Genomic DNA, 55844 nt, shown 5'->3' on the forward strand with positions numbered 1-55844 from the left:
GAAAGCCGATGCTGACCGGATCATCGAAACCGACGACTCCGTCGAGGAGGCGCTCGCGCGCGTGTTGAGCGGGGGCTTCGGTGACTCAACGCACCCGCAGCGACACACGGAGTCGCCGTTGGGTCCGTCGGGGGACCGATCGACGGACGAGGAGTGACGGAAGACGGTCCCGGTGAAGACGATACTCGACGCGAGAGCACGGCCGGCGTCCCTCGAGCGGCGGTCGGCGTCCGTCAAATCCGGTCGGGAATTTATGCGACACTGGGTGGAGCGGGACCGACGCATGTCGACGCTGCCGCCATGGATCGAAGATCGGATCGACTCGAGGCCGAGCCGTGCGCTCACACAACGCCGCGTCGCCGAGGTGATGCTGACAGCGGACCGGCCGTTCTTTCTCGGTCTCCCAACTCGGCGCGCGGCTCGGGCCGGATGTCGGCGAGGACCAGCTCCGGGAGCGGCTCGCGGAACTCCGCGAGCGCGGCGTTGTCGCCGTCGAGACGTATCCGGCGGCGACGACCCTCTACTATATCGATCACCCCGGAGCGACCGACTCGTACCCCGCAGGCGAGACGCCGACGCGGTCGGCCGCGAACCCGCTCGATCGGCTCTCGGCGAGGGACTTCCTGTTGCTTCGCGAACCGGACGCGATCGGGACGCTCGTCCTCGCGGGCTATCAGCTCAGCCTGGTGTTGTTCCTCGTCGGGACCGTCCTGACCGCCGTCGGACTGGAGGCACCGGTCCATAGCGACCACGGACTCTGGACCGCCGCACTGAACCTGCTCCTGCTCTGTGTCGTGCTCCGATTCGCCGAGCGCACCGCGCGACGGGTCCGCTCGCGACGGGATCGGTCCTGACTCGCGCCCGCACCCAGCGGGCGTCGCACCCGGTTATTGATCGGGTTTGCGGGCGCAACATCGCGTTTGGTGCCCGCCAAATCCATCTGGGGGTTTAATTTCTCCCCCGCTGATTGCTCTGCTAACGATGGCGACGCTCCCAACGTGGATCGACGAACGGCTCGATCCGACGCTCGACAAGAAACTCACGCAGCGACACGTCGTCGAGGTCATGGTCGAATCCGACCGCCCGTTTTTTTCGGTCCAGCAACTTCGCTCGCGCGTCAGTCCGACCGTCAGCAAAGAGACCGTTCGGAACCGGCTCGACGAACTCCGCGAGATCGATGTCGTCGCCGCGGAGACCTATCCGGAGACGATCACGCTGTACTACATCAACCACCCGGAATCACCGTGGCCGCTCTCACCGGCCGGGCAACGCGCGCTCGATCACGATTCACCCCTCGAGACGCTGTCGCTCGCCGACTTCCTTCGACTCCGGAACCCGGCCGGCATCAGGACGTTGGTGTTGGCGGGCTTGCAACTCAGTCTGGTGCTGTTCTCCGTCGGCGTCGGGCTGATCGTGCTGTCGATAGACGCCCCCGTCGAAGCCAGCCACGGGCTGTTGGGTGCCNCCGGCCGGGCAACGCGCGCTCGATCACGATTCCCCCCTCGAGACGCTGTCGCTCGCCGACTTCCTTCGACTCCGGAACCCGGCCGGCATCAGGACGTTGGTGTTGGCGGGCTTGCAACTCAGTCTGGTGCTGTTCTCCGTCGGCGTCGGGCTGATCGTGCTGTCGATAGACGCCCCCGTCGAAGCCAGCCACGGGCTGTTGGGTGCCGCCGGCAACCTCTTCGTCGTCTGTCTGGTCTTGCTCGGTGCCGAACGCCTCGCTCGAGCGGTCCGCGACGACGGCGTCAGTGGAGCCGTGCCGACGCCGAACAGGTCCGGTCCGAAGTAACGGCCGCCGACTCTCCCCACACACTCAAACCGATGTCAACGAACTCATCACCGACCGAATCGCCCACGACCGAACCCGGCCCGTCGATCCTCGCGGAGCGGACGCTCCTGGGAATCTTCGTCCATTTCATCGCGATACTGCCGTTTATCGGCCCGATCGCCACCGTCGTCATTTATCTGGCCTCGAGCCACGAGTTCACGCGAGCGAACGCTCGGAACGCGCTCGACTGGCACCTGTTCGTCATCGGATCGGTTCTCGCGACGTTCGCGCTCCTGATCGGGCTGGACACGCTGTTCGAGTACGTCACGGTGCCGGGTTCCCTCGAAGCCGCTGTCTTGCTTCCCGTCTTCGTCCTGGTGTTCGCCGCGATGTCCCTCGGCCTGCTTAGCGCCGTCATCTGGATCGTCGCGATGGCGAAAGCCATCTTCGGCGAGGCGTGGCGCTATCCGTTCGCCCCCGAACTCGTGTGACCGCCCGTGACCGTCGCCGAGAACCGGAGGAACACCCTTACGCGTGGCTCCCCAGGGCACCGATATGCTCCCGCCCATCGCGAACCGGTTCGTTGCGGGGGAGTCCCCCGCAGAAGCGCTCGAGCACGTCCGTCGGTTGAACGAGCGCGACGTGAAGGCGATCGTCAATCTCCTCGGCGAGCACCACGACGACCGCGAGACCGTCGACGCCGACGCCGCCGAATACCGACGCCTCGTCGCCGATATTGCGGGCTCGCGGCTCGCGGCTGCCGTCTCGGTCAAGCCCTCGCAACTGGGGCTTGACCTCGACAAGGACGTCTTCCGGACGACGCTAGCCGCCGTCGTCGACGCGGCGGCCGAACGGGACGTCTTCGTCTGGATCGACATGGAGGATCACACGACGACCGACGCGACGCTGGACGCGTTCGAAGCCCTCGCACGGAACCACGGGGGCGGCGTCGGTGTTTGCGTTCAGGCCAACCTCCGCCGGACGCGAGCGGACATAAGGCGACTGGCCGACGTCCCCGGTAAAGTCCGCCTGGTCAAGGGTGCCTACGACCCGCCGGCCGACGTTTCCTACACCGATTCCGCGCGGGTCGATCGGGAGTACCGGGACCTGCTCGAGTTGGCGTTCGAACGCTACGACGGCGGTATCGGGGTGGGAAGCCACGATCCGGCGATGATCGAACACGCGAAAGCGCTCCACGAGCGCTACGGAACGGACTTCGAAATACAGATGCTCATGGGCGTGCGCGAGGACGCCCAGTACGAACTGGCACGGGAGGACGAGGTCTGGCAGTACGTCCCCTACGGCGACCGCTGGAAATCCTACTTTTATCGGCGGGTCATGGAACGGCGGCAGAACCTCCGGTTCGCACTTCGTGCCGTACTCACCGGCTGAGACGGCCGGACGGTATTGCCACCGTCGCAGCCTCACGCCCGGTAGGCGATGGCAGCGTGGCTATCGGTCGTCCGAGAGCCAGACGACCCACGGGCGGAGCGCGCGATCGCGTCCCGATCTCGAGCGACGACCCACCGCGATCGATCCGGCCGGCTCGCGTCCGGTGCCCGCCGGTCGGGATCAAAGGATAGTATAAAGGCAAACGGCTCCATCGTGGTGGACATATGACGACGACGCTCGGAACCGCAAGCGCGGGGCCCGGCGAGATCGATACGGGCCGTCTCGAGATCGGCGAGACGCGGGACGGGAGCCCGTTCGGACTGCCGGTTGCCGTTGTAAACGGCGCGACTGCGGGGAAGACCCTCTACATGCAGGCGGCCAGTGACGGCGACGAACTCAACGGTATCGGCGTCGTCCAGCGCGTCGTACCGCGGCTCGATCCGGCCGAGATCTCGGGGACGATACTCATCGTCGGGATCGTCAACTACCACGCGTTCCAGGTCGCCGAACACCGCAACCCGATCGACGACACGAAGATGAATCGTGCCTATCCCGGCAACGAGGGCGGTACCTCGAGCGAGCGGATCGCGGCCGCGACGTTCGACATCGCGACCGACGCGGACCTGATCCTCGATCTCCACCAGGGATCGACCAGTCGGATGCTGGACGAAGTCCGCGTTCGCTGCGGGAAGCGCCACCGGCTCCACGACCAGTGTCTCGAACTCGCGAAAGCCTTCGGCTGCGGGTACGTGCTCGACCAGAAGGGGCCGGACGGCCAACTGGCCCGCGCGGCTCCCGACGACGGAATACCGACCGTCGATCCCGAACTCGGCGGGGCCGTCGGCTGGGACGAGGACAGCATTCGAACGGGCGTCGACGGCGTGTTCAACGTCCTCCGCTACTACGACTTCCTCGACGGCGACCAGCCGCTCGAGACCCAGACCCGCGCCAGGGGGTTCGAACAGTACGGGGCCCCGGCGGGCGGACTCGTGACCATGCACAAGGACCTCGGCGACCGAGTCCGTGCCGGCGAGACGGTGTTCGAAGTGACGACTCCCTTCGGGGAACCGAAGGCCGAGGTGACGGCCGACGGGAGCGGCATCCTCTGGCGGGCCCGGCGGCTCCCGCAGGTCGCGACCGGCGAGTACGTCTGTTCGATCGGCACCGATGTTGGTGAGTACTGAGATGGCCTCCGATCTCACCTGTCCCGACTGCGGGACCGTCTACGAGGCCGGACCGGACGAACCGTGGCGCTGTGGCTGTGGCCGTGCCCTGGAGTTCACCGAACGGCCACATCCGCAGGGCAATCCGCTGCCACTACACAGCCTCGATACCAGCGAGGGACTGTGGACGTTCTTCGAGTTCCTCCCGATCGAACAGCACGTCACGTTCTACGAGGGCTTTACGCCGACGGTCGAGGCCCCCGACTGGGACGCGCGGTTCAAACTCGAGTACGTCTTCCCGACGGGTTCGTTCAAGGACCGCGGCGCGACGACGACCCTCTCGCGGGCGGTCGAACTCGGCGTTGAGAAGGTGCTCGAGGATTCCTCCGGCAACGCGGGCGCGTCGATCGCGACTTACGCGGCCCGCGCGGGCGTCGACGCGGACATCTACGTCCCGTCGGATGTCAAACAGTCCAAGCTGATGACGATCCAGCGGGCCGACGCCCGCCCGGTTCGCATCGAAGGAGCCCGAGAGGACGTGACCGCGGCCTGTCTCGAGGCCGTCGAAGGCGACGCGAACGACGGCGATCCGACGGGTGACGAGAGCGGAGCCCCGTATCAGACCGGCGAGGGCTGGTACGCCAGCCACGCTTGGAATCCCGCGTTCTACGCCGGGACGATGACGTTCGCGTTCGAGGTGGCCGCCCAGCAGGGGTGGACGGTCCCCGACGCCGTCGTCCTCCCGCTCGGTCACGGCACGCTCTTCCTCGGCGCGTATCGGGGCTTTTCCCTCCTCAACGAGGCCGGCATCGTCGACGGCATGCCGCGCCTGCTCGGCGCACAGGCGGCCGGCTACGCGCCGATCGTCGCCGCGCTCGGCGGCGATACCACCGATGCGGAGGGCGAACGGACGAGCATCGCTGACGGCATCCAGATCACCGAACCCGCCCGCGGCACCGAGATCGTCGACGCCATCGAGGCGACCGACGGCGACGCGATCGCGATCGGCGGGGATGCGATCGAAACCGCGCTGGACCGGCTCCACCGCAACGGCTTTTACGTCGAGCCGACCTGCGCGGTCGCACCGGCGGCCCTCGAGCAGTACCGCGATGACGGCGTCATCGACGCCGACGACGACGTCGTCGTGCCGTTGACCGGCAGCGGACTGAAAACCCTATGACGGTTCGGTACTGAACCGTCGGTAGATGGTTAGCCGACCGCCGACGTTCTGCCCTGACTGCGGCACTCGCCTCGAGTCGATCAGGTTCGACGGTCGTGAGCGCATGCGCTGTCCGCCCTGCGACGCGATCGTCTGGCACAATCCGGTCCCGTGTGCCGGCGTCGCGGTCGTCGACCGATCGGGGCCGGAGTCGGCCGTACTCTGCGTCGAACGCGGCGTCCCGCCGGGGGTCGGTGAATGGACGCTTCCCGGCGGCCACATGGAGATCGACGAGGAGCCGCCCGCAGCGGCCGCGCGCGAACTCCGCGAGGAGACCGGCGTCGCCGTCGATCCCGCCGCCCTCGAGATTCTCAGCGCGTCGACGATGCCACCTCGCGAGGGGAAACACGTCGTGACGGTCCACTACGTGGCCGACCGCGCCGACGCCGCGGGAGACCCGGAGGCGGGCAGCGACGCTGTGGCCGCGCGGTTCTGGACCCCGTCGGCGTTCGACGCCTCGGGCGAGACGTTTCGACCGGTCCACGAGGCCCGGTTTCGCGAGGCCGCCGCGGTGCTCGAGTGAGCGGCAGCGACCGCGACGGGCGGGCGGCGCGGCCGCCGCGGGATCAGGGGATTCATTAGCGCCCCATCCCAGATTCGGACGATGAGTTCACCGTCGTTCGCTATCGGGATCGCCGGCGGGACGGGTGCCGGAAAGACGACGGTCGCGCGCACGGTGTCGGAGACCGTCGGCGAGGCCGTCACGCGAATCCCGCTCGACAACTACTACAAGGACCTCTCACATCTCGCGTTCGAGGAACGCGAACAGGTCAACTACGACCACCCATCGGCCTTCGAGTGGGACCTGCTTCGGGAGCAACTCGAGGCGCTGCTGGCGGGCCGGTCGATCGAGATGCCACAGTACGACTTCGAAGCCCACAACCGTACTGACGACCGCGTCACCGTCGAACCCTCGGAGATACTCGTTCTCGAAGGCATCCTGTCCCTGTACGACGAGGAGATCCGCGACCTACTCGATCTGCGAGTGTACGTGATGACCGACGCGGACGTTCGCATCCTGCGGCGGATCGAACGCGACGTCATCGAGCGCGGACGCGACCTCAAGGGCGTCATCGACCAGTACCTCGAGACGGTCAAACCGATGCACGAGCAGTTCGTCGCCCCGACGAAAAAGCAAGCGGACGTGATCATTCCCGAAGGCGCAAACCGGATGGCGATGGACCTCCTGATCGAGAAGGTACAGGCCGAACTGCCGGACGAGTCGGCCCGGCCCGGCGTCGACCGCGAACTGTCGGTCAACGGCCAGGCGCTCGACTGACGGCCCCGGTTCCGGCGCGACGGTACGAGACCAAACCCGACATTCCTTTACTCGAGCCCTGAATACGGGCGGGTATGTTCCTCTCCCTACGCGCGGAGGTCGAGGACGCCCTCGAGCGGGCGCTCGCCGAACTCGACTTCCCGACGGACGATCTCGGGATCGAAGAACCGCCGGACGACGTCGCGAGCGTCCTCGCCTCGAGCGTGGCGTTCCGACTGGCCGGCGAGGCCGGTGCACCGCCGCCGCAGGTCGCCGGGCGGATCGCCGACGAGATCGACGCCGACGAACTGACCTACGTCGCCGACGTGCAACCGCAGGGGCCGTATCTCAACTTCCTGCCGAGCGACGCCTATCTCGCCGACACGCTCGCCGAAGCGACCGACGAGACGTACGGACACCTGTCGGACCGCGAGGAGTCGGTCGTCGTCGAACACACGAGCGCGAATCCGACGGGGCCGGTCCACGTCGGCCGCGCCCGGAACCCAATCATCGGCGATGCCGTCGCGAGCCTGCTCGATTTCGCGGGATACGACGTCGACCGCCACTACTACGTCAACGACGCCGGCCGGCAGATGGCCGTCTTCACCTGGGCCTACGAGACCTTCGACGAGACTGCTCTCGAGGACGACCCCGAGCGCGACCGTATCGAGTACGACCTCGTGCGCTACTACCGCAAAGGCAACGCCTACCTCGAGAATGCGCCCGAAGCCGAGGCCGAAGCGGCCGAGGCCGAGATCGAGTCGATCATGCAGGGGCTCGAGGCCGGCGACGACGAGGCCTACGAACGGGTCAGCGAGGTCGTCGATCAGGTACTCGGCGGCATGACGGAGTGTCTCGCCCGCCTGCCCGCTGAGTTCGACGAGTTCGTCAAGGAGACGCGGTTCATGCGAAACGGGGCAACCGACGACCTCGTCGACCGCCTGCAGAACCTCGACGAGGCGGTCTACGAGGACGACGCCTGGCAACTCGAACTCGAGGACCACGGCATCGACAAGAACCTCGTCTTCCTGCGGTCGGACGGGACCTCGCTGTACGCGACCCGCGACCTGGCCCACCACGAGTGGAAGTTCGACGAGTACGATCGCGCGGTGACGGTACTCGGCGAGGATCACAAGCTCCAGGCCAAGCAGGTCCGGACGACTCTCGAGTTGCTCGGCAACGAGACCGACCAGCTCCGGCAGGTCCTCTATTCGTACGTCAACCTCCCCGAAGGGAAGATGAGCACGCGCCAGGGGACCGGCGTCGATCTCGACGACCTGCTCGACGAGGCGATCGACCGCGCCCGCGACGAAGTCGAGGACCGACTGGATGACCGCATCCGGGACGACGATCTGGACGAAGGCGACATCGATCGCATCGCCCACCAGGTCGGCATCGGCGCGGTCCGCTACGATATCGTCTCGAAACAGCCGACGAAGGCGATCACCTTCGAGTGGGACCGCGCGCTCGACTTCGAGGCCCAGTCCGCTCCCTACGTCCAGTACGTCCACGCGCGCTGTTGTGGCATTCTGGAAGAGGCCGGTATCGATCCCGAGACCGGACTGGCCGAGGTCGAGACCGCCGTCGACGCCGACCTGCTCGAGACCGAGGCCGAGCGGGACCTCCTCGAGACGATCGCGCGGTTCCCGGCGGTCGTCGACGAGGCCGCCGACGACCTCGAGCCACACCAGATCGCGACCTACACCCGCGAGTTCGCCGACCGATTCAACGGCTTCTATCGCGAGTGCCCCGTCCTGGCCGACGACGTCGACCCCGCGGTCCGCGAGGCACGACTGGCCCTGGTCGCGGCCTCGAAACACGCGGTCGCGAACGCCCTCTCGATCCTGGGCGTGGCCGCGCCGCGGTCGATGTAGGCGCGACGACCCGGCGGCTGGTCGTCGGTGCGGCCGAAAGAACAACGCCGATCAACACGGGCCGTTAGTACGTCTCGTCGGTCGTATCGAGGACGCTCTCGACGAACTCGTCCTCACCCATCTCGTTGTTGAGATACGCGAGGGCCCACTTGACGTCGACGTAGAATGACATTACCTTCGCGCCGTCCTTCTCGATCACCCAGGTGATGCTGTTGATCGCGGCCGCGAGCTTCTCGGCGTCGGTGATCGCCGCGGAGAGTGTGCTTCCGAGCGACTCCAGTTCCGCGGACAGCGTCTCGGGGTCGGTCGTCGTCGTCGTCGCGATGATATCGATTTCGTCGCCGTCCTTGTTCACGTCCTTGATCGAAATCTTGGTGCTATCGATGGTCAGTTTGTCACTGTCGAGACCGGGGATTTCGGTTCCGTCGTCGGTTCCGTCGTTGGTCCCGTCGGTCTCATCGCCACCGTCGTCGTCATCGAGCGGTTCGTCGCCGTCGGAGTCCGACTTGGAATCGTCGTCGGTCTCGTCGCTGGAACAACCGGCGAGCACGGTTGCGAGCGCTGCGCCACTGCCGAGGAGGATTTTTCGTCGCTCCATGGCCGACCCATCGGGAACCGTCATGATTAGTAATCAGTTCGTTACGTGTTCGCTCGTCGAGAACGGCGATGTCGTGAACTGCGACCCGCCGCATCGACATCGGAAGGGAGCGACAAACGGATCGAAACGCGACCGTGTCGGGCCACTCGCGTCGAGACGGACCGCGTGACTGTCAGTCGGCAATGACAGTCACGTCTCGGTGGTAATCACTGCATTCGGCCCATCGAGTCCGAACGAAGGCCGCTTCGGGGGCGGAAAGAATCGATTACCGACGGCCGGCCGTCGGTGGCCCACTCGGCTCAGGGGTCGGATTCGGCTTCCGTGATCGCACTCGAGACGTCGTCGTGAGCCGCTTCCCGACCGTCATCGTCGCTCGCGGCCCCGGCCACGGTGGCGGTCGACTCGGTGTCGGTCTCATCGTCCCCGTCGCCGTCCGCCGGGACCGGAACCTCGACGCCGGTCACCGTCGTCGCGAGCCGGCGATAGGTAATCGCTGCGGGACCTTCGGGCTCGAAGACGACGAGCGGCGTCCCGGCGTAGACGCTGTCGCGGGCCGCCGGGTCTTCGGGGATCGTCCCGAGCAGGGGTACCTCGAGTCGATCGGCGATGTCGTCGTGGGAAATGTCGCCGTCCGGATGGGTGCGGGTGAGGACGAGGCCGGCGACGCTGCCGCCGGACCGGTCGGTCAACTCGATGGTCTTTTTCGTGTCGTGGACCGCAGCGGGTTCGGGCGTCGAGACGAGGATGACGGCGTCGGCCAGTCCCAGCGGCAGGACGGTCTCGTGGCTGATACCGGCACCGACATCGAGAAAGACGTAGTCGAACTGGGACCGTAGCTCTTCGACCGCGTCACGCAGGCCTTCGGGGGAGGTTTCGGCGTACTCGTCGAGGTTCGTCCCGCTCGGAACGGCGACGATGTTATCCGCCAGTCGATAGGTGGCGTCGTCGATCGATGCGTCTCCGGCTAATACGTCGTGTAGGGTGGTCGAGTCGGGGGTGAGGCTGACGAAGCCGGCAAGGTTCGCCATGCCGAGGTCGGTGTCGACGATCGCGACGCGCTCGCCCGCCTCGGCCAGCGCCGTGCCGAGATTGACCGTCGTCGTCGTCTTCCCGACACCGCCTTTCCCGCTCGCGATGGCATAGACCGTCTCGTGGGACATACGTAGATACTGTCCGGACTGTGGAACGGCATCACCTTAAATCGTGACCTCCCGGCTCGCGGCGACCGGCCGGCACGCCACCGGGGCGATCACGACCGCATCGGCCGCTCCACCGGCAGCCATTGGCATCCGACGGGTGTGTCAAAGGATTCTTACCCACAGCCCCGTTTTATACGGCTAATGAGCCAGGAGGGCGAGCAGGAGCAATCCGACCGGAAAAAGTACGAGTTCCGGAAGGTCATCGAGGACCTCAAGGACTACGACGGCTCCGGAACGCAGCTCGTGACGATCTACATCCCCGACGACAGACAGATCAGTGACGTCGTCCAGCACGTCACACAGGAACACAGCGAAGCGGCCAACATCAAGTCCAAACAGACCCGAACGGCGGTCCAGGACGCGCTGACGAGCATCAAAGACCGGCTGCGATACTACGACACCTTCCCGCCGGACAACGGCATCGTTCTCTTTTCGGGTGCCGTCGATTCGGGCGGCGGCCGGACCGACATGGTCACCAAGGTCCTCGAGAGCCCGCCCCAGCCCATCGAGTCCTTCCGGTATCACTGCGACTCGGACTTCCTGACCGAGCCGCTCGAGGAGATGCTCGCCGACAAGGGCCTCTACGGCCTGATCGTCCTCGACCGCCGCGAGGCCAACGTCGGCTGGCTGAAGGGCAAGCGCATCGAGCCGGTCAAGTCAGCATCCTCGCTTGTTCCCGGCAAGCAGCGCAAAGGTGGCCAGTCCGCCCAGCGATTCGCCCGCCTGCGACTCGAGGCCATCGACAACTTCTATCAGGAGGTCGCGGGGATGGCAAACGACCTGTTCGTCCCGAAGCGCCACGAGATCGACGGCATCCTCGTCGGCGGTCCCTCGCCGACCAAAGACGAGTTCCTCGACGGCGACTACCTCCACCACGAACTGCAGGACGAAGTATTGGGCAAGTTCGACGTCGCCTACACGGACGAGTCCGGCCTGAAAGACCTCGTCGACAACGCCGAAGACGCGCTGGCCGACGCCGAGGTGATGAAGGACAAGAAGGTGATGGAGGAGTTCTTCGAGGAACTCAACGCCGGCGATCTGGCGACGTACGGCTTCGAGCAGACCCGCCGCAACCTCATGATGGGGTCAGTCGACCGGCTCCTGATCAGCGAGGACCTCCGGAAGGACGTTATCACCTACGAGTGTCCGGAGTGTGGCTCCACCGAGCGCGAAGTGGTCGACCGTCGCAAGTCGACGCCGACCCACACCTGTACCGACTGTGGCACCGAGGTCGAAGGGTCCGATGACGACCGCGAGGACGCGATCGACCACCTCATCGACATCGCCGAACAGCGCGGCACCGAGACCAAGTTCATCTCGACGGACTTCGAGAAGGGCGAACAGCTCCTCAACGCATTTGGCGGGTTCGCCGGTCTGCTTCGGTACTCGACGGGCGTCTAAGCGGTTCCGGTCTCTCACGTAACTCGCCACGGCGACGGCTTCTGAACGGGTAATCTCGGCCGGTCGGGATGATGGCCATTCAGCCGACGTTACTCGCGGGGAGTCGCCGCTGGCGCGATACCGCCGTCGTTTCTCGTTAAGAGATACAGCACGAACGACGAGAGCCAGTGTGAGCCGGCGTAGTGATCGGTAAATGCCCGACGCAGGCCGCTCTCGACGTGTCGCTCGGCGCTGCGTTCGAACAGGTCGGCGTATCGGTGCTCGCCGAGGGTCGATGCAAGTCCCGCCAGACACCACGCTTTCGAGACGTTCAACCCGAGAAGGTGGTACGCGACGTCCGTGTCGGGATCGGACTCGACACAAACGGGCTCGAGAATCGAATCGTACGGCGAGGCGGTCACGTCCGGCAGGAACCCGTCGATCCAGACTGCGAACTCGTCCCGGTCGTAGATGCGTCGCATGAGGTCCGCTTCCGTCAGCGACGGCGACAGGAAGTCCCAGCCGAGCGGTTCGTACTCGACGGGTGCGTCACGGTCGTCGGCGAAGAACTCGAGTGCCGTCTCGATAACGGCCGCCTCCAGCGACTCGTCGTCAACCGTCCTCGCGTAGTCGAGGATGCAGTGCAGAGCAAACGCCGAATTTTGGTGGGTACCAACTCTAAAGGGGCGGTCCTGCGACAGGAAGTCGGATTCGACCAGTGAGACGATCGTCCGCTCTAGAGGCTCGAGGACCGATTTCCATTCGTCCGCGCGGTCGTCGTCCCAGAGATAGAGCTCCGATGCGAGGTGTAAGAGCCACGCCCAGCCGTACGGTTTCTCGAAGGACGCGTTCGCGTCGAAGAAGTCGACTTCGCGGGCGATGTTGTCGGCGGTAAACCGAGCATCGAGACTCGCGACGATTTCGGATCGTGCGGGATGGTCGTCGAACAGCCGAAGCTGACGAACGAGCGACCAATGGCTGTGTACCGCCGAGTGCCAGTCGTAGCAGCCGTAAAACACCGGATGTTGCTCCGTCGGTCGCTCGACCCCAGCCGGCGAGTCGACCGAGCGAACGAAATGCGGGAACTCGGTTTCGATCGATTCTAACGGGTGGCGCGAAAGCGTTGCCGCCGCGTCCGACCCGAACGGATCACTGTACCCGGACAGAACCGTACTCGTATCAACGTCGTCAGGGAAAGTCACTGGTAATCTAGATCTCAGCTTGTGTCACATAAGTCCTTGAACCGCTCGGATGAGCCGCGTGAAAGACAACAGGATTAACATCACGCCAATGAACCATCGACCATGTCCCTCTCACGCCGAGCCGTACTCGTCACGGGCGGAGCCGGGTTCATCGGTTCCCACCTGACCGAACGCCTGCTCGCCGACGGCGCGACCGTCACGGTCGTCGACGACTGCTCGAACGGCGACCGAAGCCGAGTCCCCGAAGCCGCCGACTTCATCGCGGCCGACCTCACCGACCCCGACGCCCTCGACGGCCATCTCGACGATATCGATCTCGTCGTCCATCTCGCGGCGTCGAAACACGTCGACACGGACCGGCCCCACGCCCAGTTCGATGCCAATACGCGGATGACGCGCAACATCCTCGAGGCGATGGCCGACGCGGGGGTCACGGAGATCGCGTACACCTCTTCCTCGACGGTCTACGGCGAGGCTCCTCGGCCGACGCCGGAGGACTACGCCCCCCTCGAGCCGATCAGCGCCTACGGGGCGAGCAAACTCGCGGACGAGGGGTTACTCTCGGCGCGGGCCCACAGCCACGACCTCACCGTCTGGAACTTCCGCTTTGCGAACGTGGTCGGCCCGCGTCTCCGCGGGGCGGTCATCCCGGATTTCATCGAGAAGCTACAGGACGACCCCGAGCACCTGACGATTCTCGGCGACGGGCGACAGGAGAAGTCCTATCTGCACGTCGAGGACTGTCTCGATGCGATCTGTCATGTGATCGAACACGCCGATCGGCCGATGAACACCTACAATCTCGGCACGCGGACGACGACCTCGGTCGACCGGATCGCGACCATCGTCGCCGAGGAGTTGGGCGTCGACCCCGACCGCGAGTACACCGGCGGCGAACGGGGCTGGACGGGCGACGTGCCGAAGATGCGCCTCTCGATCGAGAAACTCGCCGCGCTTGGCTGGGAGCCCCGCCGCTCGAGCGACGAGGCGGTGCGACGGGCGACCCGCGAGATCAGCGACGAACTGCAGTAAGCCGAGAGGCCCCACGCTTCACCGACCGGCTGCCATCGTTCTCTGCTCCGAAAAACATACTCGAGAGTGATGTTATCCCCCGCCAGGCGGTGTTTTAGGTGGGCTTAAATATCTGGACTCGAAGGTCCCGGGCATGAACGACGGGGGCGAAGGACCGGACTCGCGAGACGCCGACCGCGGGTCGCGGGGAGGGTGCGGACGAGCAGCGAGCAAGCGGCTCGCTACGGCGCTGACTCGCCGTCGGCTGACGATCGTGGGAACGGTGCTCGTCCTCGTGGGCCTGCTCGTCGCCCTCCGAGGGATCGATCTCCGGACCGTTGTGGCCGAAATATCGAGCGCCGATCCGTTCGTGATCGGGGTCGCAGTCGCCGTCTACGCTGCCTCGTGGCCGCTACGAGGTCGCCGGTACGGCGACGTGCTCGCCGCGATGGGGTATCAGGTGGGGACGGTCGGACCGACGCTGGCCGTCTTCGTCAGTCAGACGGCGAACCTCGCGATTCCCGCGCGGGCCGGCGATGCGGTTCGCGCGTACGTGATGCGGACCCGCCGCGATATCCCCTACGCCGCCGGGTTCGCGTCGCTGGCCGTCGAACGGATGTTCGATCTGGCCACGATCGCCGCGCTCGCGGGGCTGGCGACCGGCTGGCTCGCGCTGGGTGGCGGGACCGGACCGCTCGAGATCGTCGCGGCGGCCGGCGGTGCGCGGACCGCTCTCGTCGCCGCGGCGGCCGTGAGCACGGCGACCGTCGGCGTCGGCATCGTCGTCGTCACGTCCGCTCGAGCCGATCACGGTCTTAGTGCGTGGCTCCGGACGCGAGCGGACGGCCGGCCGCGTCTCGCGGGGGCGCTCGAGGCCGGACTCCGATTCGCGGGCGACGTACAGATAGTCGCCCGTCAGCCGAAAGCGGTCGCGGCGATCGGCGTCGGAAGCCTGGTGGTGTGGATACTCGACGTTCTCACGGCGGTGCTCGTGCTTGCGGCGCTGGGCAGCGGGCTGGCGACCTGGCCCCTGCTGGCCGTCGGGACGCTGGCGGTCAGCGTGGGAAACCTCGCGAAGGTCCTCCCGCTGTCACAGGGCGGCGTCGGGCTTTACGAGGCCGCGTTCACGGCGCTCGTGGTCGGGCTCACCCCGATCGGGGCGAGCACGGCGCTGGCCGCGGCGATCGTCGATCACGCGCTGAAAAACGGTGTGACGCTGGTCGGCGGGGGCGGTGCGGTCGCCTCGCTGGGACTCTCCGTCTCGGAGGCGACGGCGGACGGGGGCGACGCGGGAGACCGACAAGCTTTTAGGCGAGCCTAAAAGATTGCGGAGCAATGAGCCAGGATATCTGCGTCGTCGTCCCGACGATCCGGGAGTACGAGTGTATGCGCTCGTACTTCGCGAACGCCCGCAACCACGGTTTCGATCTCGACCGATTGCACGTCGTCCTCGTTACCGAGGACTTCTGTGAGACCGACGAGATGGCGGCCATGCTCGAGGACGAAGGCGTCTCCGGCGAGGTCTTCGACGGCAGCCGCCGCGAGGAGTGGTACGCCGAGCACGGCGTCTCCGAGTACGGCCACGTCGTCCCGGCGGCGAGCCACGCCGAGACGAGTTTCGGCCTGCTCTACATGTGGACTCACGACGAGTTCGACTACGGCTTCTTCATCGACGACGACACGCTCCCCCATCCCGACGAGGATTTCTTCGGCACTCACATGGCGAACCTCGCTTTCGAGGGCGAGATCGAGTCGGTTTCCTCCGACGAGCAGTGGGTCAACGTTCTCTACCAGAACGCCGACGTTCACGGGCTCTACCCGCGTGGCTACCCCTACTCGGCGATGGGCGAGACCGTCGAGACCGACACGACCGAGATCGGCGGCGGCGAGGTCGTCGCCTCGCAGGGCCTGTGGACCAACGTCCCCGACTTAGACGCCGTCCGCATCCTCATGGACGGCGACCTCGAGGGGCAGGCCCAGACTCGGACCTCGAGCGACGACTTCGGCGACGATTTCGTCGCCGATCGGGGCAACTACCTCACCGTCTGCTCGATGAACCTCGCCTTTCGCCGCGAGGTCATCCCCGCGTTTTACCAGCTCCCGATGGACGACAACGAGTGGGACGTGGGCCGGTTCGACGACATCTGGTCGGGCGTCTTCCTCAAGCGCGCCTGCGACGTGCTCGGCACGCGGATTTACAACGGCGCGCCGCTGTGTGAGCACAACAAGGCTCCCCGGAGCACCTTCGACGATCTCAACAACGAAGTACCGGGTCTCGAACTCAACGAACACCTCTGGCGCGTGATCGACGACGTCGGCGGCGACGCGGACTCCTATGCCGGTGTCTTCGAGGCCATGGCGGACGAACTCGCCGATGGAGATTGGGAGGCGTACAACAACGGTGCGTTCTTCAATTACGTCGGCGAACACATGCGCGACTGGCTCGACTGTCTGGCGACGCTGCGCCCGGCGTCCGGTCTCGCGGCCGGCCGCGAGCGCGTCGTCGCGGACGACTGAATCGTCAACTATAAGTTTTTAGGTTAACCTAAACCGAGTATGAACGACGAGCAGGATGATCAGGGGGTTTCGCGTCGCCGAGCGTTACAGGTCGGCTCCGCGTTCAGCGCTGCGTCGCTTGCGGGCTGTCTCGGGATTTTCGGCGACGACGAGGGGGCGGACATCCCGTCGCTTTCGGAGTTTCGGGGCTCCGGATCGCTGGTCGACGGTCGACCGGCACCGGGCGGGACCTCTATCGAGGAGTTACCGGAGCTCTCGGGGGAGCTCGCGCTCTACATCGGCGGCGGCGAAGGGGGAATCTACTACGAGTTCGTGGAGATGCTCCAGGATATTTACCCTGACTTCGAGGTCTATCCGACCGATAACAACTCGGCATCGCTGGCCCAAACCATCGTCGAGGAGGCCGACTCCGGCGCGTCGCAGGCCGACGTGTTCTGGTCGATCGACGCCAGTTCGCTCGGGTTCGTCGCGGCAAACGACGCCTACGAACCGCTGTCGGACGAGGCGGTCGACGCGGTCGGGAACAGCCAGTTCGTCGGCGACGACAACGCGTGGGCCGGCGTCGCCGGGCGCGCACGTGCCGTCCCGTACAACACGAACCAATTGAGCGAATCGGACGTTCCGAACACCGTTCAGGACTTCCCCAACACGAGCGCGCTACAGGACTCGATGGGCTGGGCTCCGACCTACGGTGCGTTCAAATCGTTCGTGACGGCTATGCGGCTGCTCCGCGGCGACGACGAGACCCGCAACTGGCTGCGCAGTATGAAAGATGCCGGGGCTGAACGATACAGCGACGAGTACGCCGTCTCTCAGGCGGTCGCCAACGGTTCCCAGTCGGCCGGCTTCGCCAACCACTACTACGCCATGCGGGTCAAGAACAAGCGGCCGGACGCCCCGATCGATCTGGCCTTCACCGAAGGCGACGCCGGGGCATTGATCAACGTCGCCGGCGCACTGAAGGTACAGGGCACCCAGCGCGGCGACCTGGTGGACGACTTCGTCCGTCACCTGCTGTCGGCGGAGGCACAGGAGTTCTTCGCAACGATCAGTTTCGCCTACCCGATGATCGACGGCGTCGATCCGGTCGGCGGCCTCCCCTCGATCGGCGACCTGAGCCCGCCTGAAATCGATCTCGCAGAACTGGCGAACATCGAGCCGACCCTCGAGTTGATGGACGACGCCGGCGTCTCGGGATGAGCGGTCGGGAACGCGTTGCGAGAGCAGTCGAACGAGCGGGTGACGGCGATAGCGGTGCCGCCGGCGTCGGACTCACCTTCCTCGCCGCAGCTATCGCAGCCGTTCTCGTGTTCCCGTTGCTCTGGCTGGTGGTCGATGCCGTCGGACTCGGCACGCGAGCGTTCGAACTCTCCGTCGACCCCCGGACGCTCGAAGTACTGGGCCGGAGCGTCGCCCTCGTCGCGATCGTGACGGGGGCGAGTATCGTCATCGGCGTGCCGCTCGCGGTGTTGACGGTCCAGGGGGAGATTCCGTTCCCCCGGTTCTGGACCGTCCTCATCGCGCTCCCGCTGGCCGTCCCGAGCTATCTCGGCGCGTTCGCGTTCGTCTCGGCGTTCGGTCCGCAGGGCGAACTCGTCGGCTTCCTCGAGCCGCTAGGCGTCGATTCGCTCCCCTCGGTCTACGGCTTCGCCGGTGCCGCGTTCGTACTGACGCTGTATACCTATCCCTACGTGTTCCTGACGACGCGTGCCTCCCTGCTTTCGATGGACGGCTCGCTCGTGGAGGCCGCTCGCACGCTCAACTCGGGCCGCTGGGAGGCGTTCCGTCGGATCACCCTTCCCCAAATCCTGCCGGGAGTCGCGGCCGGTGCCTTGCTCGTAGCGCTGTACGCCCTCGCTGACTTCGGGACGCCGAACATCATGCGCGTCGAGGTGTTCACGCAGTTCATCTATGCCAGATACAACGCCTTCGCCCGCGACTACGCCGCGTTGCTGTCGCTGCAGCTGTTGACGGTGACCGCGATCATCCTCGCGATCGAGTCACGGATCGGGGTCGACGAATCGGGCGCGTACGAGAGCAGCGGCGATCGCGGCACCGCCGACCTCGAACTCGGCGCGTGGCGATATCCGGCTCTGCTGTTGCCGGTCGTGATCGCCCTGCTCGCGATCGTGCTCCCGATCGCCATCTTCTGGATGTGGCTGAACACGGGCGGCCCCGGCTATCAGGTCGGCCGCCTGAGCTTCGACTGGGAATACGGGTTCAACTCGGCGTACGTCGCTTTGCTGGCTGCCGCGGTCTCTATCCTCGTGGCGCTGCCGATCGCGATCGGATCGGCGACCACCGACTCGCGGATAGCCACGCTGGCCGATCGAGCCCCCTACGTCGGCTACGCGACGCCGGGAATCGTGCTGGCGATCGCGTTGCTCAGTTTCAGCCTCGACGTGCGACCGTCGATCTACAAGACGGTCCCGCTGCTGATCTTCGCCTACGTCGTCCGATTCATGCCCCAGGCGATCGGATCGATCCGGACGTCGACGCTGCAGGTCGACCAGAAGTTAGTCGAAGCGGCCCGAACCCTCGGCCGATCGCGCTTGAACGCCTTCCGAACGGTGACCCTCCCGCTGATCCTCCCGGGCGTGGCCGCTGGGGCCGCACTGGTCTTTCTGACCACGATGAAGGAACTGCCGGCGACGCTGATGTTGCGTCCGCTGGGCTTCGAGACGCTGGTGACGTACATCTGGCGGGTTAAGGAAGCGGGTCTCTACGGACAGGCGGCGGTCCCGGCGCTCGTGTTGGTTGCCATCTCGGGGCTGTCGATGGCCGTCATGCTCGCACAGGACGGACGATGACGAACGTGACACCGGTAATCCGACGGGCGGTGACCACGGTGAGAAAGCGACGGTGGCAGGCCGCGGTTGCCCTCGTCGCGATCACCGGTGCCGTCGCCGTCTGGCTGATCGCGACGCGGACCTTTCCGTACCACTCGCTCAACCACGACGAAGGGGTCTACCTCCAGCAGGCGTCGATGTTGCTCGAGGGCCGACTGTTCGTCCGGCCGCCCGTCGAGGACGCCTTCCGTCCCTGGTTCTTCGTCGAGGACGGCGACCGGCTCTACCCCAAGTACTCGCCGGTTCCCGCGGCGATCTTCGCGATCGGCAAGCTCGCGGGTGGCTCCCGGCTCGTGCTCCCGGGACTCGCCGCCGCTATTCTCGCGCTCGTGGCGCTGGTCGGTCGCGAGGTCTTCGATCGACGGACCGGCCTCGTCGCCGCCGTCGCAGTGTTGTGTTCGCCGCTGTTCCTGATCGAGACGGCGGTGTTCCTGCCGTACGCGCCGACGGCGATGCTCAACTTGACCTTCGCCTACGCCTATCTCAGGGCCGACCGGACGGACGACCTGCGATTTGCCGGTGCCGCCGGTGCCGCGATCGGCGCGGCCTTCTTCGCGCGACCGTACACCGCCATCCTGTTCGCCGTCCCCTTCATCGGCCACGCGTGCTGGTCCCTGTCCCGTGATTTCCGGGGTGTGCTCCCCAGGCAGGCCACGACGGCGGTACTCGGACTTGGCGGCGTCGGACTGGCGCTGAGCTATAACGCCGTCGTGACTGGGTCGCCGCTGTTGTTTCCCTACGAGGCGTTCGCCCCGCTCGACGGGCTTGGATTCGGTCGGCGGCGGATCCTCGAGCACGAGATCGAGTATACCGTCGGACTCGCGCTCCGGTCGAACGCGCTGGTACTGCGGTCGTTTGTCACCAAGTGGCTCGTCGGCGGACTGCTGGGCGCGGCGCTGGCCGCGGTCGGAATCGGCGTCGCAGTCCGCCGCGGCCTCTCAGCACGCGCGGCGATCCTCGCCGGCCAGGTGCTCACGATCACCGGCGGCAACGTCTACTTCTGGGGGAACTTCAACATCCTCGGCGACATCGACCGCGCCGGAACCGGGCTGATCGCCACTCACGGTCCCTACTACCACTTCGATCTCCTGCTCCCGGTCGCGGCTTTCGCCGCCGTCGGCGCGCTGGCGCTGTTCGACGCCGTCCGCCGACGTGCCGACCGATCCCTCTCACCGCAGGGCGCGCGGACAGCCGTCGTCGCAGTAGTGCTCGTAAGCGCGCTCGCGGTCGGCGGGGTGACCGCAACCACCCTCGACGGGACACTCGAGCGAAACGAGGCCGTCACCGAGACCTACGATCGGGTCTACGACCCGCTCGACGGGACGATCGAGGAGCCAGCGGTCGTCTACCTGCCGACGCCGTACGGCGACTGGCTCGCCCACCCGTTACAGGTGCTTCGTAACGACCCCGGGTTCGACGGGGAGCGCGTCTACGCCCTCGACGAGCGACCGTTCGACGTGGCCGACGCGTATCCCGACCGCTCGCTGTACCGACTCGCGTACCGGGGGACCTGGGCACCCCACGCCGGATCGCCGCAGGGTGCCCGTCTCCAGCGGGTCGATCGGGTCGCCGGCGAGACGGTCGCGCTGAACGTGAGCGTTGGCGTCCCGGAGGCGGCCGACAGCGTCACTGCGACCGTCACCACCGACGAGGCCAGCGAGACCTACGCCGCCGACACCGTCTCGACCGCGTCCGAGGCGCAACTGCTCGTCACTGCCGACGCGGTGCGATTGCGCGGGACGGGCTGGGACACCAACAGCACGGTTCCCGTCGGGGCGCGAGACGACATCGCACTGACCGTCTTCGTCGACCGCGGACCCGGAAACAGTTACAGCTATGACCTCGAGTTGCCGGTACAGACGGAAGACGGGACGGTGCGGGCGCTGACGCCCAGCGTGGAACGGTGTAGCGCGATTCGAGAGTGCGGTGGCGAAGCGGCGTATCTTCCCGAGAGCGCGCCGGACGGCACGTTCGTTCGGACCGACCTCACCGCGCTGGATCGCAACCGAGACTGAGGCGTGTGTCGACCGCGGCCCGGGTTCCCAGGTCGAGTGGCTGTGGCGCGACGCCGCGCTTCGGGACGGAGGAACCGGCCGTGACTACTGCGCCGGTCGGTGTGGCAGTTCGCGGAGTCGCTCCTCGAGCGAGACCTTGACGATCGAGCGTGCGATCTCGAGCCCGCCCTGCAGCGGATCGAGCTTCGTCTGACCGGCGCGTTCGCGGTACTCGATGGGGTGTTCGCGAACGTCGTAGCCCCGCAGCAGCGGGCGGATAAGGAGTTCGGCGGAGAGGCCGGTATTCTCGGTCCACTCGATCGACTCGACGACGTCGCGACGGTAGGCCCGCATGCCGGTCGTCGTGTCGTGGACGCGAGTGCCCATCAGAACGCTTGCGACCGCCGCGAAGACCTGATTGCCGAAGCGATTGAATCCGGGCATTGCGTCCGCTCCGTGGTAGAGTCGATCGCCGCTGACGACATCGTGGCCGTCGTTGATCAGGGCGAGGAACTCGGGCAGTTGCTCCATCGGGTAGGTGTCGTCGCAGTCGGTCGTGACGACGATCGGACGATCGGGCTCTAAGATTGCCGCGCGCACGGCGACGCCGTATCCCTGTGGTTCCTGCTCGATGACCGTCGCGCCGTGGTCGCGGGCGATTTCTGGGGTTCGATCCGACGAGCCGTCGACGCAGACGACCTCCGCCTTCCCGTCGGTGACCTCGTCGATGTCGGTCAGTACTTTGCCGATCGCTTCCTCCTCGTTATAGGTGCCCATGACGACGCTGACATCCTCGAAGGTGAACTCGTCGCGGTCGCTTCGGCCGCCGCGTTCGTCCGTCACGTCCGATTCGGACTGATCCCCACTACTCATTGGCGGTACTCTCTGCTGGCCGTATTTATGCGTTTAGGTTCGCCTAAACCCGTTCATAGCGGGAGCGACATCATGGGGACTCGTCAGCCGTTACCCCTACGGGAGACGGGACGGCCGAACCGATCCCGTCGACGATCAGCACCATGCCCGTGGGCGCGAGGTACGGGAACAGGGAGAACTCTCGTACGCCGAGAACAAGTAACACGACACCGCAGGCGACGGCTAGCCAGTCGACGCCGACGAGGAGGTCGACGAGGCCGACGTACGCGAGTGCGAGGATCGTCGCGTAGAACAGCAATCCGGACTGGCTCGGTTCGAGCGCTGTAACGTGACCGCCGATCGCGACCGTGAACGCGCAAACGGTTACGATCGACAGCGCTCTGGTCGCTTTCTGCAGCACCATAGACCCATCTTATGATGGGATTGGCTGGCTGAAAAAACCATCGTCGCGAGCCGATTCGATCTCAGCTTTTAGGTCTCGTCGCCTAATCGATTATGTACCACGACTCGTCCTGCGTGGTGCCGTGATCGTACTCCGTCGACTCGTCGTAGAATTGTTTTTCCTTCCACTGGGACCACTTGCGGCCGCTCGTACAGTAATCAGTCTCGATCTCGCCGTAGAGGAGAGTCGTGTGACCGCTGTGGGTGATTTTGTGGTTATGGGAGCTGTGGCCTTTCCACTGCTGGACGGGAAGACTGATTCCGCCACAGGACCAAGGGAAAGCTCCCCGGAAGTGCGAGGTTCCCCAGACGTAGACGCCGTCCGTGTCCCCAAGAACGTCTCCGTCCAACTCCGTCCGATCTAAGGACCAAGCGCCGAACGGGGTCGAAGTGTCGAAGTCTCCCGAATAGTCGTCGAACGTCGAATCGGACGTTTCCCCCGTAGCTGTCATCTCGCTCGTCCACACCGTCTGTTCGGCGAAGCCGTTGTCGATAGTTTCGAGGTATGTGTTTACCCCCAGAAATCGCAGGAGGACAGTAGGTTCAAAATCGGGGAATTCAATTAGAAATCCGTAAAATTCGACCGCCGNTGAGAGATATATAAATCAAATAGAGGGTGCTGTTTTCAGCCGTCTCAGTGGCTCAGCCAGGAACTCTATGGGGGTAAACACATGCGTTTCGAGTTTCGAGGAGGCCGTGTAACTCTCGGAGTTCGACTGCACCGAGACGGTCGCAGTAGTAGAATTATCGCCATTCGAGTCGGCGGTATCGTCCGTTTCAACCGACTTGACGTCTTTGTCAGGGGAAAGCAGCGTCGGGAGCAGCCAGAATCCCCGTTTCGATTGGCTTGGTGTTTCGCCGGACGTTTCAAGCAGTTCGACATCTAGCTCGTACCGGTCGACGTTCTCGTCCGGTTCGAGCGTAACCGTGGTCGTTTCGATCCAACCACCTCGAACCGAGCCCTGCAGTTGAACTCCGTTGTTCACGCGGTCTACGGTCGTCTCTCCTCTCGGAACGACCGGCTCGAAGGTTCGAACTGGAACCGAGTACCGACCGGTTTCGGCCGTCGAGTCCCGCTCGCGCTCGACCTTGACGTGGACTCGATCCCCATCGCGGTCGACGACCTCGTTGCGAACCGTATACTCGACTTCCAGTTCATCTGCCCGTTTCCGGCGGACTTCATACGTTGCGTACGTGCCCGGTTGGATCGGACTTTCAGAAGTTGCAGCGGTGACTGAGGTACTTGCCGTGATGACGGCACCAGCACATCCAAGCCGTTTCAGCACCTTGCGTCGGTTAGTCCTGTACGATCGATCTGGAGCGGAATTGGAGTTGGCCATCAATGACCACCTCAATACGAATGTATCCTTCCTACACTATGTTACTTTCTAACTAATAAAGATAGAATGTTTTATTTTTATGCGTGTCATACTATATGTAGAACTGCCTTTATTTTGGTGAGCGAGATGCCGCAATTCGTCAGACGGCCTTTCGGAACGCACTTTCCACGTGGTCGGCGGCCTTCAGCGCCAGCGCCGCGATCGTCAGCGTCGGGTTCATCGCCCCGCCGGTCGGGAAAACGCTGCTCGAGGCGATCCAGCAGTTCTCGAGGTCGTGCGTTCGCAGGTCGGGGCCGACGACGCTCTCGGTCGGCTCCGACCCCATCCGGGTCGTCCCCATGTGGTGATAGGCCGGCCCCGTCCCCTCGGGGCCGACCTGCCAGGTGATCTCCGCACCGAGTTCGTCGAGGATTCGTTCCTGAATCTCGTTGACGCGCTCGATCGTCTCGAGCGCGCGGTCGCCCACGGTCCAGTGGACGTCGGGCACCGGGTTCCCGTGATCGTCGGTCGTCGAGGGATCGAGCCCGACGTAGCTGTCCTCGCGGGGGAGCTGTTCGACGAGCCCGCCCATCCCGATGTGGGTGCCGTAGTCCGAGCGGAGCCGCGCGAGCAGGTCGTCGCCCCAGTCGTCGCCGGTCAGCGCCAACTCAACGGGCGAGGGGCCGTCGTAGTTGAAGAACTCGAGCTTGAACGGGGCCTGTTCGGCGTCGGCCTCGTCGTAGAACTGGTGGGACTCGCTGGTCAGGAAGCCGACGTGGTTCTGCCGGGTGGGTTCATCGAGGACCCCGCCGGTGCCCGCGAAGAGGTGGTCCATGAAGTACCGTCCGACGAGCCCGCTCGAGTTGGCCAGCCCGTCGGGATAGTGGCTCGACTCCGAAAGCAAGAGCAGTCGGGGCGTCTCGACGCCGCCGCAGGCGATGACGAAGGCGTCGGCCGACTGACGGTAGCGGTCGCCGTCGGGCGTCGCGTAGACGGCCGCCTCGAGCGCGTCGGGGCCGTGTTCGAGTCGCTGGACCGGCGCGCGATCGATCACCGTCGCGCCCTTCCGCTCGGCGCGCTCGACGTGGACCGTCGCGTCGTACTTCGCGCCCGAGGGACAGACCGGCTGGCAGGTCCCGTAGCCGACGCAGGCGCTGCGGTCGTCGTACCCCTCCGAATTGCGGGCGTTGGGCACCGAGTGCATCGCGATCTCGAGGTCGTCGCAGGCCTCGGCGAACAGCGAATCGCTGTAGGAGGGTGGGAAGGCCGGCATCGGATGGGGCTCCTCCCGGGGCGGCGCGAAGGGATTGTCGTCGGCCCCTGCCACGCCCAGTTCCCGCTCGGCCGCGGCGTAGTAGGGCCGCAGGTCCGCGTAGTCGATCGGCCAGTCGGCCCCGACGCCGCGGGCGCTTTCGGAAGCGAAGTCGTCCTCGTGGAGCCGCATCACCATCCCCTGCCAGTGCAGTGTCGAGCCGCCGACGCCGCGGGCGCGGGCGTGGTTCAGCGGGTAGAAGCGCTCGCCGGTGGACTCGTAGGCATCCCGCTCCGGATCGCCATCCCAGACGTCCGGGCGGTCGTAGGCGGGCCGGATCGCACGTTCCTGTCTGGCGAGCCGATCGTCGGGATCGAACCGCGGCCCGGCCTCGAGAACGACGACCTCACGGCCGGCCCCGGCGAGGCGGTCCGCGACGATCCCGCCCGCCGGCCCCGCACCGATAACACAGACGTCGGCGTCTTCGACCGGCGTTCGGTCGACGTCGTCGGTCACCGGCGACGCCGAACCGGCCGGCGGACGGTCCCAACTCACGCGTTCGGCCCCCGCTGATAGGTCCCGATCCCGCCCGCGTGGCCCTGCGGGTTCTCGAGGCCGACCAGTTCGCCGCCGGTCGGCGAAGCGTACAGCGCCAGCAGGAGATCGTTGACGACGTAGTACCGGACCCGTTCGCTCGCCGTTCCCGACGGGTCCTCGTCGGCGTCGTCGGCCCCCACGTTCCGCAGTACCTGCTCGCGGTCGCCGACCGACAGCGCCGCGAACTCGGCGTCGTACCAGACTCGTGCGTTTCCGTCCAGTTCCGCCACCGCCTCTTCGAGCCCCGCGACGTGGGCCCGGTCCGCGAGCCGTCCCTCGAGGAAGGCCGTGACGAACGGTTCGATCCCGGACACCTCGCTCGGGTAGACGACTTCGGCGGCCGCGACCAGCGTCTCGCGGAGCCGATCGGTATCGACCGGCTCCGAGCCGGGCGGGGCGACACAGCCCGCCAACGTCCCCCCGAGGCCGAGCGCAGACAGCGCGGCGACCGCGTCTCGCCTCGTCAGTTCCATGTGGACGGATTAGGCAGACCTAAACCATATATGCGTTGGAACGGGACGGTCAGGCAGTCTCGAGCGGGTCGATCAGCGATGACTCGTCCGTTGCCGGATCGTTGACCGCCGTCGAGACCGGATACGCCCGCATCTCGTCGGCCGGATACGGCTCGAGGACCGCCCGGCCGGCCTCGCCCGATAGCCACCGCCGTTCGGCGTCGGGGTCGAGGATCACTGCCATCCGATGATGGAGGTCCGAAATGAGGGTGTTGGGCTCGGTCGTGATGATCGTAAACGTCTCGAGTGGGCCGCGTTCGCTCCCGTCGTCGACGCCGCCCCCGAAGGCGTCGAGTCCCGTCTGGGTCGTCTCCGGTTCCCAGCGCTCCCACAATCCTGCCATCGCGAACACCCGTTCGTCCTCGAAGGTGACCCGATAGGGACGTTTCCCATCGTCAGTCTCGACCCACTCGTAGAACCCGTCCGCGGGAACGAGACACCGACCCGCCGAAGGCGTGTCGAGCGCTCGCTCGTTCGACTCGCGAGTACACCGCCGTCCCTCATAGGCCTCCCGAAAGCTCGGCTTCTCGTCGACGGACTCGGCCCGCGCATTGATCAGCCCGCCGCTGTCGTCGTCGGCCCACGACGGGACCAGCCCCCACTCGAGTCGCTGGAACGTCGCCGGCTCCGCGTCCGTGATCACCGGAAGGTCCTGTCCCGGAGCCATGTTGTACCGCGTCGTGAACTCCGCGTCCCGAAACCGGGCGTCGAACCGCGCCTCGAGGGCGTCTTCCTCAGCGACGAGCGTATAGCGTCCGCACATACTCGACCGTCGGGCGGCCAGCACAAAGGAACGTCCGGTCGCGGTCGTCCGGACCGGCCGGGGCTGCCGACGGCTCGAGGAGACCCATCGCTCGCCCACGCGAAATACCGGTTCGGACGACACCCACACACAGTAGTATGACGCGCTTACCTCGAGTCGAGCGACCGGTACGGACCTCGTTACGATACCCGATCCAGGTGACGTTCCCGTCGGGGTCATCGTGGACGACCGGTACGAACTGGTGGTGTGTCACTACGGCCGGCCGAAACTCGGCGATCCGGATGGCCCCCGCTGCTGGATCGCGGCCGACCCCCCTGTCGACCGCGAGCGGTAACACGCTCTTCCGTACCTTCCCCTTCGAACGCGATCGGCGACCTGTCGCTCACGACGCTGTTCGCGACGAAAAACGCCAGGACAGGGATTTGAACAGTTGCGAGACGATCGGCCTCACTCCGTTCGGCCGCTGCGACTCGCGTGTTCGAATCCCGTGTGTCGTTTCGTGGGTTTTGATTACTCGCGACGCTACGCGTCGCTCGTAGCAAATAAAATCACGAAAACGCCAGGACAGGGATTTGAACCCTGAATCCCAAAGGGAACACGCTTTCCAGGCGTGCGCCTTACCGTTCGGCCATCCTGGCTCGGATTGTCCTAACCGCGTCTGTCGTTTAACCCTTACGAGATCCGTTTCCCGTCCCGCGGTCGGCTGCCCACGCGGCGAGTCGCGGCTCGAGCACGTATGCTCCGGTTCCCGCACCGAAGCCGACCAGCAGTGCGAGCCCCAGCGCTCGCGTGATCGTCACGAGCGGCTCGACGAGCAGGGCGTAGCCCTGGACGAGCACCAGAAACGACAGGCAGCCGATGACGCCCCACAGGGCGACGGATTTGGCCCGGGGATCGAGTCCCATCTTCCCGGCGGGATAGCCGCTCACGTCGCCCTCACTCGTCTTCGACGGACGCGATGGCTTCGATCTCGACGCCGACGCCCTTCGGGAGCGCGGCGACCTCGACGGCGCTGCGGGCCGGCGGCTGGTCATCGAAGTAGTCGGCGTAGGCCTCGTTCATCGCCTCGAAGTCGTCGATATCGCCGAGGAAGACGGTCACTTTGAGAACGTCCTCGTAGCTCGCACCCGCTTCGTCGAGGACGGCGTCGAGGTTGTAGAGGGCCTGCTCGGTCTGGGTTGCGATCGGTTCGTCGTCGAGCAACTCGCCGTCGGCGGTCATGGGAATCTGACCGGCGGTGAAGACAAGCGAGTCGTTACTGGTCGCCTGACTGTACGCACCGACTGCAGCAGGAGCATCGTCAGTTTCGATGATTCGTTTCATACTCGGAGCTTCACACCGAGGTGGCATAAAAGCGGGCGAAGTCACATTCCCGCCGGTCGGAAAACGGGACGTGTCGCCACCCAGCCACACTCAGGCGAGCACGTCGACCGGGTACCCCGAATCCCGCAGATCGGCAAGGAAGTTATCGACGTGATCGGGGCCGCGCATCTCGAGTTCGATCTCGACTTCGGTGTCGTTCATCTCGACCTCTCGCGAGGTCCGGTCGTGGTGGATCGCGTAGATGTTGGCCTGGTGGGCGGTAAAGACGTCCAGGAGGTCCTCGAGCGCGCCCGGCTGATCCTTCAGCACGGTCCGGATCTTCAGGTAGCGGCCCGTCTCGACGAGACCGCGAACGATGACGTTCGTCAGCGTGTTGAGGTCGATGTTCCCGCCACAGAGCGCGGGGACGATCGTCTCGTCCGCGTCGTACTGGAACTTCTCGAAGAGAACGGCGGCGAGCGGGACCGCGCCAGCCCCTTCGACGACGGTCTTCGACCGCTCGAGCAGGTAGACCAGGGCGACGGCGATCTCGGGATCGGAGACGGTGACGACCTCGTCGACGTACTCCTGGATGTGCGGGAACGTCCGCTCGCCGACGCTACGGGTCGCGATGCCGTCGGCGATGGTGTCGACGCCGTCGAGGGCGATAGGCTCGCCTTTCTCGAGCGACTTCGCGACGCTCGAGGCACCATCGGCCTGGACGCCGATGACGCGTGTCTCGGGTTTCTGTTCCTTGATCGCGGTCGCGATGCCGCTGATGAGCCCGCCGCCGCCGATGGGAACGACGACCGTATCGACATCGGGGCAGTCCTCTAGGATCTCGAGGCCGATCGTCCCCTGCCCGGCCATGACGTACTCGTCGTCGAACGCGTGGACGTACGTTCGGTCCTCCGCGCGTTCGATCTCGTGGGCGCGTTCGGCGGCTTCGTTGTAGTCCTGTCCGGAGAGGACGACCTCCGCCCCGTAGTTCTTGGTTGCCTTGACCTTCGAGATCGGCGCGTGCTCGGGCATGACGATCTTCGAGTCGACGCCGGACCGCGTGGCCGCGAGCGCGACGCCCTGTGCGTGGTTGCCCGCGCTCGCGGTGACCACGCCCGCGTCCGTCTGTGCCTCGGAGAGCGTCGCGATCCGGTTGGTCGCCCCACGGATCTTGAACGAGCCCGTACGCTGGAAGTTCTCCAGTTTGAGGTGGATATCCGCCCCGGTCATCGATGAATAGGTATGGGAGTGCTCGAGCGGCGTGTGTCGAGATGTCTCCCGGACCCGCTCGCGTGCCTCGAGAATGTCGTCGAGTTGCAGCATATGCCTGTCTACTCGGCGTGGGGTGTAAGGATTACTGTCGGGGATCAGCGGTCCGGCGACGGCCCGCCGATCCGCACAGGGATGTGCCATCGACCTGGATGACACGACAGGGAATACAGGGAATGCACGGCGTGTGACGTGCGAATAGAGAAGCGCACCGTGACCATATAAAACTCATGCACCCGGAGCGGAAGTGAAACCGCAAGCAGGCGTCGGGAAGATGTCGTCGTCAGACGCGGGACAGACGGGCGTCATTCGAGGGGTCGGATCGAGAAATCGGCCCCGGAACGTAGCCCCTCACACGGCCCCGGAACGGCCCGGTCGCGTTCGGCGTCGTCGACGGGAGGCGATGGGACCGATCGCAGCGGTGAGACTGACGTGTCGGGACGGAAAGGGCAGCGAAACCGGGGGCAGGTTTATCGCTCCTCGAGCGGAACGAACTCCTGGTCCTGTGGACCGGTGTAGCGGGCGCGCGGACGAATGAGACGGTTGCTGTCCTGGTACTCGAGGACGTGGGCGATCCAGCCGCCGGCGCGGCTCATGGCGAAGATGGGCGTGTACATGTCGATCGGGATGCCGAGTTGATAGTAGACGGAGCCGGAGTAGAAGTCGACGTTCGGAGCGATCCCCTTCTCGGTGAGGCCCTTCTCCTCGGAGAGGTACTGTTCGATGGTGGTGGTGTAGTTGTACCACTTGTCCTCGCCGTTTTCGGCGAGTTCCTTGCTGCGTTCCTGAAGGATCTTCGCGCGAGGGTCCTTGACGTTGTAGACACGGTGGCCGAACCCGGGGATACGACGGCCCTCTTCGGTCGCCTGCTCGACCCACGCGCGGTGGTCGAGGTCGCTCTCGTCGATCTCGATCAAGACCTCCATGACGTCCTGATTCGCGCCGCCGTGAAGCGGTCCCGAAAGGGCGCTGATGCCGCCGGTGACGGCACTGTAGATGTCGGCCATCGTCGAGCCGATGACCATCGAGGTAAACGTCGAGGCGTTCAGCCCGTGGTCGGCGTGGAGGATCAGCGCCTGATCGAAGGTTTCGGCGGCGATCTCGTCGGGCTCCTCGCCGGTCAGCATATAGAGGAAGTTCGCGGCGAGACCCAGATCGGGGTGAGGATCGACGGGGTCCTCGCCGAGGCGGTAGCGCTCGAAGGCCGCGAGCGCGGTCGGAATCTTGGCCGTGATTCGACGACCCTTCCGGAGCGTCGCCTCGAGATCCTCGGGATCGGCGTCGTCTTCGGGTTCGTAGGCCGAGAACATCGAGACTGCGGTCCGGAGCGCGGCCATCGGCTGTTCGTCGGCGTCGGCGAGTTTCTCCATCGTCGCGAGGACGTCGGCGTCGACCTCGCGTTCGTCCATGAGCGCGTCGGTAAACGGCTCGAGTTCGTCCTCGGTCGGGAGGTGACCGTTCCAGAGCAGATAGAGGACTTCCTCGTAGCTCGCGCCGCGAGCGAGGTCCTCGATCGTGTAGCCGCGGTAGATCAGCCGACCGGCATCGCCGTCGATCGAACTGAGCTCCGATTCGGCAACCAACACACCCTCGAGCCCTTTCTTGAGGTCGTCAGACATAGTCAGGAATTTCGGACGCCAATGGAAAAGCATTATCGTTTGCCCGGTGCCGGCGATCGATACCGGTGATGTTCGGGTTTGCCGGTTTTACGACTACGGACGAACGCTCGTTTCGTGATCGAACGAACAGACAGTCAGTCGATGACCGGCCGAACGACTATAATTGTTTTTCGTTAGGATAGGTGGCCGAAGCCGCATCCGGATCGGTCGGAGACGGCCGCCGCGGACCCCGCCACGGCCGAAAGACCCGAGACGGAGCCGAGTCACGGCGCGCCCGCCCCGCAGACTCGTCGGCGCTCGTCCGACAGTTCTGGCATGCCCCACGCAGAAACGGAGCCGTCACCGGAGCACTGGGACGGCGCGGTCGGTCACCGTCAACACCCCTCTGCCTCGAGAATGGCGTCCATCAGCTTCGTCTGGGCGGCCGCCAGATGTTCGGTGAACGTCGACCGCGCGACGCCGAGTTCCTCGGCGACATCCGTCGCGTTCGCGCCCTTCGGATAGTCGAAGTAGCCCATCTCGTGGGCCGTTTCGATGATCTCCCGCTGTCTGGTCGTGAGTTTCTCGCGGTCGACGACGACCGGGTCGGCGGAAACGTCCTCGTGGTCCTGCGTGAGTTCCTCGACGACGACGCCGTCGAAATACGCGCGCAGTTGGTCGACGATATCGGCGATCTCGGCCAACTCGAGGGTTCGAAAGGAGAGGAGCAACGCCCCGTTCTGGGCGCGAACCGACGAGACCGGCGTTCCCGTTCCCTCGATGACCTCACAGGCACAGTCGGCGGCGCTGTCGCGCTCGAACCGATAGATCGCTTCTCGGTCGTTGGACTGGACCGGTGTCAGTTCGACGTCGTACTCCCCCTCGAGCGAGGCGTCCGCGTCGACGCCGAACTCCTCGACGACCGTTCCCTCGGCCGTCGTCTGCGACGACCGGGAAACCGATTCGACCGGGTCCTCAAGGGAGGCGGAGACATCGGCCACCGGACAGTCCGCCGGTTCGTCGACGACGACCGTTGCACGAAAGCCCGACATACTGGTTTGGACGGCCGCATGCGGCATAACTGGAGACGGGAATTCCCGCCGGGTGAAAATTCCACACACCCGCGGACGGCCGGCGAGCATCGCTCGCTTCGGTGCCGCAGCCGACCGACCCGTCACAGCGATCGGGGACCGGGTCGACGGTCGTGATACCGTGACCCTCGGAAGTCTTATTCCCCGATCGATCCTACGTTTGTTTGTAATGGCGAAAGGAAGCGTTGATTTCTTCAACGACACAGGCGGCTACGGTTTCATTGAGACGGACGACGCGGACGACGACGTATTCTTCCACATGGAAGATGTTGGCGGTCCGGATCTCGAAGAAGGCACAGACATCGAATTCGATATCGAACAGGCCCCCAAGGGGCCGCGCGCGACGAACGTCACGCGCACGTAAATTCAGAAGAACGCGTCGCCCCCGGTGACGCGACAGTACCTGTTGATTTTATGCGACGCAGTCATCCACGAGCGGCGTCACCGCTCGGCTCGCCGAGACCAGTCCCAAAGCGGCGAACGCGACACCGAAGAGAGAACGGTCGTGAGAAACGCCAGTCGAGGACCGCGGTTAGAGCTTCTGGCCCAGCTTTTCGCGGCTGATATGGACGCCCGTGGGCGTAATGATCATCTGATCCTCGCCCTTCCGGACAATGTCGCCGTCGACTTCCTCGGCGACCTGTCGGAGTTCGTCGACGATGTGTTCGACGGTACTATCCTCGGTCCGCAAGCGCGTGATGTCCGCGATGACGATGTCGCCATCGTAGACAGCGTCTTTGATATCGATCGCATCGGCCTGACTGCCGACCTCCGCGATGTGTACCTGCATCGCCGCCTCGGCGGAGCCCGTCGAGACGTCCTCGAGGTTCAGTTCCGAGTAGTCCTCGACGGACCGAGACTGGCTGCCGCCGAGAATTTTGCTCATGAGTCCCATTGGCGGTATCCACCGCCGCCGTCAGTATAGTTCTTACGTCAGACACGGTCCCGGCGGCAGGACTGTCCGTGCGGGCGACGGATCGCCCACGTCTCCGTGGCGGCGAGGAGCCGACCGAAAGCGTCCCGTCGTCCGAGACGAGACTGGTCGTCCATAGCTTTTTCAGCCGCAGACGCCACGCGCAAATTATGACGTTCAGCATCTGCGTCCGCGAGGAGTACGAGACCGAGCGCGGTGACCGCCACCGCCGCTTCGGCGTCGCGGTCACGACGCGGTTGCCCGGCGTGGGGACGCTGTGTCCGTTCGTCAGCGACAGCGGTGCCGTCGCCACCCAAAGTCTCGTCAACGTCGATCTCGGCGCGCGCGGCATCGAGTACATCGACGACGGATTGGCCGTCGACGACGCCCTTCAGGCCCTGCTCAACGCCGACGACAGCGCGCCACAGCGCCAACTCCACGGCGTCGACGGCGAGACGACATTCGCCTTTTCCGGGCGCGAGTGCGTCGACGAGTACGGCCACCGCGAGGGCGACCACTTCACCGTCGCGGGGAACATGCTGACCGGCGACGCCGTTCTCGAGGCGACCGCCGAGGCCTACGCGGCCAACGCGGTCCACGACGCGACGGACCGCGCGACCGGTCCGCGCGCCGTCACGGCGGATGTCGAGACCGACCCGCTCGCGAAGCGGCTGATCGACGCGTTGGCGGCCGGCGACCTCGAGGGCGGGGACAAACGCGAGGAACTGTCGGTCCAGAGCGCGGCGGTGGTCGTCGAGACGACGGAGTCACACGCCGTCGAGCCGCCGTACAACGATCTGCGACTCGACGCGACCGAGACGCCGATCGCGGCTCTCCGGGAGACCTACGACCTCGCGAAACGGGGCTACAGGGACACCCTCGGACGGTACGAGGGTGCGTTTACCGCGGGGTCGCTCGACGAAGTCTCGGAGTGACGCCCCGACTCAGTCGACCACAGTGAGTGTCTGCCCCTCAGTTGCGCCCAAGCGCATCGGCTCGTCCTGCCACTCGATTGTGAGGCGGTGACGCGGCAGGTACGGAGCCAAGGTGTGAACCGAAAGCAGGCCGCGGTAGACGCCGTCGCTGACAACGGGGAGGTGTTTGACGCCGTTCGTGCGCATCGTTTCGGCGGCGTCGGCGATCGTCGCAGTCGGCGAAACCGTCGTCACCGGCGACGACATGATCACTCGAGTCGCCGGGCGTTCGGCCGTTTCCGCGACCAGTGCGACGATATCCGATTCGGTGACGATGCCGACGACCGACTCGTCCTCGAGGACGGGGAGCGCGGACACCGGTGGCCGACGGAGGGAGCGGGCCGCTTCGGTCACGGGCGTTTCAGGGGCGATCGGCGGCGGCGAACTGAGGTCGACCGATTCGACTGTCGTCTCGATCATCACGGTCTCGTGGTACCACGAATCACTACATAGGCCTAGTGGACAAACGTCTCTTAGGTGCTAGTATTCCTAGCAGTGACAAGGGGTGGAACAGTGGTTACTCCGACATTCAAGGCACGTAGCTGCAGTCAACGACCAGTTTTTGGCATTCGTTCCGCTCGCTGCCGCGGTACGGCCTACCCGGTGAACTCGTAGAGTTCGTCGCCGACGTGGTGTAGCGAGTCGACGACCTTCCCCTCATTCCCGGCCATCTCCGCGCCGTCGACGCGGGCGCGGCCGACGGCGAGCACCTTTCCGTGGGACTCCTCGGCGATGACGACCAGATCGTCCGGCGAGATGTCCGCAGTCGCCTCAGTGATCCCCGGCCGCATCACGTCGGCCCCGTCGCTGACGAACGAGACGGCTCCCGCGTCGACGGTAACAAGCCGTTTCTCGGGTTCGTAGGCGTTCGCCCCGCGGACCGTCAGAAAGAGATCGTCGCCGAACTCTGCGACCTGTGGCTCGCCGTCGATGAGGACGACCTCCCAGTCGGTGTCCTCGAACTCGACGCGCTCGTAGGCGTCGCCCTCGGGCGAGACGCCGAGTTGCTCCTCGAGAACGTCCTCGAGATCGGACACCGCATCGCTACGGAGGTGATGTCGGGACTTGACTTGCATGTCCGGAGCAACGCGCGGTCCGGAGTTAAAAGGCGCGTTCCGGGGACCGGTCGCCGGCCGCGAATCGGGACCCCTGGCGGCCAGTACAGGGTGAGCGTGTGATAATCGATAAGTACCCGCATGCCGTCGGCCCACGCATGTGGCCCTCCAGGACCCGGACGGAGACGGTCACCTGTCTCGCCTGTGGGACCGAGCGGCCCCGCGACGAGGCCCGTGAGTACGACAAGCACGGTGACCGCTGGGATCGCGACGGCAAAACCTTCGAACACCTCTGTAAGTCCTGTCACGGTGACCTCTGTCATCACCCTCGCGACGAACTCGAGGCGCTACTGGTCGACCTCGAGGCCGGCGAGCGAGACCGGGCCGCCTTTCTGACGCGCTATCTCGCGACGGTCGAGGAACGGTACGGCACGCTCGAGGAGCGGGAGCGGTAATCGCTAGAGGTCGGTCGCGACGAACCGCCGGTAGCCGATGAGGGGAGCGAGCACTGCCCACCCCAATAGGACGGCGGCGCTGAACCAGACCATGGAGCGATCGGCGTCCGACTCGAGCACGGGCACCAGCAGCCGTTCGTAGGCGAGACTTGGAGAGAGCGCGCCGACGTAGGACGTCCACCACGGTTGGGTCACTGGTTCTTCGAAGCCGGCCGCGGCGTAGGCAAGCCCGTCGGGCACGAACCGCCAAACGAACAGGAGGAGAAGCAACGCGCCGAAGACGGCGAACGTCGCCCACGTCTGGGTGCGAACCGTCGCCGAGATGCCGATCGCGATGGCGAGGTACGCGAGCCCCAGACCGGCGCTGGCGAGGAGATAGCCGAGAACGGCGGTCGTCGGGATCGTGTGTCCGGTGACGAAGACGACGGCGAGGCCGGCGAAGACGCCCGCGAGCAGGGACACGACCAAGATCGCGTATCGGCCGACGTACGTCCCGAGGACGATATCGCGTCGGTCGTGTGGCAGCCCGAGCAAAAGCGTCAGCTGGCCGTTCGAACGCCGCCTGACGATCGCGCTCGAGGCGAGCAGCAGCCCGGCCACCGGCACGAGGAGCACGCTGGGAAGCGCAAAGTAGTCGATGAGGTTGCTGGAACCGGCGTATCCTCGGTCGACCTGCCTGACGTGGAGTTCGGCGAGGACGGCAAAGATCAGCGCGAAGGTCGCGGCGAGCGCGTACAACTGCCGGTTTCGGATCGCGTCGCCGAGTTCCTTCCGAGCGATCAGCTGCCAGTTCATGTCGCCCCCTCCGTGTAGGAGACGAACAGCTCCTCGAGCGACGTCTCACCGGTCGAAAAGTCGCGGATCGTCGCTCCGGCGGCCCGGATCTCGTCGAGCACCCGGAGTTTCGCGTCGGCGGTACAGCCGACGACGAGGGTGTCGTCGCGTTCGTCGACCGTCGATACTCCATCGAGGGACGCGACGGCGGGCGCGACGGCGGCCGGCTCGCCAGTCAGGTCGACGATCAGCTCCGAGCCTGCGTCGGCCGTCTCGCGGAGCCCGTCGATCGTGTCGACGGCGACGAGGTCGCCCGCGCGGAGGATGGCGACGCGGTCGGCGACCGCCTCGACCTGTGCCAGGATATGACTCGAGAAGAAGACGGTAGTGCCGCGGTCGCGTTCCGTGCGGACGATTTCGCGCATGCGTCGGACGCCGTGGGGGTCGAGTCCGGTCGACGGTTCGTCCAAGATCAACACGTCGGGCGACCCGACCAATGCCATCGCGAGCGCGAGGCGCTGTGTCATCCCCGTCGAGTACGCCGCGGCGGACCGGTCTGCGGCGTCGGCGAGACCGACCCGCTCGAGCAGGGCCCCCGGCTCGTCGTCGGCGTCGGCCGCCTCGATCGCGTACGCGAGGTGCTGGCGACCGGTCATCGTCTCGAACGGTGCGAAGCCCTCGGGCAGGATACCGACGCGTTCCCGGACGGCGACCGGGGCTTCGGTGACATCGTGACCGAGCACGTCGACCGAGCCGCTCGAGGGATGCGTGTAGTGGAGCAGGATGTCGATCGTCGTCGACTTGCCGGCACCGTTCGGCCCCAGGAAGCCGAACACTTCGCCGGACTCGACGGTCATATCGATACCGCGGAGGGCGTGAACGTCGCCGAAGCGCTTGGTAACGTTTTGGAGGGCTATCGCAGACATTTACTCCAACAGTATGTTGGATATAAAATATATATTCCGGTCGAAGACGCATCGAGCCGCGGTCTCGGCGGGTCGGACGCGTGTGGGCGGGCGGATTCGCATCCCGACACGACTTTCACTCTTACGCGCGTAGCCCTCGTCATGAGTGACGACGCACAGGCCGACGCCGGAACGGTGGAAGGCCAGGGTCCCGTCGAGGTCTCGGAGGATCTCGCGCGCCATCTCGAGAACAAGCGCGAGGAACTGTTCGAGAAGTTCGAACTCCGCGACGAGTTCCCGCCCGAGGTTCTAGAGGAGGCCGAAGCCCGAACGGAGGGTGTGACGGCCGAAATAAGCGACGAGATCGACGAGCGGAAGGACCTGCGCGATCTGACGACGTGGACGACGGACCCGATCGACGCCCAGGACTTCGACGACGCGCTTTCGATCGAGGAACGCGACGACGAGTACGTCCTCTGGGTCCACATCGCCGACGTGACCCACTACGTCAACCCGGACACGGCGATGTGGGACGAAGCCGTCGAACGGGGCAACACGGTCTATCTCCCCGGGTACACGGTCCACATGCTGCCGCCGGTGCTCGCCGAGACGGTCTGTTCGCTGGTCGCCAACGAGGACCGACTCGCCCACACCGTCGAGATGCACCTCGACAAGGAGCATTTGAGCTACGAGAACATCGAGATCTACAAGTCCGTCATCCAGTCCGACGAACGGCTCACCTACGCGGAGGCCGAAAGCCGTCTCGAAGACCCGGACGCGCCGCTCCACGAGGAGAACAAACTGGTCTACGATCTCGCCGAGCAGATGCACGAACAGCGCAAGGAGGACGGGTCGCTCGTCCTGAACCCGAGCCGCGACCGAGCCCACACCATCATCGAGGAGTGCATGCTAAAGGCCAACAAGGCCGTCACGCACGAACTCATGTGGAACCGCGGCGTCGAGGCCATGTATCGCGTCCACCCCCAGCCCAGCCCCGACGAGTGGTCCGAGGCGCTGCGCGAGATTCAGGACCTCGACGGGGTTTCGATCCCCGGCAGTACCTGGGACGACCCCCGAAAGGCCGTCAACGCGACGCTTGAGGAAGCGCCGGGCCGCCAACTGGACAAGATCCAGTGGGCGGTGATGAAGGTCATGCCCCGAGCGCGGTACATGAACGACCCCTTCGGCGGCCACCACGCGCTGAACTTCGAGATCTACGGCCACTTCACGAGCCCCATCCGCCGGCTCAGCGACCTGATCAACCACTGGATCGTCTACCAGAACGACGTTCCCGAGAACCTGATCGAACTCTGCGATCGCGCCAGCGACAAGCAGAAAGACGCCGAGCAATGTGAGCGCGAGTACAAGGACTTCCTGCAGGAGGTCGGCCTCGATCCGATGGCGGTCAACAACCGCGGGATCGAAGTCGTCGACGAGAGCGAAGCCGAGAAAACGTTGTGAGCGCGGCGCTGGCAGGCAGGCGGTACGGTGGCTGACTGCCACCGTCCGATTGAGAGGCCCCGCTCGAGCGGGCTACTCATCAACCGACACCGATTTCTCGTAGACGTGTTCCTCGAGCCCCGCCGCCAGATCGGACTTTCGGGTCGCGACGCGTTCGAACCCCCGGGATTCGTAGAACGAGATGCCGATATCGTTGGCCGCGAGGACGGCTACCCGGAGGCGGTCGAACTCCGCGGCGAACGCCCGCTCGAGGGCCTCGAGCAACGCGGTTCCGATCCCCTCGCCCCAGTTGGCCGGCCGGATGTAGAGACGAGCGAGAAACGCGACCGACACATCCTCCGGCCAGGGGACGGCGTGTGCGAACCCGTAGTAGTCGGGCTCGAACGCGGGGCTGGCGGCCGGCGGGTCCGTCGCGACGAGAAACGCGGCGTCGTCGCGGTCCGTCGCCGTCGCGATCGACGACTCGAGATCGCCGATCGCGTACCACTCGTCGACGACATCAGCGACCGTTTCGGGACCGATGACGTCGTCGTAGGCGGCGTGCCAACTCTGGCGTGCGACCCGATGGACGGCCCAGACGTCGTCGACCGTCGCCGGGCGGACGTCTCGACTCACGTCCGGGGGTAGCACGGCGGTCGGTAAAAAGCGGGGCCCGACCCCACGCGATCCGTTACGGTCGCTGCGCGATGAATTCGAGCCCGACAGACGCGTTCCACGTGGCCTCGAGCGGCTCCACCGACCGGCGGGCCGTACGGGACCACCGAGACCGCGTCCGGGGACGCTGTCGTCGCCGTCGCACGGCCCGAGCGACCTACCGCGAAATGTCCTCGCCCTGATTTTTGACGACGGTCTCGACCTCCTCGGCGGTGACGAGCGCGACATCGCCGGGGATCGTCCGCTTGAGCGACGCGGTCGCCGCGGCGTACTCGAGGGCGGTCGGCACGTCGTCGCCGTTGAGACGACGCGCGATGAACGCGCCGGCGAAGGCGTCGCCGGTGCCGATCGGATCGACGGTCTCGGTGTCGTAGGCGTCGTGGTCGTGGACGACGCTGTCGTGCCAGCCGACCGCCCCCTCGGAGCCGCGGGTGACGACGACGGTCGTGAAATCGTACTGCGAGCCGAGTTTGTGTGCCAACTGTCGCGGGTCGCCCTCGAACCCGAGGACCGTTCGCGCGTCGCGGGCGGCGATGATGAGGACATCGATCCCCGGGAACAGCCGCGTCAGCGTCTCCTTGGCCTCGTCGGGTGACCAGAGCTTGCGCCGATAGTTGAAATCGAAGGCGGTCGTCGTCCCGCCTTTCCGAGCCGCTTTGAGCAGGTTGAGCGTCGTGTCTCGCAGCGTCGAGGAAAGCGCGGGCGTGATCCCGGTCGTAAAGAAGACCTGCGCGTCCCGGATTCGATCGAGATCGAACTCGCGGGCCTCCGCCGTCGAGACGGCGGTGTTCTTCCGGTCGTAGATCACGTTCGTGCCGCGGGGTTTGCCCGCGTGCTCGAGGTAGTAGGTCCCTTGCCGGCCACGGTGGCTCCAGACGACGTCGGTCTCGATCCCGTGGCCGCGGAGTTCGCCGACGACCCGTCGGCCGAGCGCCGTCTCGGGCACTTTCGACAGCCAGGTCGCCGATGCGCCCAGCCGACTCGCCGCGATGGCGACGTTGCTCTCGGCCCCGGCGGCGCGAACCTCGAACTCGTCCGCGTTCTCGAGTCGTTCGTCGCCCGGCGGCGACAGTCGGAGCATCGTCTCGCCGAACGTAACGATATCGGTCTCGCTCACGGCTCTTCCCCCCGGATCGATCGGCAGTGAACGGCAGCGTCTCCGTCGGCCATACTCGAGGCGACGGTCGGCGATGGTATAAGTTGTGGCGGTTATCGAGTAACGTGTCCCACACGAGGGGGAATTGTTTCACCACCTGTCCCTTCCGAGGACTCGCGCGGACGGATGCCGGGCCGACCGAAAGGCTATACCATCGCTGTTCTAACACGTTCACGGATGGTGTCGTCAGACGGACTCAAAGCGTGGTTCGACTACCAACTCCTCTTCATGGGGCTCGCTATCGTGTTTATCTGTGTCATGGCAGTGAGCAGCCGACTCGTGGCGTATCTGGGGACGCTTCCGCTCGCAGACCCGACGTTCGCGCTCGCGGTCACGGGAGGCGGTATCCTCGTGATTTTCCTGCTGGTTGTCCTGGCGGGACTGCTGAACCGAGAACGGCAGTAACCCCAGAACCGACGAACTACGGACCCACGTCCAGCGACGACGTGACCGACACCACCGCCGTCCCGTCCTCCCGCTCGAGTCCCACGTCGACCCCGAACGCCTCGAGCAGCGTACACCGCGTCTCGACGTGGTCGGTCACGGCGGGAATCCGCATCCGTCCGCCCGCGAGCGCGAGACAGACGAGCAACTGATCGGCCATGTGTCGATCGACCGGTGCCGCCCCCTCGAGAAAGCGATTCGCGGCGTCGGCGGCCTCTTCGCCGACGCGCTCGGCTGGTTTCCCGCGCTCCCCGAGGGCGGAGAAGCCGGCGACGCCGGTCCCATGATCGATGCGGAGCACCAGCGCGGAGCCGGGCGAGGGACTCGCCGTCGTCGTCTCACAGCGCGTCGTCAGTTCGAGACCGGCCGCCGAGTCCAGTCGCTCGAGCGCGCCTTCGGCCTGCCGGGACGCGACATCGCGGTCGGCCAGCGATTCCGACTCGGTCGAGGAGATGCGAAGCCCGTCGAGCGGTCCCCGTTCGGTGAGGGTGATCGGCTCGAGGCGCGAGGGCGCGAGTCGGAGCGTGACCTCGCCGCCGCCGTCGGGATAGAACCCGCGCCGGTCGACCTCGCAGGCGGCTTCGACGCCGAACCGGCGGATCAAGGGGAGTTTGACGTAGCGGAAATAGTCGAGCGGCGGCGACCACGCCACGTCCGTCCCGCCGGTAACCGTCACCGAGAGCGGGGACTCGAGGATCGTCGCCAGCGGCAGGAGGGCGTTGCACAGCAGCGTCGCGCTGCCGGCGGTTCCGATGTCGACGGCGTACGTTCCGCCCTCGAGTCCCCCGTGCCCGGAACCATCAGCGGACTCGAGACCCGGATCAAACGCGACCGTCTCCGCACCCAGTTCGGCACCCGCGACGTCAGCCTCACAGAGTTCGGCCATCGTCTCGAGGACAGCCAGATGCTGGTGGCGAAGCCCGGGCGTCGAACGGTCACCGCGGACGTGCTCGAGTCGAACCGGCTCGTTCTCCAGGACCGACAGCGCGAGCGCCGTTCGGAGAAACTGGCCGCCGGCGCTCGAGCCGTCGAGTTCGCGAGAGGTCGTCATGTGCGGGGATTGGGTCTCAAGTCACCTACTAGTGCCGACGTCGGTTCGTGTCGCTCGTGGGCCGGTGGGCAACTGTTCATTCGAGCCGAGTATCCGTAAACCGGCTGTAAAATACCTGTGGCTGTGGTAGCCGTTTCAAAGAGGTTCGTTACAACGACGGGGGTTTCCAATTATCAGCGTCGAAGTACTCTACACAGATCAAAAACATGGATTCGAACCCATTTATTTTAAAATAGGGGAGAGTATACCGGAATAGAGGTGAAAGGTATGGATGAAAACCATCGATCGACTGGTATCACTATCATACTCCTCGGTATTGCGGGTATTGGTATTTTTGCCGTTGGTCCGTCCGGCGGTTCTAACAAGAGTACCGGAATCGCGGTCAGTACTTTCTTCGTCCTTTGTGGATTGTTCGTCTATTGGGACCCCGATATCGGAGAACTCACGTCAGCTAGCTCTTGGGTCAATGGACTGTTTTGGATCGTCGTGGGTGTCGGTATTATCACGTTCGTAGTGATGTTTGAACCGACTCTTCTGTCGGTGAAAGGAAATGGCATCATCATCGGCATCTTTCTCACCGTAATTGGTGTATATCAGCTGATAGAGCTTCGACGCCAGTGACGTTCTCTCACGAGTGAACTTACGGAGTCGCCACCACAGACGGAGCCTACGCACGGCAATCCGCGGGATCGCTCTATCCATCCGAAAGTGGTGATACGAGTTCCAGACCGATCGCACAACCATCGTGCGATCGGGTATGCGGTGACTCGCAATGGCTACTATCGATCGGGCCGGCTTGCCCCGGCAGAATAACGACCCGGAGACAATGAGATCAGTCAACATGCACGCGTTCCGTACGACGAGCAAACTCGCGGACCGCCACACTGGAGGACACACACGAACGCCCCAACGCCGCTCGTGCTAGTCGTACAAACGGGCCCACAGGTCCTGCAGTCCAGTGCCAAACTGATGATCCAATCTGCACAGCTGGTACACGACGGTCCGCATGGACCAACGAGTTCCGACAGCTCCTTCGCGAGGAACCCTTCAGCCCAATCAATGATGATCCGTTTAATAGTCGAGCCGACGGCGGCAACCTCGACTTCGTCGACAGGTTCGACGGAAAACCGAGATTCAAACCCAGGAGTGAGTTCCTGTCGTTTCGAATCAAACGACCCCTGATCGACCGTGATGCGGAAACTCCGGACCCCCGTGTCACTCGTTTCCGCGGCTTCGATACCGACGTTCGCATGAAATCCATCGACATTGGTCCCAGTGAATACCTGAGCGCTCGCGATCTCACCGTCAACGTCGAGGGCTGACAGCACCAACTCTTCCTCTCGACCGGTCGCAGGCCGTCTGAATATAACTCCCTCGTCGCTCCCGAGTAGCGAGCCAGCACCACCGGGGACTGACGGATAGTTCTTCGGAAGTTGCGACCGCTGATCAACGTCGAATGCGAACATCGCACCGACTTCGCCGCCATATTTCGCGATGACGAGGGTACCGAAGCCGTACTCCGCTTTCAGCATCGACAGTTCGCCGTCTTCCCCGATCCGTCGCTTTTCGATGTACTCTGCGTTCGGTAACGACTGTTGATCAATTTCCGACAGTATCTGCTGGACGTGGGGATGTTCTTCGAGTTTCTTGACTTCGTCCTCGTCGACTGATTCAGCGCTAACTGGCCCAATTAACCCACTGATACCGATACTCGTGCCGATCGCGCTCTTTTTCAGGACCGCTCTTCGGCTCTGCATACCTGAGTTGGACTCTCGATCAGACATTAATTATCTATCTCTGTAATAAACACAATGCATTATATTATTTTTAAGTATTTATATTGGGATTAAAATAAGTATCGTGCGCTCCCAGATCGAGATCATTGAAAGGTGGCATCGACGGGACTAGTACGCTCACAACGGCTGCGCTTGCTACTGGTCGCGAACCCTCGCAGCAAGTTCGGTTCGGGTCATCGGAGAACTCGAGTGCATCGGAAACTGCCCGATTTGACGGGTGCTACTACTGATGACCCGGATAGTCCCGCTCGAACCGGTCCTCGAGTTCGCGGTCGTCGAACCGGACGAGTACCGGTCGTCCGTGGGGGCAGGAATAGGGGTTCTCGCAGTCGTCTAACGCGTCCAATAGGTCGACGATCGACCCCTCCGTCAACGACGTGTTCCCGGTGAGCGACGGGTAGCAGGCCAGATCGCCGAGGAACTCGTCGGCCATCGCGTCGACCGTCTCGGCACCGGCCTCGCGGTCGCCGTCGACGAACGAGGCGAGCACGTCACGCAACCGCTCTGGCTCGAGCGTCTCCGCGAGCACTGCGGGCACGGTCGTTACGGCGACCGTGCGGTCGTCGATCCGGTCGGCGTAGAAGCCGAGTCGGGAGAGCGCCTCGTTGTAATGGTCGAAGGCTTCCGCTTCGGCCGCGGTCAACTCGAGTTCGACCGGTTCGGCAAGCGCCTGCGCAGTCGGGTCGTCCGCGAACGCGGCCTGCAGGCGTTCGTAGTTGACCCGTTCGTCGGCGGCGTGCTGGTCGATCAGGACGAGGCCGTCGGGGGCTTCACAGACCAGATAGGTGTCGCGGAGTTGACCGAGCACTCGCAGGGTGGGCAGCGAGTCGAACGCGGTCGCCTCGCCCGTCGCAGTCTCGCCGGTTAGCGTCCGCTGGTCGGTCGTAGCGTCGAACTTGCGCGCCGGACGCGAATCGCGTTCCCGGTCTCGATCCCCGGTCAACTCGGCGTTTCGCTCCGCATCGGACCGACTCGGGCCGTCTCCCGTTCCGCTCGGCTCGGCTGCAACGTCGCCGTCCGTTTCCGATCCCGACTCGGCGCTTGCCGCCGTCGCGTTCGTCGCTGGGGTGTCCGTGTGGCTCGAGGCAGCGTGCGGGTCCGCGGAGCGTCCGTCGCCGGGATCGTCCGAGTCGCTCGAGTCGGTCCCGGACCCTACGGTCGCGGGCTCACCGGACGGTGGCTGGGTGTCCGGGTCTGCCTCCCCGTCCGAGGCTGTCGATTCGGTTCCGCTGTCGGTCGCTTCCGCGGCGGTCGACGCCGTCTCGAGACCGGTTTCGAGGGTCGCGGATTCACCGTCGGGTTTCCCGGACGCCGTATCCGTGGTCCCGCGATCACCGGGATCGACTCGTGCCTCGCCCGGTGCCGACCGGCCGCGGGGTGCGCGGGACCGAAGGAGACCGTGCTCGAGCAGGGCACTCTCGACCGCGGCGTCGACCTGCCGGCGGACCGCGTCGTCGTCGTCGAAGCGGACCTCCCGTTTGCGCGGGTGGACGTTCACGTCGACCGCGTCGCCGGGCACCGCGAGGAAGAGGGTGACGAAGGGGTACCGGTCGCCGCCCAGTTGCGTGCCGTATGCCCCCATGATCCCCTCGCGGACGGCGTCAGCGGTCACGGCGCGACCGTTGACGTACGTTGCGAGGTAATCCCGACTCGAGCGATTCGTTTCGGGGTGGGAAACGAGGCCGGAAACGGACTCGAGAGGGCCCGGCGGGAGGTCGTCGCCGTCGGCGTCGACGGGGATCATCGACGAGGCAACCTCGCGGCCGTAGACCGCCAGTACGGCGGCCTGCAGGTCGCCCTGGCCCGTCGTCGAAAACACCTCGCGACCGTCGTGGGTCAGCGTGACCGCCACGTCCGGGTTCGCGAGGGCGTAGCGGGTGACGACGCGGTTGACGTGGGCGAACTCCGTCGCGGTCGTCTTGAGGAACTTCCGGCGGGCCGGCGTGTTGTAGAACAGGTCCTCGATCTCGACCGTCGTCCCCGCGGGACAGCCCGTCGGCTCGACGCTGGTCACGTCGCCGCCCTCGTAGACGAGTTCCGTCCCCGCACCGTCCCCGCCGCGGGGCCGCGACCGAACGGTCATGCGCGACACCGAGCCGATGGTGTGCAACGCCTCGCCGCGGAAACCAAGCGTGGCGACGCCGGATTCCAAGTCCTCGAGGCCGTCGATCTTGCTGGTCGTGTGCTCGCGGACGGCCGTCCGGAGGGCGGCCTCGGTCATCCCGTGGCCGTCGTCGGCGACCCGGATCAGTTCGGTGCCGCCCTCCTCGACGGTGACGTCGACGCTCGAGGCGTCGGCATCTAAGCTGTTCTCGACGAGTTCCTTCACCGCGCTGGCGGGGCGCTCGACGACCTCGCCGGCGGCGATGCGGGCGACGGTATCCTCGTCTAACTCGTGGATCTCGGTGGCGTCCTGCGGGGGGGTGTGCTCGTCACTCATGGTGAGTCGGCGTCGGTATGGGGATCGCTCCGACGCGCCTGCTGTGTCGGCTACAGGTACAGACGGCGTGTGGTTAGGTCTTACGTCCTGGGCAGTCCCGTCCGGTCGTCAGTCCTCGAGACCGAGGTCCTGGGACATCGAATTGCCGGCGCGGGGAACGCCTTTCACCGTCACCGTCTCGCCGGTCATGAAGGAGGCGGCCGGGCTGGCAAGAAACTGGACGACATCGGCGATTTCCGCGGCGTGACCGATGCGGCGATCGGGTTCCTCGCGGGGCGGCATGGCCTCGCTGTCGATGCCGAGCGTGTCGGCGACGCCGGGCGTCTGGATCAGGCCGGGTGCGATGCAGTTGACGCGGATGCCGTCCTCGGCCCACTCCGTGGCGAGGGTTTCGGTCAGGCTGATGATCGCGGCCTTCGACGCGCCGTAGTGGCTCTCGCCGGGCGCGGCGTGCTGGCCGTTCACGCTCGAGAGGTTGATGATGACGCCGCCGGAGCCCTCGCGCATGACCTTGCCGGCGAGTTGCGTACAGTGGACGGTGCTGTTGAGGTTGAGGTCAACGATGGTCTTCCAGCCGTTGGCCGAGATGTCCTCGAACGGCGCGACGAACTCCCCGCCGGCGTTGTTCACGAGGATGTCGACGTCGCCGAACTCGTCGACGGTGTCGTCGACGAGAGTCCGGACCTGTTCGCGCTCGCGGACGTTACACTCGACGGCGATGGCCTCACCCGTGTCCGCGGCCGCGTTGATTCCCTCGGCGACCGGCCCCACGCGGTCCATCGACCGGGAGCAGATCGACACGTTCGCGCCGCTCGCTGCGAGCGTCTCCGCGATCGCTTGGCCGATTCCCTGACTCGCACCGGTGACGATCGCGGTCCGTCCCGCCACGTCGAAGTCTGGCTCGTGCATCGTGCTAACGGGTGTCCCAGCGTCTCAAAATTCTACCGATGGTGGGAACCGCCGTGCTCGACGAGCACCTGGAGGCGACCCTCGAGCCTGACGGACGGGAGCGGCCGGGCGGGTACCCGGGCAGCGACGGCGTCGGCCGGTCCTACCCGTGGTGCTGGGCTCGGTCCGCGGATCGGTGAAAGGTCTAAGGGCACTCCGATGGTCGATACCCCCGTCGAGTTCGGAGACGGAGTGTTCCATCACCATGCACAACTACACCGTCGACGTCCCCGAAAGGGGAGAACGAGGGATTCGAATCGAATGCAACGACCACGGTGAATGGGAGGAATTTCAGCCCGGATACCGGACGGTCGCCTTTTACTGCGAGGGCTGCGGGCTCGAGCTCGAAGTCGATCTCCGCGATTGTTACGACTGGCGCGATCTGGGCGAACTGTGCTAACGTCCCGTTGGCCGACTGTGGACTCGAGACCGACCGCCACGAGTCGCGCCACAGAACTGAACCGCGGTTCGTCGACGAGATCCCTCGGTTCACGGCCACTCCTCGCGAGCGCCGTCCCGAAGACCCGTACGGCTCGACCGGAACGACGAGTCTAGCGCAGTGGGAGCACGGAGGCCGCCGTCGAATCCGTGGTCCGGGGCGGGCGAAGCCCACGACTGACGCACCGAAACCGCAGGCCGACGAGCGGCAGGGCGGCCGACGCTTCCGGCATCAGCAGTCAGCGTTCACCGGAAACGTGGTGTGTCACTGGGTAGCTACGGTGTCGGGGAGACCGTCCGACGCCGACATCCCTATCCAGGGACGCCGCGCCGGTGACGGCACTGACTCGCACTGCAGCGGGTTCGAGCGGCGCACCGCCCTCGCATGCAGTCACTCCTCGAGTCGCTCCTGGAGTTCCTGGACCGTCGAGACGAGTTCGATCGGCGGCGTCGTGTTCACGTCGAGCGACTCGAGTTCCTCGAGAACGGCTTCGGTCTCGGGATCGATCGATCGCGTCTCGGACGCGGCCTCCGGCGGGCCGCCGTCGGTCGACGCCGACCGAGACGGGGTCTGTCCCTGGGCCACCGTTTGCGTCCGCATCGTTCCGCTGCCCAGATCGAACGTGGCCTGGACGGGTTCGCTCGATCCGCCGCCCTTCGCCTCGATGGCTTTTTCCTCGCGTAGCCGCTCCAAGACGTCCCTCGAGCGGTCGACGACGGGATCGGGAACCCCGGCGAGGTCGGCGACGTGAATCCCGTAGCTGCGATCCGTCGGGCCGTCGCGAACGGTCCGGAGGAAGGTGACCTCGCCGTCGCGTTCGTCCGCGGCAACGTGGACGTTGGCCACGCGCGGGAGGGTGTCGGCGAGCCCGGTCAGTTCGTGGTAGTGTGTGGCAAAGAGCGTCTTCGCTTTGACCTCGTTGTGGAGGTACTCGGTCGCGGCCCAGGCGATCGAAATGCCGTCGTAGGTCGCCGTTCCGCGGCCTACCTCGTCCAAAATGACCAGCGATTCCTCGGTCGCGGTGTGGAGGATGTTCGAGAGTTCGCTCATCTCGACCATAAACGTCGAGCGGCCCTGTGCGAGTTCGTCCAACGCGCCGACGCGGGTGAAGATGCCGTCGACCAGCCCGATCTCGGCCCCCTCGGCGGGGACGAAACTGCCGACCTGTGCCAGGAGGACGATACAGGCGACCTGGCGCATATAGGTCGATTTCCCGGACATGTTGGGCCCGGTAACCACGAGGAAGCCGCGATCCTCGTCCAGCCGCACGTCGTTGGGAACGAACTCCGTCGTCTGCTCGACGACCGGGTGACGGCCCTGGTCGATCTCGAGGCGGTCGCCTCGATGGAGGTCGGGCTGTACCCAGCGGTTTTCGGCGGCGTGTGTCGCCAGGCTCGCGAGCGCGTCGACCGTCGCCAGCGCCCGGCCGACGTCTTGCAGCAGTTCGGCCCGCGCGGCGACTTCCTCGCGGAGGTCCGCGAAGAGTTCGTACTCGAGGTCGCCGCGCCGGTCCTCGAGCCGGAGGATTTCGCGTTCCTTCTCCTCGAGTTCGTCGGTGGTAAAGCGCTTCGAGTTCTTCAGCGTCTTGATCTCCTCGTAGTGGTCGGGGACGCCGTCGGCGGCGGATTTGCCGACCTGAATGTAGTAGCCGTCGGTCTTGTTCCGGTCGACCGTGACGTGTGAGAGTCCGTACTGGCGCTTCTCGCGATCGGCGAGCGTGTCGAGCCACTCCCTGATCGCCTCGTGGCGCTCGATCACCTCGTCGAGTTCGTCGTCGTACCCCTGCTGAAGGAGTTCCCCCTGCGTCACCGTCGATGGCGGGTCCTCGGCGATAGCGTCCGCGAGCGTGTCCCGGAGTTGCCGGGCGGCATCTCGATCCGGTCGGTCGACGATCTCGGAGAGCGGCGAGTCGGCCAGCTCCGGGTTCGACTCGATCGAGTCGGCCAGCGCGGGTAGCACTGCCAGCGTCTCCCGGACCGCGAGGAGATCCCGCGCGTCGGCGCTGCCGTGGGTCGCCTTCGAGGCGAGGCGAGCCAGATCGTAAGCCTCGCCGAGCGTCTCCTGAATCTCGTCGCGGGCGAGCGCCGCCGTCGAGAGCGCGGCCACGCTCTCCTGACGGTCCTCGAGCGTCGCGGGCGAGCGCCGCGGGCGCTGGAGCCACTCCTTCAACAGGCGGCCGCCGGCGCTGGTCTCGGTGTGGTCGATCGTCGCGAACAGCGAGCCGTCGCGCTCGCCTTGCATCGTCTCGGTCAACTCGAGGTTGCGCTGGGTGGTCGCATCGAGCGTGACGTGGTCGTCGCCGTGGTGGGCCTGAATGCGGGTCATGGAAGCGAGCACGCCCGCGCCGGTCTCCGCGACGTAGGAGAGGATCGCGCCGGCCGCCGCGATTGTCGGTTCGCCGACCGAGAGTCGGTCGACGGTCTCGGTGCCGAACTGCTCGCGAACCGTGTGGGCCGCCCGCTTGGGCGCGAACGATTCGGTCTCGTGGAGGGTCAGGGTGGCGTCGATGCGCTCGCGAACGGTCGTCAGCAGTTCGTCGTCGGTTCGCACGGCCGGTCCCGGCAGGACCTCGACCGGATCGAACCGATAGAGTTCCGTCAGCGCGTCGTCGGCATCGTCGGCGTCCGCGACGAGGAATCGCCCCGTCGTCACGTCGGCGACGGCGAGTCCGTACCCGGATTCACCGCCGCTCGAGCCATCGGCGCTCCCGCCGTCGACGACCGCCGCGAGGTACTGGGCGTCGGCGTCGCTGGTCTCGAGGAGCGTCCCGGGGGTCACGACGCGGACGATCTCGCGGGCGTGGCCGGACTCGGTCTCGTACTGGTCGGCGACGGCGACGCGATAGCCTCGCTCGACGAGGGCCTTGAGATAGGGCGTCAGGTCGTCGAGCGGCACGCCGGCCATGGGATAGGACGAGCCGTGAGAGGACTTCTGTGACACCTTGAGGTCGAGTTCCTCGCTGACGAGTTCGGCGTCCTCGCCGAAGAACTCGTAGAAGTCGCCACACTGCATCGCCAGTAAATCGGCGTCGGTGCCCTCTTTGAGGGAGAAAAACTCTCCGACGATCCCCGTCGCCTCGGTCATATCCGGAGACTATCCCTCCACCGCAAAAACCCTGCGGGATCCACGGTGAACGTAGTCGGTCGGCGACGCTACCGAGCGCGATCAGTACAGTGCCCCGCCCAACGGTACGTCATCGTCGGGCGACACCAACACGGGATACCCCTCCTCACTGGGAACGCCGACGGTCAGCGCCTCCGATTTGAACCCCGCGATCCGCACGGAGCCGAGATTCGTCGCACAGAGTACCTGTCGACCCTCGAGGTCGGCGGCGTCGTAGTGGTGATCCAACTGTGCCGCGGACTGGATCTCCTCGTCGCCGAGGTCGATCCACAGTTTGGTCATCTTCGGCTTCTCGGCCTCGGGGAACGGTTCGGCCTCGAGTATTTCCCCCACCTCGATCTCGACATCGAACGGGCTCTCGACCATGCTCCGCGGTACCGTTGCCACCGAAAACTAGGTGTCGATCCGCGGCCGTCAGCCGCCGCGGGTGCGGTACCAGACGCGGGCACCGACCGGCGACTCGTCGGCCGCGAGGTCGAGTCGCCGCAGGACGAGGTCCCGAATCGCGAGGGTCACGACGAGTTCGATCGACTCGCCGTCCTCGGCCGTCACCTCGAAGACGGCGTGGCCGTCCCGCTCGGAGACGGCGGCGATCGTTCCGACCGACCATCGCTCGAGGTCGTGTGTCGGTTTCCGCGCGTGGATTCTATCGTGGGCCATACCGGACGAACGGGTGCCGAGGGGGTGAGTCTGGCGGGGGCAGCGGCTCCGGCTGCCGCCGGGCCGCGCGACCCGGAGACAGGTCAGTAGTCCCCGAGGACGCCGAGCCGTCTCGCCCGGCGGGTCGCGTACCGGAAGACCGCGTAGCCGAGCGCGAGGTACCCGACGGCGACCGCGAGCAGGACCGCGAGATCGGCCGCCGGGAACTCCCAGAGGCGAACGTTATCGATCATCGTCCGCTGGAGGAGCGCGCTGCCCTGGGCGAGCGGGAGGAACCGCAGCCAGCCGAGGTCGAACGCGGGTGCGGAGATCAACACGATAAAGCCGAACTGGAGCAGGTTGAGCCAGTTGCCGACCCGCTTGTAGAGGACGGTCACGCCGCCGGCGGCCAGCCCGAGCCCCAGCACCGAGACGATGCTGCACGTCGCGACGACGACGATCGTCCCCACGTTTAACTCGAGACTCCGCCCGGTGAGGAGGAGCATTATCGCAAGCAGTACCGACGAGGTGACGAACGACCGGACGATCTTGGCGAGGCCCTTCAACAGCGCCACGGGCGCGAAGCCAAACGGCGACATCACGTGGCGCTCGAGGGTCCCCCACTGGACCTCGCTCCCGATGTCGTTCGCGATCGAAGAGTACGCCCCGACAGAGAGCGACCACAGGAAGTAGCCGACGATGATCCCCTCGATGGAGTCGGTCAGCGCCTGTCCGGCGATCGCCCGACCGCCGTAAAACAACAGCCCAAAGAAGAACACCGAGGCGACGAGTCCGCCGATGGCGTTTGCGGGATAGCGAACGAAGATCAGGTACTCGCGGTAGAGGACGGCCCGCGCGAGATGTCGGTAGCCGGCCGGTCGCGGCGTTTCGGTCGCGTCCTGTCGACCCGCACCCGCGCTCATCGGTCACCTCGGTCGCCGCTCGTCAGTTCGACGAAGACGTCCTCGAGGTCGGGCTCGACCGTCCGGACGCGCTCGAGGGTCACGCCGTCGCCGCGGAGTGTCGCCAGCAGCTCGTAGAAGCCGTCGCTGTCGGTCACGACCTCGATCCGGTGGCCGGCGTCGCGTCGCTCGGCCTCGATCGCGTCGAAGCGCCGTCGGAGCCGCGAGACGAGCGCGGCGTCGATGTCGGCGCTCGTGATCCGAACGCAGTGGCGGTCCGTGTCGGAAAGCAAGGCGTCGACGGTGTCGTCCGCGATGATCGCCCCGTCGGACATGATGAGGACGCGATCACAGACCGTCTCGACGACATCCATATCGTGGCTGCTGAGGACGACGGTGAGGTCCTCCTCTTCGGCGAGGCGTCGCAGTTCCCGCTGGAGCGTCCGGGAACTCTCGATGTCCAACCCGAGCGTGGGTTCGTCGAGGAAGACGACCTCGGCACCACCGGCGAGGACGCTCGCCAGCGACACCTTCTGTTTCATCCCCCGGGAGAGATCGCGGACCGGAACGTTCGCCTTCGCCTCGAGGTCGAGTTGAGCCAGCAGCCGGTCGTGGCGGTCGCGGACCGAGTTCGGGTCGACGCCGCTGATCGTGGCGAAATAGCGGAGGTTCTCCCGGACGGTCAACCGCCAGTAATCGTTTCGCGCCCCCTCGAGCATCGCGTCGACGGCGCTGTAGGCCGCCCGCGGTCGCTCCCGGAGGTCGATACCGCGGATCCGGACGCTGCCCGCGTCCGGCACGACCATCCCGAGGAGCGACTTGATGAGGGTCGTCTTGCCGGCACCGTTGGGCCCCAACAGGCCCACGATCGAGCCGGTCTCGATGTCGAAGCCGACGTCGTCGACTGCGGTAACCGCCGTCTCGCCGTCTCCGAACCGCTTGGACAGTCCGGTGACGGAGACGGCGATGTCGCGGTCGTCCGTCGCCGACGGCTCGCTGCTGTCCGGGCGCGTCTCGACCGGCGGCCGCGCCGTCCCGCTCACCCGACCGGTCCCCACCGCGTCGTCGTCGGGAGTCGCGCCTGCTTTCTCACTGTACGTAGCCACGGCATCCGGTCCGTTCGTCGGCCCGCTGTTTCCTCGCGCCGTCACAGTGCTGGTTTAAGTGACCGAGCTACAAAAACGCGCGGCCGCACCCGCGCTCTGCCTCGAGAGCAGTTCCTGCGTCCGTAGTCCGGGATATATTACGCTGCCCGTGGGAGGACGACTCGTCAGCCATGTCAGACCGCGACCATTGCGTGTTGATTCCGGTCGCCATCTTCGAGGGGGAAAGCGTCCCGCAGACGATCGTCGACGCGCTCGCGTCGATTCCGGTCGTCCTGCTCGGCTATCGCGAACTCCCCGATCAGACCGGAACGGATCAGGCACGCACGCAGTACGGCGACCGCGCCCGGGCCGAACTCGAGGAGTTGCGGACGGTCTTCGAGGAGGCGGGCTGTGACGTGACATCGCGACTGGCCTTCACCCACGACCGGCTGGAAACGTTCGAACGGGTCGCCGTCGACGACTCCTGTGACGCTGTCCTGGTGCTCAATCCGGCACCCGTCCTCGAGACGATACTCGTCGCGGTTCGAAGCGAGGTCAACATCGAGCATATCGCCCGGTTGCTCGCGACGATCCTCGACGGCACGACCCTCGAACTCACGCTCTTTCACGTTGCGTCGGACGAATCGAAGCGGGCGGCGGGAACGGAACTACTCGAGACGGCCCGGTCGGAACTGATCGCTGCGGGGGTCGACGGCGGCCGGATCGATAGCGCGGTCGTCGTCGACGATTCGCCCACGGACGCGATCGTCGAGGCGGCGGCCGACCACGACCTCCTGGTAGCCGGTGAGAGTCGCCCGTCCATCCGTCGAGTCATCTTCCGGGACCGCGCCAAACGACTGGCCCGGCGGACGGTCGATCCGGTGTTGGTGATTCGCGGCGAGTACCTCGAGCCGGCAGACGGCGGGGACACGGCCGGCGGCTCACAACCGGGACCGAACTGACCGGCCGTCTCGCGGGGGCGAGGGGACTGACCGGCCGACCGGCCCCAGAACCTCAGTCCTCGGGTTGCGACGCGCGATCGGCGTCCATCCCCTGCTCACGAGTCGCTGCCGCGTCGGCGCTCTCCTCGCGGACGACGATCACCGGCCCGACCGCCTCGGCAGCGATGCGCTCGGCCTCCTCGCCGAGGAGGAACGACCGAAGCGACGGGGACCGTTCGCCCATGACGATCGCATCGTGGCTCGTCGCAGCCTCGACGAGCGCCTCGAGTGGCGGTTCGTCGACCGCGAGGGTGGTCTCGACATCGAGTCCGCGTTCGGCGAGGGAGTCGGCAGCCGCCGCGATCGATTCCCGACCGCCGGGTTCGTCGTCGGTTGCCAGAAAGAGCGTGACGCCGATCTCGCGGTCGCCGACCAGTTCGGCGACGAACGCGGTGATCCGGTCGACGGCGACGTCGCCGGTCAACGACACGAGGAGACGATCGACCGATCCGGTCGCCCCCGTGATGGCGTAGGCGTCGGCGGCGGCCTCGTCGGCGACCCGATCGACGGTTCGCTCCCGATCGTGGGTGAACACGAGGCGATGGTCGGCGCTCCCGCCGGCCGCTTCGAAGGCCTCGACGAGATCGGTGAGGGCGGCGTTTGCACGGTCCTCGTACTGGAGACGAGCCTGGTCCGGCGGCGTCTGCTCCGGAAGGACGTGGTAGCCGAGCACGGTCACGTCCATCGTTGCGAGCAGCGTCGGGAGGCCGGTCGAAACCGACTCGCCCTCGAGAATCGCCAGCGGAACCAGCACGCGCGTCATTCGACCACCCCCTTCAGCGTCACGTCACGGCCATAGTAGGCGTACCAGCCGGCGGTTGCGAGCATGATCCCGATGCCGACGAGTTGTGATGTCCGTTGCATGAACCCGATCAGGGCGAAGCTCGCGAGCGCGCCGAGTATCGGGACGACGGGATAGCCGGGCACCCGGAAGTCGGGGTCGTACCACGACGGGTCGGCTCGCCGCAGTGCGAGCAGGGCCACGCAGAGCAGCCCGTACGTGACGAGATGGAGGAACGACGCGACCTCCGCGAGCAGTTCCACGCGGCCGGTCGCGACCAGCACGAGGATCGGCCCGCCGGCCATCCCCAGCGCGACGTGTGGCGTGCCGTATCGGAGGTTGATATGGCTCGCGCGCTGCGGTAACAGGGCATCCTTCGAGACCGCGTAGATGGCTCGAGACGT

The 55844-nt window shown here is 65.7% G+C and carries 57 protein-coding genes, 1 tRNA gene and 1 pseudogene (1 of these 59 running past the window's edge); 25 read left to right on the top strand and 34 right to left on the bottom strand.

Annotation, left to right across the window (positions count from 1 at the left end; translation table 11 throughout):
* The first annotated feature begins 626 nt into the window (after positions 1-626).
* The 9 genes and pseudogenes from C487_RS10585 (at position 627) to argS (ending at position 8677) form a co-directional block, all read left to right on the top strand.
* Positions 627-854: a hypothetical protein gene (locus tag C487_RS10585; protein ID WP_006185745.1), complete on the top strand. Its 228-nt coding sequence runs from the start codon at positions 627-629 to the stop codon at positions 852-854.
* A 127-nt stretch (positions 855-981) separates the two neighbouring features.
* A pseudogene (locus C487_RS22230) lies at positions 982-1470 on the top strand (hypothetical protein); the annotation flags it as partial.
* A gap of 354 nt (positions 1471-1824) precedes the next feature.
* Positions 1825-2262 carry a DUF4870 domain-containing protein gene (locus C487_RS10600; protein ID WP_006185748.1) on the top strand — a complete coding sequence of 146 codons (438 nt, stop codon included), beginning with the start codon at positions 1825-1827 and terminating at the stop codon, positions 2260-2262.
* A 64-nt stretch (positions 2263-2326) separates the two neighbouring features.
* A complete protein-coding gene (locus C487_RS10605; RefSeq protein ID WP_006185749.1) occupies positions 2327-3163 on the top strand; it encodes a proline dehydrogenase family protein in 837 nt (278 codons plus the stop codon).
* A gap of 224 nt (positions 3164-3387) precedes the next feature.
* On the top strand, positions 3388-4347 hold the full coding sequence (locus C487_RS10610) for a succinylglutamate desuccinylase/aspartoacylase family protein (protein ID WP_006185750.1): 960 nt from the start codon (positions 3388-3390) through the stop codon (positions 4345-4347).
* A gap of 1 nt (position 4348) precedes the next feature.
* The gene (locus tag C487_RS10615) at positions 4349-5506 is read left to right on the top strand and encodes a pyridoxal-phosphate dependent enzyme (protein ID WP_006185751.1); all 1158 of its coding nucleotides are present in this window, start codon (positions 4349-4351) and stop codon (positions 5504-5506) included.
* 25 nt (positions 5507-5531) lie between these two features.
* Positions 5532-6068, top strand: a complete 537-nt coding sequence (locus C487_RS10620) for an NUDIX domain-containing protein (RefSeq protein ID WP_049908088.1) — start codon at positions 5532-5534, stop codon at positions 6066-6068.
* Positions 6069-6149: 81 nt separating this feature from the next.
* Positions 6150-6824: a uridine kinase gene (gene udk / locus C487_RS10625; protein ID WP_006185753.1), complete on the top strand. Its 675-nt coding sequence runs from the start codon at positions 6150-6152 to the stop codon at positions 6822-6824.
* Positions 6825-6898: 74 nt separating this feature from the next.
* Positions 6899-8677 carry an arginine--tRNA ligase gene (argS, locus tag C487_RS10630; RefSeq protein WP_006185754.1) on the top strand — a complete coding sequence of 593 codons (1779 nt, stop codon included), beginning with the start codon at positions 6899-6901 and terminating at the stop codon, positions 8675-8677.
* A 64-nt stretch (positions 8678-8741) separates the two neighbouring features.
* Here argS and C487_RS10635 read toward each other — a convergent pair whose 3' ends face one another.
* Positions 8742-9275 (bottom strand): hypothetical protein, encoded by a 534-nt coding sequence (locus C487_RS10635; RefSeq protein ID WP_006185755.1) that lies wholly within the window; start codon positions 9273-9275, stop codon positions 8742-8744.
* A gap of 299 nt (positions 9276-9574) precedes the next feature.
* Complete coding sequence (gene minD, locus C487_RS10640; protein WP_006185756.1) at positions 9575-10435, bottom strand: cell division ATPase MinD; 861 nt, start codon at positions 10433-10435, stop codon at positions 9575-9577.
* Positions 10436-10615: 180 nt separating this feature from the next.
* Here minD and prf1 point away from each other — a divergent pair, with 180 nt between their 5' ends.
* Positions 10616-11875 carry a peptide chain release factor aRF-1 gene (prf1, locus tag C487_RS10645; RefSeq protein WP_006185757.1) on the top strand — a complete coding sequence of 420 codons (1260 nt, stop codon included), beginning with the start codon at positions 10616-10618 and terminating at the stop codon, positions 11873-11875.
* 89 nt (positions 11876-11964) lie between these two features.
* Here the strand turns inward: prf1 and C487_RS10650 are convergent, their stop codons facing one another.
* Positions 11965-13056, bottom strand: coding sequence for a DUF2891 domain-containing protein (locus tag C487_RS10650; protein WP_006185758.1), 1092 nt, complete (start codon positions 13054-13056; stop codon positions 11965-11967).
* A 102-nt stretch (positions 13057-13158) separates the two neighbouring features.
* On the opposite strand from C487_RS10650, the gene C487_RS10655 reads away from it, so the two are divergent.
* From C487_RS10655 to C487_RS10680, 6 genes are all read left to right on the top strand, one after another.
* Entirely contained in the window at positions 13159-14088 is a 930-nt protein-coding gene (locus tag C487_RS10655) for an NAD-dependent epimerase/dehydratase family protein (RefSeq protein ID WP_006185759.1), read from the top strand.
* A gap of 133 nt (positions 14089-14221) precedes the next feature.
* Positions 14222-15388, top strand: a complete 1167-nt coding sequence (locus C487_RS10660) for a lysylphosphatidylglycerol synthase transmembrane domain-containing protein (RefSeq protein ID WP_006185760.1) — start codon at positions 14222-14224, stop codon at positions 15386-15388.
* 14 nt (positions 15389-15402) lie between these two features.
* A complete protein-coding gene (locus C487_RS10665; protein ID WP_006185761.1) occupies positions 15403-16584 on the top strand; it encodes an alpha-1,4-glucan-protein synthase in 1182 nt (393 codons plus the stop codon).
* Positions 16585-16623: 39 nt separating this feature from the next.
* On the top strand, positions 16624-17784 hold the full coding sequence (locus tag C487_RS10670; protein WP_006185762.1) for an extracellular solute-binding protein: 1161 nt from the start codon (positions 16624-16626) through the stop codon (positions 17782-17784).
* The gene (locus C487_RS10675; RefSeq protein WP_006185763.1) at positions 17781-19394 is read left to right on the top strand and encodes an ABC transporter permease; all 1614 of its coding nucleotides are present in this window, start codon (positions 17781-17783) and stop codon (positions 19392-19394) included. Before C487_RS10670 ends, C487_RS10675 begins: the two co-directional genes overlap by 4 nt.
* Positions 19391-21448 carry a DUF7846 domain-containing protein gene (locus C487_RS10680; protein ID WP_006185764.1) on the top strand — a complete coding sequence of 686 codons (2058 nt, stop codon included), beginning with the start codon at positions 19391-19393 and terminating at the stop codon, positions 21446-21448. The genes C487_RS10675 and C487_RS10680 overlap by 4 nt, the downstream gene beginning before the upstream one ends.
* An 84-nt stretch (positions 21449-21532) precedes the next feature.
* Here C487_RS10680 and C487_RS10685 read toward each other — a convergent pair whose 3' ends face one another.
* The 13 genes from C487_RS10685 to C487_RS10750 form a co-directional block, all read right to left on the bottom strand.
* Positions 21533-22204, bottom strand: a complete 672-nt coding sequence (locus C487_RS10685) for a dolichyl-phosphate hexose transferase (RefSeq protein WP_241431081.1) — start codon at positions 22202-22204, stop codon at positions 21533-21535.
* 166 nt (positions 22205-22370) lie between these two features.
* Positions 22371-22703 carry a hypothetical protein gene (locus C487_RS10690; protein WP_006185766.1) on the bottom strand — a complete coding sequence of 111 codons (333 nt, stop codon included), beginning with the start codon at positions 22701-22703 and terminating at the stop codon, positions 22371-22373.
* Positions 22704-22785: 82 nt separating this feature from the next.
* Complete coding sequence (locus C487_RS10695; RefSeq protein ID WP_152422502.1) at positions 22786-23193, bottom strand: hypothetical protein; 408 nt, start codon at positions 23191-23193, stop codon at positions 22786-22788.
* A 153-nt stretch (positions 23194-23346) separates the two neighbouring features.
* Positions 23347-24084 (bottom strand): hypothetical protein, encoded by a 738-nt coding sequence (locus C487_RS20815; RefSeq protein ID WP_152422503.1) that lies wholly within the window; start codon positions 24082-24084, stop codon positions 23347-23349.
* A 136-nt stretch (positions 24085-24220) separates the two neighbouring features.
* Positions 24221-25867 carry a GMC family oxidoreductase gene (locus C487_RS10705; RefSeq protein ID WP_006185769.1) on the bottom strand — a complete coding sequence of 549 codons (1647 nt, stop codon included), beginning with the start codon at positions 25865-25867 and terminating at the stop codon, positions 24221-24223.
* Positions 25864-26382: a gluconate 2-dehydrogenase subunit 3 family protein gene (locus C487_RS10710; RefSeq protein WP_006185770.1), complete on the bottom strand. Its 519-nt coding sequence runs from the start codon at positions 26380-26382 to the stop codon at positions 25864-25866. The genes C487_RS10705 and C487_RS10710 overlap by 4 nt, the downstream gene beginning before the upstream one ends.
* 49 nt (positions 26383-26431) lie before the next feature.
* Complete coding sequence (locus tag C487_RS10715; RefSeq protein WP_006185771.1) at positions 26432-27184, bottom strand: SOS response-associated peptidase; 753 nt, start codon at positions 27182-27184, stop codon at positions 26432-26434.
* 557 nt (positions 27185-27741) lie between these two features.
* A tRNA-Ser gene (locus C487_RS10725) sits at positions 27742-27822 on the bottom strand.
* A gap of 27 nt (positions 27823-27849) precedes the next feature.
* On the bottom strand, positions 27850-28113 hold the full coding sequence (locus C487_RS10730; RefSeq protein WP_006185773.1) for a hypothetical protein: 264 nt from the start codon (positions 28111-28113) through the stop codon (positions 27850-27852).
* A 7-nt stretch (positions 28114-28120) separates the two neighbouring features.
* Positions 28121-28507 (bottom strand): Rid family detoxifying hydrolase, encoded by a 387-nt coding sequence (locus C487_RS10735; protein ID WP_006185774.1) that lies wholly within the window; start codon positions 28505-28507, stop codon positions 28121-28123.
* 90 nt (positions 28508-28597) lie between these two features.
* Positions 28598-29809: a threonine ammonia-lyase gene (gene ilvA / locus C487_RS10740; RefSeq protein WP_006185775.1), complete on the bottom strand. Its 1212-nt coding sequence runs from the start codon at positions 29807-29809 to the stop codon at positions 28598-28600.
* A 416-nt stretch (positions 29810-30225) separates the two neighbouring features.
* Positions 30226-31374 (bottom strand): citrate synthase, encoded by a 1149-nt coding sequence (gene citZ / locus C487_RS10745; RefSeq protein WP_006185776.1) that lies wholly within the window; start codon positions 31372-31374, stop codon positions 30226-30228.
* 374 nt (positions 31375-31748) lie between these two features.
* Positions 31749-32405 (bottom strand): helix-turn-helix domain-containing protein, encoded by a 657-nt coding sequence (locus C487_RS10750; protein WP_006185777.1) that lies wholly within the window; start codon positions 32403-32405, stop codon positions 31749-31751.
* Positions 32406-32613: 208 nt separating this feature from the next.
* On the opposite strand from C487_RS10750, the gene C487_RS10755 reads away from it, so the two are divergent.
* Entirely contained in the window at positions 32614-32808 is a 195-nt protein-coding gene (locus C487_RS10755) for a cold-shock protein (RefSeq protein ID WP_006185778.1), read from the top strand.
* 168 nt (positions 32809-32976) lie between these two features.
* Here C487_RS10755 and C487_RS10760 read toward each other — a convergent pair whose 3' ends face one another.
* On the bottom strand, positions 32977-33339 hold the full coding sequence (locus C487_RS10760; RefSeq protein ID WP_006185779.1) for a cell division protein SepF: 363 nt from the start codon (positions 33337-33339) through the stop codon (positions 32977-32979).
* Between the two features lie 188 nt (positions 33340-33527).
* Here C487_RS10760 and C487_RS10765 point away from each other — a divergent pair, with 188 nt between their 5' ends.
* Positions 33528-34292: a DUF1028 domain-containing protein gene (locus tag C487_RS10765; protein WP_006185780.1), complete on the top strand. Its 765-nt coding sequence runs from the start codon at positions 33528-33530 to the stop codon at positions 34290-34292.
* A 9-nt stretch (positions 34293-34301) separates the two neighbouring features.
* Here C487_RS10765 and C487_RS10770 read toward each other — a convergent pair whose 3' ends face one another.
* Both C487_RS10770 and C487_RS10775 read right to left on the bottom strand, forming a co-directional pair.
* Positions 34302-34751 carry a CBS domain-containing protein gene (locus C487_RS10770; RefSeq protein ID WP_006185781.1) on the bottom strand — a complete coding sequence of 150 codons (450 nt, stop codon included), beginning with the start codon at positions 34749-34751 and terminating at the stop codon, positions 34302-34304.
* 176 nt (positions 34752-34927) lie between these two features.
* Entirely contained in the window at positions 34928-35407 is a 480-nt protein-coding gene (locus C487_RS10775; RefSeq protein WP_006185782.1) for an RNA-binding protein, read from the bottom strand.
* A gap of 137 nt (positions 35408-35544) precedes the next feature.
* On the opposite strand from C487_RS10775, the gene C487_RS10780 reads away from it, so the two are divergent.
* Positions 35545-35841, top strand: a complete 297-nt coding sequence (locus C487_RS10780; protein ID WP_006185783.1) for a DUF7562 family protein — start codon at positions 35545-35547, stop codon at positions 35839-35841.
* Positions 35842-35844: 3 nt separating this feature from the next.
* Here C487_RS10780 and C487_RS10785 read toward each other — a convergent pair whose 3' ends face one another.
* Both C487_RS10785 and C487_RS10790 read right to left on the bottom strand, forming a co-directional pair.
* A complete protein-coding gene (locus C487_RS10785; protein ID WP_006185784.1) occupies positions 35845-36636 on the bottom strand; it encodes an ABC transporter permease in 792 nt (263 codons plus the stop codon).
* The gene (locus tag C487_RS10790) at positions 36633-37541 is read right to left on the bottom strand and encodes an ABC transporter ATP-binding protein (RefSeq protein WP_006185785.1); all 909 of its coding nucleotides are present in this window, start codon (positions 37539-37541) and stop codon (positions 36633-36635) included. The genes C487_RS10785 and C487_RS10790 overlap by 4 nt, the downstream gene beginning before the upstream one ends.
* Before the next feature lie 141 nt (positions 37542-37682).
* On the opposite strand from C487_RS10790, the gene C487_RS10795 reads away from it, so the two are divergent.
* Entirely contained in the window at positions 37683-38981 is a 1299-nt protein-coding gene (locus C487_RS10795; RefSeq protein WP_006185786.1) for an RNB domain-containing ribonuclease, read from the top strand.
* A gap of 72 nt (positions 38982-39053) precedes the next feature.
* On the opposite strand, the gene C487_RS10800 is transcribed toward C487_RS10795, so the two are convergent.
* Positions 39054-39596 (bottom strand): GNAT family N-acetyltransferase, encoded by a 543-nt coding sequence (locus tag C487_RS10800; protein ID WP_006185787.1) that lies wholly within the window; start codon positions 39594-39596, stop codon positions 39054-39056.
* 196 nt (positions 39597-39792) lie between these two features.
* Positions 39793-40752 (bottom strand): bifunctional 2-dehydro-3-deoxygluconokinase/2-dehydro-3-deoxygalactonokinase, encoded by a 960-nt coding sequence (kdgK1, locus tag C487_RS10805; protein WP_006185788.1) that lies wholly within the window; start codon positions 40750-40752, stop codon positions 39793-39795.
* A gap of 216 nt (positions 40753-40968) precedes the next feature.
* Between kdgK1 and C487_RS10810 the strand changes: the two genes are divergently transcribed.
* Positions 40969-41196 (top strand): hypothetical protein, encoded by a 228-nt coding sequence (locus C487_RS10810; protein WP_006185789.1) that lies wholly within the window; start codon positions 40969-40971, stop codon positions 41194-41196.
* Positions 41197-41212: 16 nt separating this feature from the next.
* On the opposite strand, the gene rtcA is transcribed toward C487_RS10810, so the two are convergent.
* Entirely contained in the window at positions 41213-42286 is a 1074-nt protein-coding gene (gene rtcA / locus C487_RS10815; protein WP_006185790.1) for an RNA 3'-terminal phosphate cyclase, read from the bottom strand.
* A gap of 267 nt (positions 42287-42553) precedes the next feature.
* Between rtcA and C487_RS10820 the strand changes: the two genes are divergently transcribed.
* Positions 42554-42907 (top strand): hypothetical protein, encoded by a 354-nt coding sequence (locus C487_RS10820; protein ID WP_006185791.1) that lies wholly within the window; start codon positions 42554-42556, stop codon positions 42905-42907.
* A gap of 215 nt (positions 42908-43122) precedes the next feature.
* On the opposite strand, the gene C487_RS10825 is transcribed toward C487_RS10820, so the two are convergent.
* The 3 genes from C487_RS10825 to C487_RS10835 all read right to left on the bottom strand — a co-directional run bounded on the left by C487_RS10825 (position 43123) and on the right by C487_RS10835 (position 47431).
* The gene (locus tag C487_RS10825; RefSeq protein ID WP_006185792.1) at positions 43123-44043 is read right to left on the bottom strand and encodes a hypothetical protein; all 921 of its coding nucleotides are present in this window, start codon (positions 44041-44043) and stop codon (positions 43123-43125) included.
* 262 nt (positions 44044-44305) lie between these two features.
* Positions 44306-46522 (bottom strand): DNA mismatch repair endonuclease MutL, encoded by a 2217-nt coding sequence (gene mutL, locus C487_RS10830; protein ID WP_006185793.1) that lies wholly within the window; start codon positions 46520-46522, stop codon positions 44306-44308.
* A gap of 108 nt (positions 46523-46630) precedes the next feature.
* Positions 46631-47431, bottom strand: coding sequence for an SDR family NAD(P)-dependent oxidoreductase (locus C487_RS10835; RefSeq protein WP_006185794.1), 801 nt, complete (start codon positions 47429-47431; stop codon positions 46631-46633).
* Between the two features lie 38 nt (positions 47432-47469).
* Between C487_RS10835 and C487_RS20640 the strand changes: the two genes are divergently transcribed.
* Complete coding sequence (locus tag C487_RS20640; RefSeq protein WP_161605711.1) at positions 47470-47610, top strand: hypothetical protein; 141 nt, start codon at positions 47470-47472, stop codon at positions 47608-47610.
* A 65-nt stretch (positions 47611-47675) separates the two neighbouring features.
* On the top strand, positions 47676-47870 hold the full coding sequence (locus C487_RS10840) for a hypothetical protein (protein ID WP_006185796.1): 195 nt from the start codon (positions 47676-47678) through the stop codon (positions 47868-47870).
* A gap of 429 nt (positions 47871-48299) precedes the next feature.
* On the opposite strand, the gene mutS is transcribed toward C487_RS10840, so the two are convergent.
* The 5 genes from mutS to C487_RS10865 all read right to left on the bottom strand — a co-directional run bounded on the left by mutS (position 48300) and on the right by C487_RS10865 (position 53724).
* Complete coding sequence (gene mutS / locus C487_RS10845) at positions 48300-50993, bottom strand: DNA mismatch repair protein MutS (RefSeq protein WP_006185798.1); 2694 nt, start codon at positions 50991-50993, stop codon at positions 48300-48302.
* An 81-nt stretch (positions 50994-51074) separates the two neighbouring features.
* Positions 51075-51398, bottom strand: coding sequence for a hypothetical protein (locus C487_RS10850; protein ID WP_006185799.1), 324 nt, complete (start codon positions 51396-51398; stop codon positions 51075-51077).
* A gap of 48 nt (positions 51399-51446) precedes the next feature.
* Positions 51447-51692: a DUF7861 family protein gene (locus tag C487_RS10855; protein ID WP_006185800.1), complete on the bottom strand. Its 246-nt coding sequence runs from the start codon at positions 51690-51692 to the stop codon at positions 51447-51449.
* Between the two features lie 83 nt (positions 51693-51775).
* On the bottom strand, positions 51776-52594 hold the full coding sequence (locus C487_RS10860) for a hypothetical protein (protein WP_006185801.1): 819 nt from the start codon (positions 52592-52594) through the stop codon (positions 51776-51778).
* Positions 52591-53724, bottom strand: coding sequence for an ABC transporter ATP-binding protein (locus C487_RS10865; RefSeq protein ID WP_049908089.1), 1134 nt, complete (start codon positions 53722-53724; stop codon positions 52591-52593). The genes C487_RS10860 and C487_RS10865 overlap by 4 nt, the downstream gene beginning before the upstream one ends.
* A gap of 125 nt (positions 53725-53849) precedes the next feature.
* Here C487_RS10865 and C487_RS10870 point away from each other — a divergent pair, with 125 nt between their 5' ends.
* Complete coding sequence (locus C487_RS10870; RefSeq protein WP_006185803.1) at positions 53850-54620, top strand: universal stress protein; 771 nt, start codon at positions 53850-53852, stop codon at positions 54618-54620.
* A 52-nt stretch (positions 54621-54672) separates the two neighbouring features.
* On the opposite strand, the gene C487_RS10875 is transcribed toward C487_RS10870, so the two are convergent.
* The gene (locus tag C487_RS10875; protein WP_006185804.1) at positions 54673-55422 is read right to left on the bottom strand and encodes a universal stress protein; all 750 of its coding nucleotides are present in this window, start codon (positions 55420-55422) and stop codon (positions 54673-54675) included.
* Positions 55419-55844: the 3' portion of an APC family permease gene (locus C487_RS10880; RefSeq protein ID WP_006185805.1), read on the bottom strand. It continues 996 nt past the right edge of the window; 426 of the gene's 1422 nt are visible here — the last part of the coding sequence; its start codon lies off the right edge, out of view; it ends in the stop codon at positions 55419-55421. Before C487_RS10880 ends, C487_RS10875 begins: the two co-directional genes overlap by 4 nt.

The sequence above is a fragment of the Natrinema pallidum DSM 3751 genome (genome assembly GCF_000337615.1).
GTDB lineage: Archaea > Halobacteriota > Halobacteria > Halobacteriales > Natrialbaceae > Natrinema > Natrinema pallidum.

What these genes read in the sequence shown, in the direction of transcription:
- C487_RS10600 (WP_006185748.1), top strand. Translation starts at nt 1,825, where the DNA reads ATGTCAACGAACTCATCACCGACCGAATCGCCCACGACCGAACCCGGC.
- C487_RS10605 (WP_006185749.1), top strand. Translation starts at nt 2,327, where the DNA reads ATGCTCCCGCCCATCGCGAACCGGTTCGTTGCGGGGGAGTCCCCCGCA.
- C487_RS10610 (WP_006185750.1), top strand. Translation starts at nt 3,388, where the DNA reads ATGACGACGACGCTCGGAACCGCAAGCGCGGGGCCCGGCGAGATCGAT.
- C487_RS10615 (WP_006185751.1), top strand. Translation starts at nt 4,349, where the DNA reads ATGGCCTCCGATCTCACCTGTCCCGACTGCGGGACCGTCTACGAGGCC.
- C487_RS10620 (WP_049908088.1), top strand. Translation starts at nt 5,532, where the DNA reads ATGGTTAGCCGACCGCCGACGTTCTGCCCTGACTGCGGCACTCGCCTC.
- udk (WP_006185753.1), top strand. Translation starts at nt 6,150, where the DNA reads ATGAGTTCACCGTCGTTCGCTATCGGGATCGCCGGCGGGACGGGTGCC.
- argS (WP_006185754.1), top strand. Translation starts at nt 6,899, where the DNA reads ATGTTCCTCTCCCTACGCGCGGAGGTCGAGGACGCCCTCGAGCGGGCG.
- C487_RS10635 (WP_006185755.1), bottom strand. Translation starts at nt 9,275, where the DNA reads ATGGAGCGACGAAAAATCCTCCTCGGCAGTGGCGCAGCGCTCGCAACC.
- minD (WP_006185756.1), bottom strand. Translation starts at nt 10,435, where the DNA reads ATGTCCCACGAGACGGTCTATGCCATCGCGAGCGGGAAAGGCGGTGTC.
- prf1 (WP_006185757.1), top strand. Translation starts at nt 10,616, where the DNA reads ATGAGCCAGGAGGGCGAGCAGGAGCAATCCGACCGGAAAAAGTACGAG.
- C487_RS10655 (WP_006185759.1), top strand. Translation starts at nt 13,159, where the DNA reads ATGTCCCTCTCACGCCGAGCCGTACTCGTCACGGGCGGAGCCGGGTTC.
- C487_RS10660 (WP_006185760.1), top strand. Translation starts at nt 14,222, where the DNA reads ATGAACGACGGGGGCGAAGGACCGGACTCGCGAGACGCCGACCGCGGG.
- C487_RS10665 (WP_006185761.1), top strand. Translation starts at nt 15,403, where the DNA reads ATGAGCCAGGATATCTGCGTCGTCGTCCCGACGATCCGGGAGTACGAG.
- C487_RS10670 (WP_006185762.1), top strand. Translation starts at nt 16,624, where the DNA reads ATGAACGACGAGCAGGATGATCAGGGGGTTTCGCGTCGCCGAGCGTTA.
- C487_RS10675 (WP_006185763.1), top strand. Translation starts at nt 17,781, where the DNA reads ATGAGCGGTCGGGAACGCGTTGCGAGAGCAGTCGAACGAGCGGGTGAC.
- C487_RS10680 (WP_006185764.1), top strand. Translation starts at nt 19,391, where the DNA reads ATGACGAACGTGACACCGGTAATCCGACGGGCGGTGACCACGGTGAGA.
- C487_RS10685 (WP_241431081.1), bottom strand. Translation starts at nt 22,204, where the DNA reads ATGGGCACCTATAACGAGGAGGAAGCGATCGGCAAAGTACTGACCGAC.
- C487_RS10690 (WP_006185766.1), bottom strand. Translation starts at nt 22,703, where the DNA reads ATGGTGCTGCAGAAAGCGACCAGAGCGCTGTCGATCGTAACCGTTTGC.
- C487_RS10695 (WP_152422502.1), bottom strand. Translation starts at nt 23,193, where the DNA reads ATGACAGCTACGGGGGAAACGTCCGATTCGACGTTCGACGACTATTCG.
- C487_RS10710 (WP_006185770.1), bottom strand. Translation starts at nt 26,382, where the DNA reads ATGGAACTGACGAGGCGAGACGCGGTCGCCGCGCTGTCTGCGCTCGGC.
- C487_RS10715 (WP_006185771.1), bottom strand. Translation starts at nt 27,184, where the DNA reads ATGTGCGGACGCTATACGCTCGTCGCTGAGGAAGACGCCCTCGAGGCG.
- C487_RS10735 (WP_006185774.1), bottom strand. Translation starts at nt 28,507, where the DNA reads ATGAAACGAATCATCGAAACTGACGATGCTCCTGCTGCAGTCGGTGCG.
- ilvA (WP_006185775.1), bottom strand. Translation starts at nt 29,809, where the DNA reads ATGCTGCAACTCGACGACATTCTCGAGGCACGCGAGCGGGTCCGGGAG.
- citZ (WP_006185776.1), bottom strand. Translation starts at nt 31,374, where the DNA reads ATGTCTGACGACCTCAAGAAAGGGCTCGAGGGTGTGTTGGTTGCCGAA.
- C487_RS10750 (WP_006185777.1), bottom strand. Translation starts at nt 32,405, where the DNA reads ATGTCGGGCTTTCGTGCAACGGTCGTCGTCGACGAACCGGCGGACTGT.
- C487_RS10755 (WP_006185778.1), top strand. Translation starts at nt 32,614, where the DNA reads ATGGCGAAAGGAAGCGTTGATTTCTTCAACGACACAGGCGGCTACGGT.
- C487_RS10760 (WP_006185779.1), bottom strand. Translation starts at nt 33,339, where the DNA reads ATGGGACTCATGAGCAAAATTCTCGGCGGCAGCCAGTCTCGGTCCGTC.
- C487_RS10765 (WP_006185780.1), top strand. Translation starts at nt 33,528, where the DNA reads ATGACGTTCAGCATCTGCGTCCGCGAGGAGTACGAGACCGAGCGCGGT.
- C487_RS10770 (WP_006185781.1), bottom strand. Translation starts at nt 34,751, where the DNA reads ATGATCGAGACGACAGTCGAATCGGTCGACCTCAGTTCGCCGCCGCCG.
- C487_RS10775 (WP_006185782.1), bottom strand. Translation starts at nt 35,407, where the DNA reads ATGCAAGTCAAGTCCCGACATCACCTCCGTAGCGATGCGGTGTCCGAT.
- C487_RS10780 (WP_006185783.1), top strand. Translation starts at nt 35,545, where the DNA reads ATGTGGCCCTCCAGGACCCGGACGGAGACGGTCACCTGTCTCGCCTGT.
- C487_RS10785 (WP_006185784.1), bottom strand. Translation starts at nt 36,636, where the DNA reads ATGAACTGGCAGCTGATCGCTCGGAAGGAACTCGGCGACGCGATCCGA.
- C487_RS10790 (WP_006185785.1), bottom strand. Translation starts at nt 37,541, where the DNA reads ATGTCTGCGATAGCCCTCCAAAACGTTACCAAGCGCTTCGGCGACGTT.
- C487_RS10795 (WP_006185786.1), top strand. Translation starts at nt 37,683, where the DNA reads ATGAGTGACGACGCACAGGCCGACGCCGGAACGGTGGAAGGCCAGGGT.
- C487_RS10810 (WP_006185789.1), top strand. Translation starts at nt 40,969, where the DNA reads ATGGTGTCGTCAGACGGACTCAAAGCGTGGTTCGACTACCAACTCCTC.
- rtcA (WP_006185790.1), bottom strand. Translation starts at nt 42,286, where the DNA reads ATGACGACCTCTCGCGAACTCGACGGCTCGAGCGCCGGCGGCCAGTTT.
- C487_RS10820 (WP_006185791.1), top strand. Translation starts at nt 42,554, where the DNA reads ATGGATGAAAACCATCGATCGACTGGTATCACTATCATACTCCTCGGT.
- C487_RS10825 (WP_006185792.1), bottom strand. Translation starts at nt 44,043, where the DNA reads ATGCAGAGCCGAAGAGCGGTCCTGAAAAAGAGCGCGATCGGCACGAGT.
- mutL (WP_006185793.1), bottom strand. Translation starts at nt 46,522, where the DNA reads ATGAGTGACGAGCACACCCCCCCGCAGGACGCCACCGAGATCCACGAG.
- C487_RS10835 (WP_006185794.1), bottom strand. Translation starts at nt 47,431, where the DNA reads ATGCACGAGCCAGACTTCGACGTGGCGGGACGGACCGCGATCGTCACC.
- C487_RS20640 (WP_161605711.1), top strand. Translation starts at nt 47,470, where the DNA reads ATGGTGGGAACCGCCGTGCTCGACGAGCACCTGGAGGCGACCCTCGAG.
- C487_RS10840 (WP_006185796.1), top strand. Translation starts at nt 47,676, where the DNA reads ATGCACAACTACACCGTCGACGTCCCCGAAAGGGGAGAACGAGGGATT.
- mutS (WP_006185798.1), bottom strand. Translation starts at nt 50,993, where the DNA reads ATGACCGAGGCGACGGGGATCGTCGGAGAGTTTTTCTCCCTCAAAGAG.
- C487_RS10850 (WP_006185799.1), bottom strand. Translation starts at nt 51,398, where the DNA reads ATGGTCGAGAGCCCGTTCGATGTCGAGATCGAGGTGGGGGAAATACTC.
- C487_RS10855 (WP_006185800.1), bottom strand. Translation starts at nt 51,692, where the DNA reads ATGGCCCACGATAGAATCCACGCGCGGAAACCGACACACGACCTCGAG.
- C487_RS10860 (WP_006185801.1), bottom strand. Translation starts at nt 52,594, where the DNA reads ATGAGCGCGGGTGCGGGTCGACAGGACGCGACCGAAACGCCGCGACCG.
- C487_RS10870 (WP_006185803.1), top strand. Translation starts at nt 53,850, where the DNA reads ATGTCAGACCGCGACCATTGCGTGTTGATTCCGGTCGCCATCTTCGAG.
- C487_RS10875 (WP_006185804.1), bottom strand. Translation starts at nt 55,422, where the DNA reads ATGACGCGCGTGCTGGTTCCGCTGGCGATTCTCGAGGGCGAGTCGGTT.